Origin of the sequence: Paenibacillus aurantiacus (genome assembly GCF_042431225.1) — a bacterium.
GTDB classification, from domain to species: domain Bacteria; phylum Bacillota; class Bacilli; order Paenibacillales; family Paenibacillaceae; genus Paenibacillus_Z; species Paenibacillus_Z aurantiacus.
This window is the reverse complement of the sequence record NZ_JBHMDO010000034.1, coordinates 111,472-168,294: the sequence shown is the minus strand read 5'-3', so window position 1 is coordinate 168,294 and position 56,823 is coordinate 111,472. Positions and strand designations below refer to the sequence as shown.

At 54.8% G+C, this 56,823-nt stretch carries 61 protein-coding genes and 1 pseudogene (2 of these 62 cut by a window edge); 32 read left to right on the top strand and 30 right to left on the bottom strand.

Annotated elements, in window-relative coordinates; genetic code table 11:
• The 6 genes from ssuD to ACFFSY_RS22240 all read left to right on the top strand — a co-directional run.
• Positions 1-593, top strand: partial view of an FMNH2-dependent alkanesulfonate monooxygenase gene (gene ssuD, locus ACFFSY_RS22265; protein WP_377498194.1) — the 3' portion only. 568 nt of this gene lie to the left of the window's left edge; only the last 593 of its 1,161 coding nucleotides appear in the window; its start codon lies beyond the left edge, outside the window; its stop codon occupies positions 591-593.
• 132 nt (positions 594-725) lie between these two features.
• Positions 726-1,802, top strand: coding sequence for a dimethylsulfone monooxygenase SfnG (gene sfnG, locus ACFFSY_RS22260; protein ID WP_377498192.1), 1,077 nt, complete (start codon positions 726-728; stop codon positions 1,800-1,802).
• 64 nt (positions 1,803-1,866) lie between these two features.
• Positions 1,867-3,072, top strand: coding sequence for an acyl-CoA dehydrogenase family protein (locus ACFFSY_RS22255; RefSeq protein WP_377498190.1), 1,206 nt, complete (start codon positions 1,867-1,869; stop codon positions 3,070-3,072).
• A gap of 286 nt (positions 3,073-3,358) precedes the next feature.
• On the top strand, positions 3,359-4,174 hold the full coding sequence (locus tag ACFFSY_RS22250; protein ID WP_377498188.1) for a sugar phosphate isomerase/epimerase family protein: 816 nt from the start codon (positions 3,359-3,361) through the stop codon (positions 4,172-4,174).
• A gap of 35 nt (positions 4,175-4,209) precedes the next feature.
• Positions 4,210-5,421: a substrate-binding domain-containing protein gene (locus tag ACFFSY_RS22245; RefSeq protein WP_377498186.1), complete on the top strand. Its 1,212-nt coding sequence runs from the start codon at positions 4,210-4,212 to the stop codon at positions 5,419-5,421.
• A 72-nt stretch (positions 5,422-5,493) separates the two neighbouring features.
• Positions 5,494-6,660 (top strand): levoglucosan dehydrogenase, encoded by a 1,167-nt coding sequence (locus tag ACFFSY_RS22240; protein ID WP_377498184.1) that lies wholly within the window; start codon positions 5,494-5,496, stop codon positions 6,658-6,660.
• Positions 6,661-6,755: 95 nt separating this feature from the next.
• Here ACFFSY_RS22240 and ACFFSY_RS22235 read toward each other — a convergent pair whose 3' ends face one another.
• A complete protein-coding gene (locus ACFFSY_RS22235) occupies positions 6,756-8,567 on the bottom strand; it encodes a cache domain-containing sensor histidine kinase (RefSeq protein ID WP_377498182.1) in 1,812 nt (603 codons plus the stop codon).
• Positions 8,568-8,631: 64 nt separating this feature from the next.
• Between ACFFSY_RS22235 and ACFFSY_RS22230 the strand changes: the two genes are divergently transcribed.
• The 18 genes and pseudogenes from ACFFSY_RS22230 to ACFFSY_RS22140 all read left to right on the top strand — a co-directional run bounded on the left by ACFFSY_RS22230 (position 8,632) and on the right by ACFFSY_RS22140 (position 26,340).
• Positions 8,632-10,068: a helix-turn-helix domain-containing protein gene (locus tag ACFFSY_RS22230; RefSeq protein WP_377498180.1), complete on the top strand. Its 1,437-nt coding sequence runs from the start codon at positions 8,632-8,634 to the stop codon at positions 10,066-10,068.
• A gap of 28 nt (positions 10,069-10,096) precedes the next feature.
• Positions 10,097-11,512, top strand: coding sequence for an extracellular solute-binding protein (locus tag ACFFSY_RS22225; RefSeq protein ID WP_377498178.1), 1,416 nt, complete (start codon positions 10,097-10,099; stop codon positions 11,510-11,512).
• 181 nt (positions 11,513-11,693) lie between these two features.
• Complete coding sequence (locus tag ACFFSY_RS22220; RefSeq protein WP_377498176.1) at positions 11,694-12,866, top strand: substrate-binding domain-containing protein; 1,173 nt, start codon at positions 11,694-11,696, stop codon at positions 12,864-12,866.
• Positions 12,867-12,931: 65 nt separating this feature from the next.
• Positions 12,932-14,431, top strand: a complete 1,500-nt coding sequence (locus ACFFSY_RS22215) for a sugar ABC transporter ATP-binding protein (protein ID WP_377498175.1) — start codon at positions 12,932-12,934, stop codon at positions 14,429-14,431.
• A complete protein-coding gene (locus ACFFSY_RS22210) occupies positions 14,412-15,395 on the top strand; it encodes an ABC transporter permease (RefSeq protein ID WP_377498173.1) in 984 nt (327 codons plus the stop codon). Before ACFFSY_RS22215 ends, ACFFSY_RS22210 begins: the two co-directional genes overlap by 20 nt.
• On the top strand, positions 15,392-16,561 hold the full coding sequence (locus tag ACFFSY_RS22205; protein WP_377498171.1) for a Gfo/Idh/MocA family protein: 1,170 nt from the start codon (positions 15,392-15,394) through the stop codon (positions 16,559-16,561). The genes ACFFSY_RS22210 and ACFFSY_RS22205 overlap by 4 nt, the downstream gene beginning before the upstream one ends.
• Positions 16,562-16,581: 20 nt before the next feature.
• Positions 16,582-17,616: a zinc-dependent alcohol dehydrogenase family protein gene (locus tag ACFFSY_RS22200; protein WP_377498169.1), complete on the top strand. Its 1,035-nt coding sequence runs from the start codon at positions 16,582-16,584 to the stop codon at positions 17,614-17,616.
• Between the two features lie 49 nt (positions 17,617-17,665).
• The gene (locus ACFFSY_RS22195; RefSeq protein WP_377498167.1) at positions 17,666-18,517 is read left to right on the top strand and encodes a sugar phosphate isomerase/epimerase family protein; all 852 of its coding nucleotides are present in this window, start codon (positions 17,666-17,668) and stop codon (positions 18,515-18,517) included.
• 256 nt (positions 18,518-18,773) lie between these two features.
• Entirely contained in the window at positions 18,774-19,124 is a 351-nt protein-coding gene (locus tag ACFFSY_RS22190) for a YheC/YheD family protein (protein ID WP_377498165.1), read from the top strand.
• 45 nt (positions 19,125-19,169) lie between these two features.
• Entirely contained in the window at positions 19,170-19,919 is a 750-nt protein-coding gene (locus ACFFSY_RS22185) for a polysaccharide deacetylase family protein (protein ID WP_377498163.1), read from the top strand.
• 276 nt (positions 19,920-20,195) lie between these two features.
• The gene (locus ACFFSY_RS22180; protein ID WP_377498161.1) at positions 20,196-20,639 is read left to right on the top strand and encodes an ASCH domain-containing protein; all 444 of its coding nucleotides are present in this window, start codon (positions 20,196-20,198) and stop codon (positions 20,637-20,639) included.
• Between the two features lie 156 nt (positions 20,640-20,795).
• Entirely contained in the window at positions 20,796-21,248 is a 453-nt protein-coding gene (locus ACFFSY_RS22175; protein ID WP_377498159.1) for a PepSY domain-containing protein, read from the top strand.
• An 81-nt stretch (positions 21,249-21,329) separates the two neighbouring features.
• Positions 21,330-22,028, top strand: coding sequence for a response regulator transcription factor (locus tag ACFFSY_RS22170; protein WP_377498157.1), 699 nt, complete (start codon positions 21,330-21,332; stop codon positions 22,026-22,028).
• Positions 22,025-23,404: a sensor histidine kinase gene (locus ACFFSY_RS22165; protein WP_377498155.1), complete on the top strand. Its 1,380-nt coding sequence runs from the start codon at positions 22,025-22,027 to the stop codon at positions 23,402-23,404. Before ACFFSY_RS22170 ends, ACFFSY_RS22165 begins: the two co-directional genes overlap by 4 nt.
• Positions 23,405-24,701: 1,297 nt before the next feature.
• Positions 24,702-25,154 (top strand): annotated as a pseudogene (locus ACFFSY_RS22155) (ArsB/NhaD family transporter); the annotation flags it as partial.
• A gap of 14 nt (positions 25,155-25,168) precedes the next feature.
• Positions 25,169-25,594, top strand: a complete 426-nt coding sequence (arsC, locus tag ACFFSY_RS22150) for an arsenate reductase (thioredoxin) (protein ID WP_377498151.1) — start codon at positions 25,169-25,171, stop codon at positions 25,592-25,594.
• 63 nt (positions 25,595-25,657) lie between these two features.
• Positions 25,658-26,131: an ArsI/CadI family heavy metal resistance metalloenzyme gene (locus ACFFSY_RS22145; RefSeq protein ID WP_377498149.1), complete on the top strand. Its 474-nt coding sequence runs from the start codon at positions 25,658-25,660 to the stop codon at positions 26,129-26,131.
• 14 nt (positions 26,132-26,145) lie between these two features.
• Positions 26,146-26,340: a hypothetical protein gene (locus tag ACFFSY_RS22140; protein WP_377498147.1), complete on the top strand. Its 195-nt coding sequence runs from the start codon at positions 26,146-26,148 to the stop codon at positions 26,338-26,340.
• Between the two features lie 222 nt (positions 26,341-26,562).
• Here the strand turns inward: ACFFSY_RS22140 and ACFFSY_RS22135 are convergent, their stop codons facing one another.
• From ACFFSY_RS22135 to ACFFSY_RS22125, 3 genes are all read right to left on the bottom strand, one after another.
• Positions 26,563-26,730, bottom strand: coding sequence for a hypothetical protein (locus ACFFSY_RS22135; RefSeq protein WP_377498145.1), 168 nt, complete (start codon positions 26,728-26,730; stop codon positions 26,563-26,565).
• A gap of 24 nt (positions 26,731-26,754) precedes the next feature.
• Complete coding sequence (locus ACFFSY_RS22130; RefSeq protein ID WP_377498143.1) at positions 26,755-28,158, bottom strand: NAD(P)-binding domain-containing protein; 1,404 nt, start codon at positions 28,156-28,158, stop codon at positions 26,755-26,757.
• A gap of 69 nt (positions 28,159-28,227) precedes the next feature.
• Positions 28,228-28,677 (bottom strand): MarR family winged helix-turn-helix transcriptional regulator, encoded by a 450-nt coding sequence (locus ACFFSY_RS22125; RefSeq protein ID WP_377498141.1) that lies wholly within the window; start codon positions 28,675-28,677, stop codon positions 28,228-28,230.
• A 151-nt stretch (positions 28,678-28,828) separates the two neighbouring features.
• Here ACFFSY_RS22125 and ACFFSY_RS22120 point away from each other — a divergent pair, with 151 nt between their 5' ends.
• Entirely contained in the window at positions 28,829-29,353 is a 525-nt protein-coding gene (locus ACFFSY_RS22120; RefSeq protein ID WP_377498139.1) for a SidA/IucD/PvdA family monooxygenase, read from the top strand.
• On the opposite strand, the gene ACFFSY_RS22115 is transcribed toward ACFFSY_RS22120, so the two are convergent.
• Complete coding sequence (locus ACFFSY_RS22115) at positions 29,279-29,851, bottom strand: hypothetical protein (protein ID WP_377498137.1); 573 nt, start codon at positions 29,849-29,851, stop codon at positions 29,279-29,281. The genes ACFFSY_RS22120 and ACFFSY_RS22115 overlap by 75 nt on opposite strands.
• A gap of 244 nt (positions 29,852-30,095) precedes the next feature.
• Between ACFFSY_RS22115 and ACFFSY_RS22110 the strand changes: the two genes are divergently transcribed.
• Positions 30,096-30,716, top strand: coding sequence for a hypothetical protein (locus tag ACFFSY_RS22110; RefSeq protein WP_377498135.1), 621 nt, complete (start codon positions 30,096-30,098; stop codon positions 30,714-30,716).
• 60 nt (positions 30,717-30,776) lie between these two features.
• On the opposite strand, the gene msrA is transcribed toward ACFFSY_RS22110, so the two are convergent.
• Positions 30,777-31,763: a peptide-methionine (S)-S-oxide reductase MsrA gene (gene msrA / locus ACFFSY_RS22105; protein WP_377498133.1), complete on the bottom strand. Its 987-nt coding sequence runs from the start codon at positions 31,761-31,763 to the stop codon at positions 30,777-30,779.
• Positions 31,764-32,053: 290 nt separating this feature from the next.
• Here msrA and ACFFSY_RS22100 point away from each other — a divergent pair, with 290 nt between their 5' ends.
• The gene (locus tag ACFFSY_RS22100; RefSeq protein WP_377498131.1) at positions 32,054-33,040 is read left to right on the top strand and encodes a LacI family DNA-binding transcriptional regulator; all 987 of its coding nucleotides are present in this window, start codon (positions 32,054-32,056) and stop codon (positions 33,038-33,040) included.
• A gap of 55 nt (positions 33,041-33,095) precedes the next feature.
• Positions 33,096-34,358 (top strand): MFS transporter, encoded by a 1,263-nt coding sequence (locus ACFFSY_RS22095; protein ID WP_377498129.1) that lies wholly within the window; start codon positions 33,096-33,098, stop codon positions 34,356-34,358.
• A gap of 24 nt (positions 34,359-34,382) precedes the next feature.
• Here the strand turns inward: ACFFSY_RS22095 and ACFFSY_RS22090 are convergent, their stop codons facing one another.
• Positions 34,383-34,943: a CGNR zinc finger domain-containing protein gene (locus tag ACFFSY_RS22090; protein ID WP_377498127.1), complete on the bottom strand. Its 561-nt coding sequence runs from the start codon at positions 34,941-34,943 to the stop codon at positions 34,383-34,385.
• 136 nt (positions 34,944-35,079) lie between these two features.
• On the opposite strand from ACFFSY_RS22090, the gene ACFFSY_RS22085 reads away from it, so the two are divergent.
• Entirely contained in the window at positions 35,080-35,580 is a 501-nt protein-coding gene (locus tag ACFFSY_RS22085; RefSeq protein ID WP_377498125.1) for a DinB family protein, read from the top strand.
• 239 nt (positions 35,581-35,819) lie between these two features.
• Here ACFFSY_RS22085 and ACFFSY_RS22080 read toward each other — a convergent pair whose 3' ends face one another.
• Positions 35,820-36,623: an AAC(3) family N-acetyltransferase gene (locus ACFFSY_RS22080; protein WP_377498406.1), complete on the bottom strand. Its 804-nt coding sequence runs from the start codon at positions 36,621-36,623 to the stop codon at positions 35,820-35,822.
• A gap of 229 nt (positions 36,624-36,852) precedes the next feature.
• Between ACFFSY_RS22080 and ACFFSY_RS22075 the strand changes: the two genes are divergently transcribed.
• A complete protein-coding gene (locus tag ACFFSY_RS22075) occupies positions 36,853-37,227 on the top strand; it encodes a glyoxalase superfamily protein (protein ID WP_377498404.1) in 375 nt (124 codons plus the stop codon).
• Positions 37,228-37,276: 49 nt separating this feature from the next.
• Here the strand turns inward: ACFFSY_RS22075 and ACFFSY_RS22070 are convergent, their stop codons facing one another.
• On the bottom strand, positions 37,277-38,311 hold the full coding sequence (locus ACFFSY_RS22070; RefSeq protein ID WP_377498123.1) for a serine hydrolase domain-containing protein: 1,035 nt from the start codon (positions 38,309-38,311) through the stop codon (positions 37,277-37,279).
• Positions 38,312-38,403: 92 nt separating this feature from the next.
• Complete coding sequence (gene serC, locus ACFFSY_RS22065) at positions 38,404-39,495, bottom strand: 3-phosphoserine/phosphohydroxythreonine transaminase (protein WP_377498121.1); 1,092 nt, start codon at positions 39,493-39,495, stop codon at positions 38,404-38,406.
• 442 nt (positions 39,496-39,937) lie between these two features.
• On the opposite strand from serC, the gene ACFFSY_RS22060 reads away from it, so the two are divergent.
• Positions 39,938-40,714 carry an alpha/beta hydrolase gene (locus ACFFSY_RS22060; RefSeq protein WP_377498119.1) on the top strand — a complete coding sequence of 259 codons (777 nt, stop codon included), beginning with the start codon at positions 39,938-39,940 and terminating at the stop codon, positions 40,712-40,714.
• Positions 40,715-40,857: 143 nt separating this feature from the next.
• Here ACFFSY_RS22060 and ACFFSY_RS22055 read toward each other — a convergent pair whose 3' ends face one another.
• The 5 genes from ACFFSY_RS22055 to ACFFSY_RS22035 form a co-directional block, all read right to left on the bottom strand.
• Positions 40,858-42,168: a beta-propeller fold lactonase family protein gene (locus ACFFSY_RS22055; RefSeq protein WP_377498117.1), complete on the bottom strand. Its 1,311-nt coding sequence runs from the start codon at positions 42,166-42,168 to the stop codon at positions 40,858-40,860.
• A gap of 320 nt (positions 42,169-42,488) precedes the next feature.
• Positions 42,489-42,854 carry a stage V sporulation protein AE gene (spoVAE, locus tag ACFFSY_RS22050; protein ID WP_377498402.1) on the bottom strand — a complete coding sequence of 122 codons (366 nt, stop codon included), beginning with the start codon at positions 42,852-42,854 and terminating at the stop codon, positions 42,489-42,491.
• Entirely contained in the window at positions 42,854-43,876 is a 1,023-nt protein-coding gene (gene spoVAD / locus ACFFSY_RS22045) for a stage V sporulation protein AD (RefSeq protein WP_377498115.1), read from the bottom strand. The genes spoVAE and spoVAD overlap by 1 nt, the downstream gene beginning before the upstream one ends.
• Before the next feature lie 7 nt (positions 43,877-43,883).
• Positions 43,884-44,342, bottom strand: coding sequence for a stage V sporulation protein AC (gene spoVAC, locus ACFFSY_RS22040; protein WP_377498400.1), 459 nt, complete (start codon positions 44,340-44,342; stop codon positions 43,884-43,886).
• A gap of 39 nt (positions 44,343-44,381) precedes the next feature.
• Positions 44,382-45,242, bottom strand: coding sequence for a DUF421 domain-containing protein (locus tag ACFFSY_RS22035; RefSeq protein ID WP_377498398.1), 861 nt, complete (start codon positions 45,240-45,242; stop codon positions 44,382-44,384).
• A 168-nt stretch (positions 45,243-45,410) separates the two neighbouring features.
• Between ACFFSY_RS22035 and ACFFSY_RS22030 the strand changes: the two genes are divergently transcribed.
• The gene (locus tag ACFFSY_RS22030; protein ID WP_377498113.1) at positions 45,411-45,617 is read left to right on the top strand and encodes a DUF1657 domain-containing protein; all 207 of its coding nucleotides are present in this window, start codon (positions 45,411-45,413) and stop codon (positions 45,615-45,617) included.
• A gap of 104 nt (positions 45,618-45,721) precedes the next feature.
• On the opposite strand, the gene ACFFSY_RS22025 is transcribed toward ACFFSY_RS22030, so the two are convergent.
• The 15 genes from ACFFSY_RS22025 to ACFFSY_RS21955 all read right to left on the bottom strand — a co-directional run.
• On the bottom strand, positions 45,722-46,912 hold the full coding sequence (locus ACFFSY_RS22025; protein ID WP_377498111.1) for an MFS transporter: 1,191 nt from the start codon (positions 46,910-46,912) through the stop codon (positions 45,722-45,724).
• Positions 46,913-47,149: 237 nt separating this feature from the next.
• Positions 47,150-48,088 (bottom strand): glucosaminidase domain-containing protein, encoded by a 939-nt coding sequence (locus ACFFSY_RS22020; protein ID WP_377498109.1) that lies wholly within the window; start codon positions 48,086-48,088, stop codon positions 47,150-47,152.
• 417 nt (positions 48,089-48,505) lie between these two features.
• Entirely contained in the window at positions 48,506-49,435 is a 930-nt protein-coding gene (locus tag ACFFSY_RS22015) for an alpha/beta hydrolase (protein WP_377498106.1), read from the bottom strand.
• Between the two features lie 65 nt (positions 49,436-49,500).
• Entirely contained in the window at positions 49,501-49,905 is a 405-nt protein-coding gene (locus ACFFSY_RS22010) for a MerR family transcriptional regulator (protein ID WP_377498104.1), read from the bottom strand.
• A gap of 185 nt (positions 49,906-50,090) precedes the next feature.
• Entirely contained in the window at positions 50,091-50,288 is a 198-nt protein-coding gene (locus tag ACFFSY_RS22005) for a hypothetical protein (protein WP_377498102.1), read from the bottom strand.
• A 59-nt stretch (positions 50,289-50,347) separates the two neighbouring features.
• Entirely contained in the window at positions 50,348-50,692 is a 345-nt protein-coding gene (locus tag ACFFSY_RS22000) for a hypothetical protein (RefSeq protein ID WP_377498100.1), read from the bottom strand.
• A gap of 138 nt (positions 50,693-50,830) precedes the next feature.
• A complete protein-coding gene (locus ACFFSY_RS21995) occupies positions 50,831-51,715 on the bottom strand; it encodes a C39 family peptidase (protein WP_377498098.1) in 885 nt (294 codons plus the stop codon).
• A complete protein-coding gene (locus ACFFSY_RS21990; RefSeq protein ID WP_377498096.1) occupies positions 51,702-52,196 on the bottom strand; it encodes a hypothetical protein in 495 nt (164 codons plus the stop codon). The genes ACFFSY_RS21995 and ACFFSY_RS21990 overlap by 14 nt, the downstream gene beginning before the upstream one ends.
• Complete coding sequence (locus ACFFSY_RS21985; protein ID WP_377498094.1) at positions 52,186-52,629, bottom strand: Ig-like domain-containing protein; 444 nt, start codon at positions 52,627-52,629, stop codon at positions 52,186-52,188. Before ACFFSY_RS21985 ends, ACFFSY_RS21990 begins: the two co-directional genes overlap by 11 nt.
• The gene (locus ACFFSY_RS21980; RefSeq protein ID WP_377498092.1) at positions 52,622-54,115 is read right to left on the bottom strand and encodes a hypothetical protein; all 1,494 of its coding nucleotides are present in this window, start codon (positions 54,113-54,115) and stop codon (positions 52,622-52,624) included. The genes ACFFSY_RS21985 and ACFFSY_RS21980 overlap by 8 nt, the downstream gene beginning before the upstream one ends.
• 24 nt (positions 54,116-54,139) lie before the next feature.
• Positions 54,140-54,709, bottom strand: coding sequence for a YmfQ family protein (locus ACFFSY_RS21975; protein ID WP_377498090.1), 570 nt, complete (start codon positions 54,707-54,709; stop codon positions 54,140-54,142).
• Positions 54,699-55,760, bottom strand: coding sequence for a baseplate J/gp47 family protein (locus tag ACFFSY_RS21970; protein WP_377498088.1), 1,062 nt, complete (start codon positions 55,758-55,760; stop codon positions 54,699-54,701). Before ACFFSY_RS21970 ends, ACFFSY_RS21975 begins: the two co-directional genes overlap by 11 nt.
• A complete protein-coding gene (locus ACFFSY_RS21965) occupies positions 55,753-56,175 on the bottom strand; it encodes a DUF2634 domain-containing protein (protein ID WP_377498086.1) in 423 nt (140 codons plus the stop codon). Before ACFFSY_RS21965 ends, ACFFSY_RS21970 begins: the two co-directional genes overlap by 8 nt.
• A complete protein-coding gene (locus ACFFSY_RS21960; RefSeq protein ID WP_377498084.1) occupies positions 56,175-56,624 on the bottom strand; it encodes a DUF2577 family protein in 450 nt (149 codons plus the stop codon). The genes ACFFSY_RS21965 and ACFFSY_RS21960 overlap by 1 nt, the downstream gene beginning before the upstream one ends.
• A gap of 40 nt (positions 56,625-56,664) precedes the next feature.
• A protein-coding gene (locus ACFFSY_RS21955) for an XkdQ/YqbQ family protein (protein ID WP_377498082.1) crosses the window boundary here: on the bottom strand, positions 56,665-56,823 show its 3' portion. The gene runs 813 nt beyond the window's last position; the window shows 159 of its 972 coding nt (coding positions 814-972); its start codon lies beyond the right edge, outside the window; it ends in the stop codon at positions 56,665-56,667.

The following is a 56,823-nucleotide window of genomic DNA, read 5'->3' as shown; positions in this document are numbered from 1 at the left end:
ATGTCTACTTAACATGGGGCGAGCCGCCGGATCAGGTCGAGCGGAAAATAACCCGGATGCGTAAGCTCGCGGCAGAGCGGGGACGCAAGTTACGGTTCGGCATACGGATGCATGTTATCGTCCGTCCGACAGAAGCGGAGGCGTGGCAGGCGGCAGATGAGCTGATCGCCCATCTGGATGAAGAGACGATAGCCTCCGCGCAAAAGATTTTCGATCGGATGGACTCGGTCGGACAGAGACGGATGTCCGAGCTGCACAAGGGCGACCGCTCGAAGCTGGTCATCAGTCCGAATTTATGGGCTGGAATCGGTCTTGTACGTGGAGGCGCCGGCACTGCGCTGGTTGGAGATCCCGACCAAGTGGCGGCACGAATCCGCGAATATGAGGCGCTCGGCATCGAGACGTTTATCTTATCGGGCTATCCGCATCTGGAGGAAGCCTACCGGACGGCGGAGCTGCTGTTCCCGAAGCTTGGCTACTCGAGGACGGGAAGCAGCGACGAACGTTCATTTCTTAGCCCGTTCGGCGAAATGATCGCCAATAACAAAATTCCAGAGCATCGCGTGAACAGCGCATCATCCGCAACTTCATAACGAGCTTCCAGCCGATTAGACCACTAAAGGCGCCTGAACGAATGCTTCAGGTGCCTTTTCTAGTCCTTTCGTTCATTAGAAAAGGGTTTGCCCTTGTCTATAGATCAACATTTTACGAAGAGGTGAGCAATCGTGTCATTAAAGTTTGCTTATTGGGTTCCGAACGTCAGCGGGGGCTTGGTCATTTCCAAAATTCCGCAAAAAACCGGTTGGTCCTACGAGGATAATGCGCGCTATGCCCAGCAAGCGGAGGAGGCAGGCTTTGATTTCGCGCTGCTTCAGACGAGGTTCATTGCCAGTTACGGCGCCGACAATCAGCTGGAGGCGGTCGCGCTTGCGTCGGCCCTTGCCACGGTGACGTCGAAGCTGAAGCTGATTGCGGCCGTACTGCCTGGGCTTTGGCATCCGGGAACGATCGCGAAGGCGATCTCGACGATCGACCAGATCAGCCGGGGGCGGGCTGCCGTCAATATCGTGAGCGGCTGGTTCAAAGGCGAGTTTCACGGGTTCGGCGAACCATGGCTCGACCATAACGAGCGTTACCGCCGCTCGGAGGAGTTCATTCGCGTGCTGAGGCAGCTTTGGACGGAGGAGGAGACGAATTTTCGGGGCGATTTCTACCGGATTAACGGAGCCCCGCACAAGCCGAAGCCGAGCGTTCTCCCTCCTGTCTTCCAAGGCGGAAATTCGGCTGCAGCCCGCGAAATGGCGGCGCGGGTGTCCGACTGGTACTTTATGAACGGCAATACGATAGACGGGTTCAGCGCCCAGATCGAGGAGGTATCCCGACTCGCCGCCGCCGAGAATCGCAAGCTGAACTTTGGGGTCAATGCGTTCGTAATCGTTCGCGACACGGAAGAAGAAGCGCGCCAGGTACTGCGGGACATTATCGATTATGCCGACCCTGAAGCGGTTGAAGGCTTCCGAAGCCAAGTTCAGTTCGCGGGTAAAGCATCGCCGGAGCGCGAGGGCATGTGGGCGAATTCCAATTTCGACGATCTCGTGCAGTACAATGACGGCTTCAAGACCGGCCTCATCGGAACGGCGGAGCAGGTTGCGGACCGGATCATCGAGCTGAAGAAAATCGGCGTCGATCTTATCCTGACGGGATTCCTTCATTATGACGAGGACATTAAAGCGTTCGGCGAGAAGGTCATTCCGCTCGTGCGGGAGAAGGAAGCGGCGCTGCTCAGCACGTCGGCCACGTGAAGCTCATTCATGAAAAAGGCGACGGAGTGACAAATCAACTCATATACAAAGGAGCGATTGTTCGATGAGTACACAAGTGAATCAGGTTAACGCTGGGCCGGACTACGAAAGCCTGCGGGCCGAAATCCGCCAAATCGTAGAAGCTGTGATCAAGCCTCGCGCTGAAATTACAGACCGAGAAGGGCTCTTCCCGAGAGAAAACCTGGAGGCCTTGGCGGAAGCTGGCTGGAACGGGGTCCTCATTCCGGAGCGTTATGGCGGCCGGGGACTCGACCATGTCGCGTTCGCGATTGCTGCCGAGGAGGTTGCGAAAGGCTGCCCGTCTACGTCGCTAGTCTATGTCATGCACGTTGGAGCCGTTCAAACCATCGCCTTGTACGGCAACGAGGATCAGAAGGAACGTTGGCTGAAGCCGGTACGCGGCGGCTCCATCGGCACGTATTCCACAAGCGAGAAGGCATCCGGCGGACACTGGTGGTTTAACTTCAGCGAGGCTTCGCGGGACGGCGAGGACTACATCCTAAACGCGGAAAAATCGTTCACGACAAGCTCCGGGCAAGCGGATTTCTATGTGTTCCAGACACGCACGCCGGGGGCGCAGACGCCGACAGACGTCAGCTTCTTCATCGTCGACGGCACGCTGCCGGGGATTAAGCCAGGCGTGTGGGAGGCGCTTGGCGTTCGCGGCAATCATAGCGGACCGATTACCTACGAGGACGTGCGGGTCGCGCCGCAGGATAAGCTTGGCACGGAAGGACAAGGCCGCGAAATACTCGAAAGCGGCGTGTCGCCGGTCTATTTGATCGGACTCGGCTCGACTTGGCTCGGCGTTGCGGAAGCGGCGCTTGAAGCATCGGTCGCGTACGTCAAAAATATGGTTCATCGAGATTTCAATAAACGTCTGGCGGATTACCAAATCATCCGTCAGCAGCTGGCCGAGGTGCAGGTGCTCATCTCAAGCTTGAAGCCGTGGCAAATTTCGCTGGCGAAGCAGCTGGACGAACTGCAGGCGCAGGGCCGTCCGCAGGTGGAGCTGCTGCTGCCGCTCGTCGAATTCAAAGTTCACGCGGCCGAGGTAGCCAATAAAGCAACGAAGGCGGCGCTGGATGTAACAGGCGGCTATGGGTACAAGAAAGGGATTTTCGAACGGCTGTTCCGCGACGCGCGCGCCGGAATCGCGATGGGACCATCGAACAATATTGCGCGGGAATGGATCGGCAAAGGGCTTGTCGGGCTGCCGCTGGAGCTGTGGTACGAGGGAGGAGAATAAGCACGAATCGGCATCGGCATGAAGTCGTGCGGCAACCCGCATGCCTTTAATGAATATACGAACGAAAACAGCCTCCGGGAGCACCATGACCGCGAGGCTGTTTTCGTTGCTTTCGGGATCCTTGATGGCGCGAAACAACCGACGCTAAAAATACCCGCGCTTCCGGCTAATTTATTCCGCTTATTCTGGCTCGCAATGCGTTTTATACTTAGCTTAGCAGCCAACCGTGCCTGTCGCGTTGCAGGAATATGAAGACGCTGTCATCGAAAGGGAAGGAGAATGAAACATGAAAATCGGCTATCAGACCAATACATGGGGCGGCGTTGTCGGCCATCCTGCCGGGGTGACGTCGGTCAAAGATTCGTACTATCTGGCCAACGGCTCCACGGAGCAGGCGATCCGCGACATTGCGGCCGCCGGCTATCAGGGAATCGAGCTGTTCGACGGCAACCTGGTCCAGTACGAGAACCGGATCGACGAATTCCGCCGGTTGCTAAGCGACAGCGGTTTGGCCCTGATCGGCGTTTATACCGGTGCCAACTTCATCTATGAGGACATCCTCCCGGACGAAATGGCCAAGATCGAGAAGACGGCCAAGCTTGCCGCCGCAGCCGGCGCGGAGCATTTGGTGCTCGGCGGAGGAGCCGTCCGCGCTGCCGGTATCCGGGACGAGGACTTTGCCGCGCTTGCCAAAGGGCTTGACAGCGCTGCCGGAATTGCAAAGAAATACGGCCTGCGCGCTAGCTATCACCCGCACCTGGGCACCATGGTGGAGCGCCCCGACCAGCTGCATCGGCTCATGCTGCTTACGGACATTACGCTTTGTCCCGATACGGCGCATATCGAAGCGGGAGGCGGCGATCCGCTGGAGGTCATTCGGAAGTACGGCAGCCGGATCACAACCATTCACTTCAAGGATTACCGCTCGGGCGCATTCGTTCCGCTCGGCGAAGGCGGACAGCCCTTCGCCGACATGCTAAGCCTTCTGCGGGAGCAGGGCTATGACGGGTGGGTTACGATCGAACTGGATAGCCACGATGATCCGGCGAAGGCGGCAAGTATAAGCAGGGCCTATTTGAGAGATACGCTGCATTTGCGATAGAAGGTTCATACAAACCAAATGGGGGGACCTAATCCATGAAAAGATCGACCCTGCTTTCTATTACGCTCGTCTGCCTGTTACTTCTCGCTGCCTGTGGCAACGGAGGCTCGAATGCGAATACGGCCGGCGAGGCGTCAGACAACGCAGTATCCGGTACCGCAGCCAACACGACATCAAATGCCGGGACAACGGATGCGGCCGGCTCTGCCGACGGCCCGATTACCATTAACCAGGCTCTGCCGGACAAGGACATCCTGAGCAAGGGTCCCGACGGCGAAAGCGCCGTCTCCGCCAAAACGCTGTCGCTCTCGCCGGAGGAACTGGCCAAGGTCCAGGAAGGCAACTACACGGCGGCGATCTCCATGCACTATGCCGGCAACGACTGGTCTGCCGCTCAGCTTAAGGGGCTCAAGGATACGTTCGCCAAGATGAACATCGAGATCGTCGCCACGACCGACGCGAACTTCAAGGTGGAGACGCAGGTGGCCAATATCGAGACGATTCTGGCCAAGAAGCCGAATATTCTCGTCAGCATTCCGGTCGACGCAGTATCCACGGCCACTGCGTACAAGAAGGCGGCCGCCCAGGGCGTCAAGCTCGTCTTCATGGACAATAAAGCCGCAGGTCTTACAGCCGGCAAGGATTATGTGAGCGTCGTATCCGCCGACAACTACGGCAACGGCGTGGAAGCCGCGCACATTCTCGCCAAAGCGATCGGCGAAGAAGGCGACATCGGCGTGATCTACCATGATGCGGACTTCTTCGTGACGAAGCAGCGCACCGAAGCGTTCGAGCAAACGATCAAGGAATCGTATCCGAATATTCACATCGTCGAGCGCGGCGGCATCGCAGGCCCGAACGACGGAGAGAAAGTAGCCGCGGCGATGCTGACCAAGCATTCCATGCTGAAGGGCATGTTCGTCGTATGGGATGTGCCGGCTGAAGGCGCCATGGCCGCCGCCCGTTCGGCAGGCCGCAGCGATCTCGCCATCTCCACGATCGATCTTGGCACGAACGTTGCCCTGGAAATCGCCAAGGGCGGCATGATCAAGGGTCTCGGCGCCCAGCTGCCGTACGACCAGGGCGTAGCGGAGGCTATCTTGGCCGCATATGCGCTGCTCGGCAAGGAGGCACCTCCTTATGTTGCAGTCCCGTCGCTGCCGGTCAATCAGGAGAACATCCTGGATTCGTGGAAGACCGTATACCATGCGGAAGCGCCGAAAACGATTCAGGATGCGGCCAAGTAATAAGGCGTACAGCAAATGCGGAAGTTCCGCTTCCGAACGATAAGGTACAAACAGAGAAGGAGAGAATAACATATGCGTACGTTAAATGTTGGAATGATCGGCGGCGGATTTATGGGCAAGGCCCACTCGCTGGCCTATGCGGGGATGCCGATGTTCTTCTGGCCGGCGCCGGCCATTCCGTTCCGTAAGACGGTCGTGGATATCCGCGACGACCTGGCGCAGGAAGCTGCAGCCCGCTACGGCTTTGAATCTTACGCCTCCGACTGGAGAAAGGTTGTCGAGGATCCTTCTATAGACATTATCGACATCGTGACACCGAACAATACGCACGCCGAAATCGCGATCGCGGCAGCCAAGGCGGGCAAGCACATTATTTCCGAGAAGCCGCTTGCCCGGACGACCGAGGAAGCCAAGCAAATGCTGGATGCCGTTACCGCAGCCGGCGTGAAGCATATGGTTGCTTTCAACTACCGCCGGACGCCGGCTGTCGCCCTGGCGAAGAAATACATCGAGGAAGGCGCGATCGGTCGCGTGCTGAACTTCCGCGGGACCTATCTGCAAGACTGGTCTGCCGACCCCAATTCGCCGCTGTCCTGGCGGTTCCGGAAGGATATCGCAGGATCGGGTACACTTGGCGACATCGGCACCCACGTCATCGATTTTGCCCGCTATCTGGTTGGCGAAATTACGGAGGTCATGGGTACGGCGCAGACTTGGATCAAGGAGCGTCCGGTATCGTCCGGGCCGGTCGACAAGCTGGGAACCGTGAAGGCTTCCGGCGACGTCAAGAAGGGAGCCGTCGACGTCGACGACGAGATCAGCACGCTGCTCCGGTTCGAGAACGGCGCGGTCGGCAGCATTGAAGCGACGCGTAACGCGTGGGGACGCAACAACTTCCTGACGTTCGAAATCCATGGCGAAAAAGGCTCCATCGCGTTCAACTATGAACGCCGCGACGAACTGCAGGTCTGCTTCGCCGACGATCCGGACGACCGCCGCGGATTCCGGACGATCTATACCGGTCCCGCCCATCCGAACGGCTCGGCGCTATGGCCGATTCCGGCGCTCGGCATCGGCTATGGCGAGACGAAGATCATTGAAGCGCATGACTTCATCTCCGCCATTGTGAACGATACCGACGTATCGCCGAACTTCCACGACGGCTACCGCATTCATGTGATATCCGATGCTATCATGGCTTCTGCGAAGAGCGGCACTTGGGTCAAAACTGTCGAGTAACCCTTTACGGAAAACCCGAGAACATCAAAAAGAGACAGTCCCTAACGGATCGCCGTTCGGGACTGCCTTTTTTTCGTTTCATCGCGCAGAGGGACTTACCGGTTCGATGATCGTCCGGCTGGAATCCGGAAGCGGAACCGCGTTCCTGCGCCCGGCTCGCTCTCGACGACGACCTCCGTTTCGCTGCCGTAGACGAGGAACAGCCGACGGAAGGTGTTGCGTACCCCGGTATGCGACCCGAAATAGGGATCCTTCGACTCGCCTTGTTCCGCGATCAACTGCCGGATGCGGCGGAGCACGTCCGGTTGCATGCCGGTGCCCGTATCCTCGATGTCGACCTCCAAGCGATTCTCCTGAAGGGACACCTTCACGACGAGCTTGAATTCGTCTGCCGTCATGTTGGGGCTCCAGCCGTATTTGATCGCGTTCTCGATAAATGGTTGAATGCTGAGCTTCATGACGGGCACGTCCATGGCCGCCGGATCAATGTCGAACCGTGCGCTCACCTCTTGGCCGTTCCGATAGTAATGGATGGTCAGGAAATTTCGGATGTAATCCAGTTCCTCGCGGAGCGGCGCCCAGCCGTTATCGTTCCGGACCGTGAAGCGCATCATGCGCGAGACCGACTGCACCATGTCGCCGACGGCGTCGCCGTTGTTCCGGGAAGCGTAGGAATCGATCGTTTCGAGCGTATTGAACAGGAAATGCGGATTGATCTGGGCCTGCAGCTGCAGCAGCTCCCGCTCCTTTTCCCGCAGGTTGGCCTGATACACCTCGCGCTCCATCCGCTGCAGCTTCTCCAGCATCTGGTTGAAGCTGCGGACCAGGTAGCCGATCTCGTCGTACCGTCCGCCCTGCGGAATCGGCACGTACTTGCCATGTCCCAGATTCAGCATGCCGGCCTTAAGCTTGTACAGGGGACGCAGAATGACGCTCATAACCGGAAACGCCACGATCAGCGCGGTAAGCAGACTGAGGACCGCGATCAGCAGCGACAGTTGAACCGTCTGCCGCACCGCCTTATTGATCGTATTCAGGGGCGCGGTCCAGACGACCAGCCATTCGCTGTCGGGAAGCGCGGCATAGCTGGCTTGGTATTCGGTATGGCCCGAGCTGAAAAGGAACGTTTGATTCGACCCACCGTGATCGACCAGCGCGTTATTGAAATCGCGCATAACGCGGGAATCGACCGGCGTCTCCGACACGGTGGCACCGGTTCGGGTGTGCATCAGGATCACCTGACCAGGGCGTCCGGTCTGCTCGCCCCGCAGCATGCTCTTGACCCGGTTCTCCTGGATTTCTAAGACGAATACGGCCCGCGTTACGCCGGTATCCGTGTCCAGGATGGGCCGGATATAGGAGAACGTCGTATCTTTGCTGTAGAGCACGTATTGCATCGCGTGCGGCTCGCTCAACGCATTCCGGTTGATCCGGAACGCCTTCTGGTACCAAGGGTCTTCGCCAAAAGCATAGGCCGGATCGAGCTGCCGTTGATAGGAGTCGAAGTACACCTTCCCCAAGCGGTCTATGTAGAGCACGCCGATCACCTCGGGGTGGAATTGCAGCGAGCTCCGGACGAGCGGCCGGAACCGCATGAGATCCTCAGCCTGATCCTTCAACCAGCTGTCCGGCGTACCCATGTAATGAACGAAGGCCGGCGAGCTGAAGAGAGGGTCGAAGGATTGATTCAGGCTCTGGAGGTAGGCGTTCAACTCCGTCGATACGAAATCCACGTATTGCGAGGAGATGGAGCCGGAATATCCCGTTCCGGAGCGGAACATGAACGTATTGGAGTTATAAGCGACCAAGGTTATTGGGATGATGGATATCAGGATCAGCAAGACGAATAGCTTGAATTTCAAGCTAAGCCGGTTTACGATACGCATGACGAATGCGGGCAGGACCACGATAGGCTACCTCCTGGCGTGTGACGTACTCCATCCAGGTTGGCCGAAAGGAGTAAGTTCGATTATGAAAATTTGCGTGGTCGATGACGAACGCGAGGTTCGGATGAGCATTCTCCAGAAGCTGAATGCGCTGTTTCCGGACGACGAAATATTTGACGCCGAATTCGGCCATCAGGCGCTGGAACGGATTGAGGTGGTACGCCCGGATCTGGCCTTTCTGGATATCCGCATGCCGGAGATTGGGGGACTTGACATCCTCAAGCGGCTGAAAGCCAGTTACCCGGCCATGCATGTGGTCATTATATCAGGGTATGATGATTTTGAATACGCGAGGCAGGCGCTGCAATACGGGGCATCGGATTATTTGCTGAAGCCCGCGGACCGCATACAGCTCAGGGAAATCGTAAACAAGGTCCGGAGCTCCCTGCAGATGTCGCTGCTCCAAGAGGTGAGGCAGTGGATCGACGCCGTGAGCATTCCCTTGCTCGCCGGTCTCCGGATCGTGCCACGGGAAGCGGGAATCTGGTTCGACGAACGGCTGTGGAAGGCGATCTCCTTCGATCACGGGGACACAGGTTCGGCGAGCCCTCGTAACGGCGAAACCGGCCTGGTATTTACCTTCGCCTTGGAGGACGGAACGGAAGGGTCCGTCGTCGGCATGACGATCGAGCCGGCGTCCGGCGGCTTTCGGGAAAAGACGGATTTCCTCCCATCCTTTCTGGCGGAATACCGGAAGCTCCGGGCGCGCATGTTTTTTCAGTCGCGCCAGGCGACAGCGGACAGCGGCGGCCGCTCAAGCAAGGAATGGACGCGCCGGGCAGACGCTTGCCGCGAGCGGATCGTCTTGCATGCGCGCGGCGGCGATTACGTAGAATTGGAGTCCGCCTTCGACGAATGGCTGGAAAGCCTCGGCCATCTGGATTATGCCGCGCTGGAGCGCCAGTGTGCCTATCTGATGGCGCTTCTGGACGAAGGGCTGTCGAAGAAGGACATGCTTATCGTCGACGAGGATATCCTGCGTTACTGGCAGCAATGGGTGTCGAACCACACCTCTTGGGATACGCTTCAGCAGCGTTTGCGGCGGATTGTTCTTGGCGGCATAAAAGCGATCCAGGACGTGGAGCGCAAGGAGCGCAAGGAGAGGGATCAGCCCCCAGGCAGCTGGTTTCAGCAGGCCTTGTCGCTCATCGAGAGTTCCGCCGACATGAACGTCAGTCTGGAGGCGGTCGCGGAGGCGGTGAATGTGCATCCCGTCACGCTGAGCCGGATGTTCAAGCAGCAGATGGGCGAAAATTTCGTCCGGTACCTGACGCGCAAACGTCTGACGCATGCGAAGGACCGCCTGCTGCACACCCATAAAAAAATTAATGAAATCGCCGAGGAGACCGGTTACGCGGATCATGCCTATTTCAGAAGTCTGTTCAAGCGGGAATTCGGCTACTCGCCCTCCGAATTCCGCAAGCAGCACGGGATTAATGGGGGGCTGGAGGATCATGAGTAAGATACCGTGCGGAAGATGGACAGCCGGAATGAAACGATTGCGAGTCGGATGGATAACGCTGTTGGTTGCCGCATTGCTTCTTGCCGGGTGCAGCCAGGCTGGCGACGGCGAGCCCCAGGAGCTGCCTGTGACGGCGCCTCCGCTGCGGGTGCTGTATGCGACCGTTGAAGCCGGTTCGGAGGCCGTGCTAGCGGCGACCGAGCGTTATCGGGACATGACCGGCCAACCCGTCGAAGTCGATACGTTTCCGTACAACAGTCTGCAGGAAAAGGTATTTTCGGAGCTCGCGCGGAAGAGCGACCATTATGACCTGTTGGCCGTCGATACGCCCTGGATGCCGAGGATTCTTCCGCATCTGGAGCCGCTGTCCGCTTACATCCAGAGCGCGGATTCGCCGATGCGCATGGACGATTTTATCGCCAAGGTGTTTCTGGATACGTCCGTCTTCGATTCGATTCAGTCGCGCCAGCAGCCGCCTGCCATGGATGTCATTGATGTGGACCGCATCCAGAATGCCGGCTTCGATATTTGGAGCCTGCCCATCCAATCCAATGTGCTGACCGTCAGCTACCGGAAGGATCTGTTCCTCGCCCCGGCCAGCCGGACCGCGTTCCGACAGCGGTACGGCCGTGAACTCGAGGTTCCTCGGACGCTGGACGAGTACCTCGACATCGCCCGTTTTTTTACGCGGGACACAGACGGAGACGGATTAGTCGACCTGTACGGCACCACGCTGATGGCGGGCATGAGCGAAGCCAATTTCGTCGATTTCAAATCGTTCCTGAACGTGTATGGCGGGGAGCTGTTCGACCGGAATCTTCGACCGGTCTTCAATTCGCCGGCTGGGGTTCGGGCGCTGGAGACGTACGGCGATTGGATCCTCAAGGACAAGGTGACGCCTCCGGGCGTAACGGGATACACCTGGGATGAGGTCGAGATCGCCTTCGGCTACGGGCAGACGGCGATGGGAATGAATTATCACGACATGTTGCTGAACCCTAAGGTGAAAGGTCAGGTGGGCTCGTTCATGTTTCCCGGCGTGGAACAGAAGGGTACGATCGTCCGGGGACCCCATTTCGGCTCGTGGGGGCTGGCCGTCAACAAGTACTCCCGGCAGCGGCAAGCAGCCTTCAACCTGGCCGCTTTCCTGACGGGTGCCGAAGCCCAACAGGGCTATCTGAAATACCGCCACCATGTGACGCGCATATCGGCCTACGAGGCGGCACGGCATCTTCCGGACGCTGCGCAGCGGGAATATTACGACGTCCTGGGGGCGTCGCTAAAGGTTGGCGTGGGCCGTCCGCGCATCAAGAACTACAATCAGCTATCCGAAGCCGTGCAGACGGCGGTGCAGAGCTATCTGTCCGGGAGACAGACGGCTAAGGCTGCGCTGGACCAGGCAGTGGATACCGTCTCGCAATTCATGATCATGGAAGGCTACTGAAGGCCGGGTTCGCGAAAGTTCGCGGACCCGGTTTTTTTGTCAGGATTCTCCGGCTAAAAAATTCCCCCCGCGCGGTTAAATTCGTCGGCTACAGCCGTTCCCGCCATCCCGGTATACTCAAGATACGAATCGATCGCAAGCGTCCGGTTCGATAAAATGGCGAAAGAGCGGGGGAATCAGAATGAAGAGAAAGTCATGGACAACCGCTGTCGCGGTACTGCTCGTTAGCGGGCTGACACTAGCCGGCTGCGGCTCGGCAAATACAAATACGGCGGCTACGGAGGTCAGCTCGAAAAACTACAGCGCTGCAGCATCCGGACCGCTTACCATTAATCCGAATATCCCGGATCTGCCGGTGCAGGACATCGGACCGAACGGCGAGAAGGCGGTGTCCGCCAAAGAGCTGAAGCTCGCCGAGGACGAGCTCAAGAAGATCAAGGACGGCCATTATACAGCCGCCATCGTCATGCATTACTCCGGCACCGATTATATGAGTGCGGCTGTCGGCGCCATGAAGAACACCTTTGAACGGATGGGTATCAAGGTGGTTGCGGTAACGGACGCCCAGTTCAAAGCGGAAAAACAAGTGAACGACATCGAGACGGTGCTGGCGAAGAAACCGGATGTCATGATTTCGGTTCCGGTCGATGCGGTGTCGACGGCAAGCGCCTACAAGAAAGCCGTTCAGCAGGGCGTCAAACTGGTGTTCATGGACGGCGCGGCGCAAGGTATGAAGCCCGGTAAGGATTACATCAGCATCGTATCAGGAGACAACTACGGCAACGGCGCGCTCGCGGCGGACATTATGGCCGAGAAGCTCGGCGGCAAGGGCAAGGTCGGCGTGGTGTTCCACGATGTCAACTTCTTCGTCACGAAGAACCGCTCGGACGCCTTCGAGAAACGAATGAAGGAGAAATACCCGGACATCGAAATCGTGGCCCGCGGCGGCATCACGGATCCGAACAAGGGTGAAGAGGTCGCTTCGGCGATGCTGACGCGCCACCCCGACATCCAGGGCATCTTTGCCCCATGGGACGTGCCGGCCGAAGGCGTTATGGCGGCCGCTCGTACGGCGGGCCGGGACGATCTGGTCGTGACGACGGTCGACCTCGGTACGAACGTGGCGATCTCGATTGCATCCGATGGCATCGTCCGCGGTCTTGGCGCCCAGCTGCCTTACGATCAGGGCGTGGCGCAGGCCATTCTGGCAGGCTACGCGCTGCTCGGCAAACAAGCGCCTGCATATATCGCGTCCCCGGCGATCAAGGTGACGAAAGAGAACGTGCTTGACAATTGGAAGCTGATCTACGGCCAAGAGGCACCGGACAGCGTGAAGAACGCGCTGAAGCCATAATGATCAGAATTAGGCGGGACGTCCCCAGGGGCCTTCCCGCCATCCCATAAAGAAGGTGAGTGCGAATGAATCAACCCGTGCTGGAGATGATGAACATCTCCAAGGCGTTTAACGGCATTACGGTTCTCGACGATGTTAGCTTCTCGGTGAACAAAGGTGAAGTACATGCGCTGATGGGCGGCAACGGGGCGGGCAAATCCACGCTCATGAAAATTCTCACCGGCGTGTATTCAGCCGACAAAGGCGAAATCCGAATCGAGGGAAAGCCCGTTACGATTCACAGTTATGAGGACGCGAGGGCGAACAACATCTCGATGATCTTCCAAGAATTCAGTCTGATTCCGACGCTCACGGTTGCGCAGAACATCTTTCTGACCCGCGAGGCGAAGACAGCGATGGGGCTGCTGAACGACAAGGACAACAAAATCCGCGCCGCCAAGCTCTTAAGCGATCTGGGCGTGGACATCAAGCCGGACGATGTCGTGCAGAACCTCGGCGTCGGCTACTGGCAGATGACCGAAATTGCGAAAGCGCTGTCACAGGAAGCGAAAGTGCTGATCATGGACGAGCCGACCTCGTCACTGACGAAGACGGAGACGGAAGTGCTGTTCTCGTTCATCGAGAAGCTGAAGGCCAAAGGCTATGCCATCATCTATATTTCGCATCGGATGGACGAAATATTTAAAATTTGCGACCGGATCACCATCCTCCGGGACGGACGTAAAGTCACGACGGAAGTGATCAAAGAGACGAACCTCGAGACCGTGATCCAGCAAATCGTCGGCCAATCCTTCAACAAAGCGTTCGAATGGGTGGAGCGCGATTACGCGAAGGAAGCGGCGCCGGTGCTCGAGATGCTCGGCGTCTCCTCGGGCGAGCGCGTCCGGGACGTAAGCCTGAGCATTCGTCCCGGCGAAATCGTCGGTATTGCCGGCCTGATGGGAAGCGGGCGGACGGAGCTGCTTCGCACGATTTTCGGCATCGATCCGATGGACAGCGGCGAAATCCGCATCAACGGCAAGCGGCGCTCGATTCGCAGCGCAACCGACGCGATTGATGCAGGTATCGCGCTCATCCCGGAGGATCGGCGCGTGCAAGGTCTGGTGCTGCAGCACAGCGTGCGGGACAACATGATCCTGCCGATCATCCGGAAGCTGAAGAGAGGCCCTTGGCTCGACGACCGAAAGGCGAACGACGTCAGCAAACGGATGGTCGAACGGCTGAATATCAAAACGGACAACATTTTCAAAACGAGCAACCTGCTGTCGGGCGGCAACCAGCAAAAGATCGTACTGGCCAAATGGCTGGCGAACGATCCGGATGTTCTTCTGCTCGACGAACCGACCATCGGCGTCGACATCGGCGCTAAAACCGAAATCATCGACATTGTCCGCGAAATGGCGGAGAACGGCAAAGCGGTGCTGGTCGTTTCCTCCGAATTGCCTGAGCTTCTCGCGCTCAGCGACCGGGTGCTGATCATGCACGAAGGCCGGCTCATCAAGGAATTGCGGCGGCAGGACATCCACACAGAGGAGGAGCTTCAATATGCAATCCAAGGGTATTAATCCGGCGAAGCCGGCCGCGTTCGCGGGACTCAAGAGCTTCGACTGGCGCAATTATATCGTCTATATCGCATTCATCGGCGTGCTCATATACTTCTCCGTCACGTTATATTCGGACGGGTTTCTGACGACGGGCAACCTGCTCAACATCTTGCGGCAAACGGCGACCATCTCGCTGATGGGTCTGGCGATGACATTCGTGATCAGTACGGGAGAGATCGACCTCTCCGTCGGTTCCATCGCCGCCTTGTCTTCGCTCACGGGCGCCTTGGCGGTATCGCACGGCTTCGGCGTTATCGGCGGTCTCATCGCCGGACTCGCAACCGGCGTTCTTGTCGGGCTGGTCAACGGCATGCTGGTGACGAAAGCGGCTATCCCGTCGTTCCTCGTGACACTGGGTACGATGGGCGCGGTCAAGGGCCTTGCCATGTGGGTCACGGACACCGCGCCGGTGCCGATCGTGAGCGACACGTTCAACTTCATCTTCGGCGCGGGCGATATCGGTCCGATTCCGGTTCTGCTGATCTGGACGCTGGTGTTCACGATCGTCGCTCACGTATTGCTGCGCAAAACGTCGTTCGGCCGGCAGACGCTGGCGACGGGCGGCAATGAGACCGCAGCCCGCTTCTCCGGCGTCAAGACGATGCGGATCAAGCTGCTGGTCTTCCTCGGCACCGGCCTGATGGCTGGACTTGCCGGACTGCTGTATGCGGGCCGGATGAACGCCGGCCGGTTCTCCTTCGGCGAAGGCGACGAGCTCTCGGTTATCGCTGCGGTCATTCTCGGCGGCACCAGCCTGTTCGGCGGCGTCGGCACGATTATCGGCACCGTCGTCGGCGCAATCATGATTGGCACCATCAACAACGGCTTGATCATCATGGGCCTCGACGTTTCCCAGCAGATGATGATCAAGGGTCTTATCATTATCCTGGCCGTGATGTTCGGCAAAAAGGCGATGAAGAAATGACGGCCGCTAAAATTAGGGCGGGCGTCATCGGCACCGGTTTTATCGGACCGGCGCATATCGAGGCCATGCGCCGGCTCGAATTTGTGGAGGTCGTGGCGCTGGCCCAAGACGGCGAAGAGAAGGCGCGCGAGAAAGCGGCGCAGCTCGGCGTGCCGCTGGCCTACGGCGATTACCGGGAGCTGCTGGCCAATCCGGACATCGACGTGGTGCATAATTGTACGCCGAACCACCTTCATTTCGAGATCAACAAGGCTATTATTGCCGCGGGCAAACATGTGCTGTCCGAGAAGCCGCTGGCGATGACGAGCCGCGAGTCGGCGGAGCTGCTCCGTCTGGCGCGCGAACGCGGCGTCGTGCACGGCGTCAATTTTAACTACCGGCAATATCCGATAATGAAGCAGCTGTCCGAAATGGTCAAGCACGGCGAGCTAGGCCCGATCCATCTCGTGCACGGCAGTTACCTGCAGGACTGGCTGCTGTTCGATACCGACTATAACTGGCGGCTGGACCAGGGGGCAGGGGGACGGTCGCGGGCGGTCGCGGACATCGGCTCGCACTGGTGCGATACGGTACAGTATGTAACGGGCAAGCGGATTGCGGCCGTTTTCGCGGATTTGTTGACGGTTCACCCGGTCCGGAAAAAGCCGATCGCAAGAGGCGTGACGTTCGGCCTGCAAGCGGACGGCGGCGAGTCCGCCTACGAAGAGATGCCCGTCAGCACCGAGGATTGCGCGTCGGTGCTCGTCCGGTTCGAGGATGGGAGCAAGGGCTCCTTTACCGTTTCCCAGGCGAGCGCAGGCCGCAAGAATGCGCTGAGCTTCGAGCTGAACGGCAGCCGAAAGTCCGCGTATTGGAAGCAGGAAGAGCCCGCCAGCCTGTGGATCGGGCACCGGGACAAATCGAACGAGGTGTTGATGGCGGATCCTTCGCTGTTCCTGGAGGAAGCCCGCATGTCCATCCACCACCCCGGCGGGCATACGGAAGGCTGGCCGGATTCGCTCAAGAACATGATGCTTCAATATTATTCGTTCATCCGTGACGGCAAGGATCCGCACAAGGATCGGCCGAGCTTCGCTACCTTCGAGGACGGGCACCTGTCCATGTGCATTACCGAAGCTATTCTTCGAAGCCACGAAGAGGAACGATGGATTCGCGTAACAACCTAACACCCAAGGAGGGTCTTAACATGATGAAGGCGGTTGTTTTTCCGGGAGACAAGAAGGTCGAAATTAGGGAAGTGCCGATTCCGTCGCCGGGCGGCGGCGAAGTGCTGCTCAAGATGAAGGCGTCCGCGATCTGCCGCAGCGACATGAGTCTATACTACGGCAGCGATGCGGTGGTTGGGGGCGAAGCGACCAAATCCGGCTGCATTCATCCCGGCCATGAACCGGCCGGTGAAATCGTGCAGGTGGGCGAAGGCGTAACCCGCTTCAAGGAAGGAGACCGCGTGGCGGTGTACCTGGCTGTCGGCTGCGGCGAATGCGCGCATTGCAAGAGCGGCTACAAGATGTTCTGCCCGGAATGGAAATGCATCGGCTTCGACCAGCACGGCGGCGACGCGGACTACATGGTCGTGCCGGCCGAGAACTGCATGCGCATCCCCGATGGCATGAGCTACCTGGTGGCAGCGGTATCTACCGATGCGGTCGGCACGCTGTACCACGCGCAGAAACGGCTGGCCATCAACGGCCGCGACACGCTGGTCATCTTCGGCATGGGTCCGATGGGCGGCGCCGGCGTCATGGTCGCCAAGGGGCTCGGCGCGACCGTCATCGCCGTCGACATGCTGGACGAACGGCTGGAGGTCGCCAAGGAACTCGGCGCCGATTATGTAATTAACGGCAAGGAAGACGTGCTGGCCCGAGTGATGGAGATCACGGGCGGACGCGGCGCCGACGCCGCGATCGACTGCTCCGGCAGTCCGCATGCGGAAAATACGGCGCTGAACGTCCTGAGGCCGCACGGCCGCGCCGCGTTCATCGGCGAATGCCGAGAACTTACCATCCATCCTAGCAATCAGTTGATTCGCAAGCAGGTCACCGTCATGGGCTCATGGTATTTCCCCATCTTCGAATATGACGAAATCACGCGGTTCATCCTGGAGAAAGGACTTCCGGTGGAGAAACTCGTCTCCCACACGTTCCCGATCGGGGAAGCGGAGACGGCGTTCCGGATGTTCGATGAGCGCAAGACGGAGAAAGCGGTCTTTATCTGGGACTAATGCGGGCGATACAAGAAACAAGACTTTTCTTCCGAGAGGACGTGTACCGATGAAAGGACTTTCGTTCAATACTTGGGTGTACAGCAGTTTCCCCGTGTGGGTTCCGTCGTATCCGCTCGAGGAGACAATCCGGCGCATTGCGGGCTTCGGCTACGATGCAATCGAGATCGGCTGCGCCAGCCCTCATGCCTGGCCCCCGCATCTTACCGCCGAGCGCCGCCGAGACATCCTCGCCCTGTTGCGAAGAGAGAAGCTTGCCGTCTCGTCGATGCTTCCGGCACCGGGCGGCGGACCGGGCAACAACCCGAGCTCGCCGGTAGCGGAGGAGCGCGCCTGGGTCGTGGAGCATTACAAGGATATTCTGCGGCTGGCCCACGATTGGGAATGTCCGACCGTCATCTATCTGGCCGGCTGGGCCGTATTCGGCACGTCGCAGAAGGACGCCTGGAATTACAGTCTCGAGGCGCTTGACAAGATTGCGCCGTATGCGAAGGAGCTGGGCATCACGCTCGTGATCGAGCCGACGCCGACGGACAGCAACCTGATCGAATCGGCCGACGACGCGATCCTGCTCGCCGAGCAATCAGGCCACGACAACGTGAAGTTGATGTTCGATACGATTCACGCGCTGTACCGCAACGAGGTGCCGAGCGATTATGTGTACCGGATGGGCGACAAGCTGCACCATGTCCACATCTCGGATAGCGACCGTCTGCCGCCTGGACACGGCCGCGGCGATTTTGAAGCGGTGCTTCAAGCGCTGAAGGACATCAATTACGGCGGTTACCTGGCCGCCGAGATCGGCTTCCACAGCCGCCAGTCCGAGCCGGATTGGTATGCCAAGGAGAATATCCGGTCGCTGAAAGCCATCATGGAGAAAATCGACTGGAGAATCGGATAGCTGGAAAACTGCCCCGTGACAAGCTGCTTAACGGCCATTGGGCCGCCGTTACGAACGACCAAGCCCGACCAAGGGCTTGGTTTTTTTGTTTTTTCTCCATTCTGAAGTTGTTATGCCCTCTTAATACATTAATCTAGCAAATTTTAACTTGTCATTGAATTACATACTTAGCTAGTTTATAAGAAATCAGCAGGATGGAGAATGTGAGATAGTTTGTCCTTGCACGAATACCGGTTGTATGTAGGGGGAAAAACTAATGTCAAAGTTTATCGGAAGCAAATGGAAGAAAACCGTTGCGATTCAAAAGGATGAACGTGTAGCTCGCTGCATCCCAGAGACGGTTCTTATGATTCTTATGACCAAGGAGAATTTGAGCAGACTGTTGAAGCGTTATGGAATGGTCTATATTAAACCAGAGCATGGTACTTGTGGCAATGGCGTAAAACGGTATTTGGTTCAGCGCGGAATCAATCTTCTACCCTATGACGGGAAGCGGATGAAGCAAAATTCGTTCTTGAGTGAGGGGGAAAATGAGATCACTATTAACTCTCGAGGTTTCACCTATTGTGGGATCACATATTTCGAAGGCAAGGCTAGTAAAATTTGAACACCTAGGGAGGGGGAGTCAATTATTAGGTTAGGATTCGCTGTTGTGCTCGGAATTAGCTGCTTCTGGCTGGTCGCAGGTCATGGATTCGCAGCACCTGACAGGAGTAAGAGCGACTATGAACAGAGCGGAGATGTGGTCTGGCAGGTACCAACGAAAGATAAGGTAATTGCCTTAACCTTCGACGATGGACCCGATCCAACTAATACGCCGGCTATACTTGATCTTCTTGAGAAGTATAATGCCAAATCGACGTTCTTCCTGGTGGGGGACAAAGTAGAGCGCAGTCCGCAGCTTGTTCAGCGTGAGATGGCCTTCGGCCATGAATTGGCTAACCACACATACAGCCACAGTTATTTGAGCAGACGAATGACGCCGGATCAGATGAGACGGGATATCCTTCATGCGGAGAGCGTTATTATGGCCATAACCGGCAAGAAGTGTGAACTGTTCCGGCCACCGGGCGGTGTATTCAATGCGGGCTTAGTTAGCCAGCTTAAGCAAGAAGGCTATACAATCGTCATGTGGACTTGGCATCAGGACACCAGGGATTGGAGCAGGCCTGGTGTCAAAAAAATTACGGACACGGTCCTGAACCATGCCCGAAACGGCGACATTGTTTTGTTCCATGAATACATTAATGGGAAGTCGCAGACAATCGCGGCATTAGAGATTATTTTGCCGGAATTAATACAGCGAGGTTACCGGTTCGTGACGATTTCCGAATTGTTAACCTATCGGGTCAAAAACACCGATCCCCCGCAAAGCCCGTCTCTTATCGTAGCTGATAATTAGTTGACATCTTCATCAGTTCTATGAGGATACCGCTGCTCTGGAGCGGGTGCGTTTGGTGCTCTTCACGTGTAAAAATTTAAACACCGTTATTTCCGTTGTGAAGAACGATAGAGAATAACGGTGTTTTGCGATTAATTGTAGGTTTGGACGGCCGACAGGTGCCGGAAGTCAAAACATTGTCCCATGGTTATTGCGTCTCTTTTATGCGGATATGGAAAGTCTCGAGAATGTTTGGGGAATAGTAATTCATTATGAACAATATTGGAGCGTAGAGGAATGAAAGTATTATCCATGATTCAACCATGGGCGACTCTGCTTGTCCAAGGCGAGACTCTCTATGAAACAAGATCCTGGAAGACCCGGTATCGCGGACCGTTGGCCATTCATGCAAGCAAGAAAGTCGATAAGCAGGCCTGCAAAAATGAACCCATACGTTCTTTACTCGCCAAGAATGGCTATACGGAACAAAACCTCCCTACGGGGGTTATCCTTGCAACTTGCGAACTTACAAATTGTTATCAAGTCATCGACGCTAATCATACGTCAGCCATTCTGGATTGCGGGAAGGTTGTGACAGATGAGGATTTCCTGTTAGGCGATTACAGTCCAGGTTATTTTGCGTGGGAAATAGCGGGTTTCCGTCTGCTGAAGCCCTCTATTCCAGTGAAGGGAAAACTGGGACTTTGGGAATATCCGATAGACGAAGAGTTGATGATATGACCTTTATAAACAAGTAATTAGATGGGGGTTCTGACTCGTGGTTCAAAAACGAATGAAGATTCCTCACCGTTTTTTAATCAAACTCTCCCCTTGTTCTCATAACGACCGGTTAGAATGGAGTTTGTTCGGAACGCAATTAAAAGGAGGAAATATAAAATGAACAAACAAAAGATCATGATAGCCGCGCTGCTCGTCACACTGGTGGGCGGTGGAATTGCTGGCGCAGCTTTGCTCCCACAAGCTAACGCGGATACGCAGACATCGGCCGTGACTAACAATGAAGCCGGCAAGACGGGAGCCGGAAATGTAGAAAAATCCGACGGCGACGGCGAAGTGGCCGACGACCAAGAAGCATCCGATGGCGACGGCGAAGTGGCCGACGATCAAGAAGTTGCGAATGTCCAGCAAGTATTGAAGGATGCTGCCGTAACGAAAGAACAAGCAATCGCGATTGCCCAGAAGGAATTTGCGGGTACTGCCAAAGAAGTGAAGATCGAAGACGAAGATGGCAAGACGGTTTATAATGTAATCATTACGGATGCTTCTGGCAAGGAGCATGAAGTTAACGTTGATTTGTTAACCGGCAAAATTGCAGCAGAGAACGACTAATTTTAGTTTGAGGGACGAACCTAAGCAGGACAAACCTGCTTAGGTCTTTTACATTTGGGGAGGAAGTGAAGATGATAATCCATGAGGAAGCGCGTATTAATTGTAGAAGATGAAATGAAAGTATCCCGCTTGCTGCAATTGGAACTCACACATGAAGGGTACGAGGTGGAAATAGCGGATAACGGGAAGGAGGCGCTGTCAAAGGCCTCGACAGGTCATTGGGACATCATTCTACTCGACATTATGCTCCCTGAAATGACAGGAAGTGAGGTGCTGAGGCGAATCCGCAAGAGCGATCTTCTTACACCGATTATCGTGCTCACCGCACGCAACACGACATCTGAGAAAGTTAGTGGACTTGACTTGGGGGCCAATGACTATATGACCAAGCCTTTTGAGATCGAAGAACTACTCGCTCGTATGCGTGCGTGCATCCGAAATCGGACAGAGGACGTGGAATCGTCCCTGAATCATGCCACACTAAACGTAAGTGGACTTAGTCTAAACAAGAATACTCGAGACGTTATCCGGGAAGGACAAGTCATCGATTTAACACCCAAGGAATACGATCTTCTTCTCTATTTGATGGAAAATAAAAATCATGTCCTGGAACGTGAACAGATTATCACGCATGTCTGGGGCTATGACTTTCAAGGTGAAACGAATATCGTTGATGTCTATGTTCGTTATTTGCGGAAAAAAGTAGATTTGGATTTCCGGGTGAAATTGATCCAAACAATACGAGGCGTTGGGTATTGCATGAGAGATGAGCGGTCATGAAGCTGAAAAACAAAATCATGATATTAACCGCTTCGTTAGTGATCGGGATTCTGATTTGCATCGACATTTCCGTATATGGATTGTTTATTCGCAGCGCGACTCAGAGCGAAACGGAGTCCTTGCAAACGAAAGCAGAACAAATCATTGAAAAGGTCGGTGCGGATAGACTTATTCAAGGTGGACAACATCAGCTTCTGCGTCTGCTTCTCCCAGAAGACACAATGATACGCGTGGTAAATTCGGACAAGCAGGTGATCGAGAGCGTGGTAAGCGAAGAGGCTTTCGATCTTCCGACAATTAAGCTAAGCACTCAAATCGAATCGCAACTAATGGAGGACAATGAAACAAGTTTGCTTGTGGTCAGAATGCCTATCCGATCGGGATCGCAGCAAGTAGGCATGTTTGAAATCGCCGAAAAACTGGAGTCCCTGGACACGAACCTAAACCTTCTTATCACATTACTGACCGTCACGACGATCGGCGGGATCATTCTTAGTTTCATCGGGGGATCCTTGTTGTCTCGAGCCATCATTAAGCCAATCAGCAAAAGCATTCAAACGATGAAGGAGATCGAGGAAAGCCTGGTTTTCAAAAGAATACCGCTGCAAGGCTCCGTTCACAACGAGATGGCTCAAATGACAATTACCTTTAATCGCTTGATGGACCGTTTAGAAGAAAGCTTCGCTTCTCAGCAGCGGTTTATCTCAGATGCATCGCATGAATTAAACACGACCCTTACGATTGTCGAGGGATACGCTAATATGCTCCGCAGATGGGGCGGGAAAGATGAGACCGTGCAGAGAGAGTCGATCGAAACCATCTATGAAGAAACAAGACGTATGCGGTTCATGACGCAGCAACTGCTGGATTTAGCTGCATCTCAGAATTCGCACGTACGGGAAGCTGAAGCCTTCGATATGGTGAACATCTGCAAGCAATCTATTGCGTTAGAAAAGGACGTTCACAAAAGAGAGATTAAATTAGAGTTAGAAGGGTCGAGTTCGTCGATGATTGGCGACCCTTATAAAATAAAACAGCTACTGATTATTTTGATCGATAATGCACTGAAATACAGTAATGACGAGGTTCGCGTAAAAGCTAAATTCGAACCAAAACAAATTCGTATCCATGTCATCGATAAGGGCATTGGCATTCCGCGCAAGGAGATTAATCTTGTGTTCGAACGTTTTTACCGCGTTGATCTAGCTCGCCAGCGGAAGACAGGCGGTACCGGACTGGGTTTGGCCATCGCAAAAGAGATCGTGATCGAACATGGGGGGACCATACAGATTGACAGCGATGAGGGGGTAGGAACCGAAGTCATCATTACGATGCCTCGCAACTTTATGGAAAAGATTCCAAATGTTTCGCGATAGTCATACAGCGCAAAAGCTCATTGCAACCTGAGCTTTTGCGCTTTTTTGTTCATTGACTTTCATTTTTCGAGGTTATAGATAATAACGAAAGATCGTCCAAAGGTGGATATGCTGAGAAATTAAAAAAAGGGAGGTTTATCAGACCGCCTCCTTCACTCTTGCCCGCTCCATTAAAATTCACAAAATTCTACGTGCCCGCAAGTAAACGGCTGCTGTGATACCAGGTCAGCTTGGTGTGCAAGTAGGCAAGACTGCGACGTGTTCTTGCCTAGAGAAACTCCAACAGAAAGGTAGAATTGGTGTCGGGTAATTGCCCAGCGGAGGAACTATACGATACCTCGTCCGATCCTTTCGAAATGAAAAATCTGGCTGAAGATCCGGCTTGCCGGGATATACTGATTCGGATGAGGCTGGCGCTTGACGATTGGCAACAGACTTACGATGATCAGGGGGAAATGTCGGAGGAGGAGATGGTGCGCAGAATACGGCAGGAAGGAAGCCAGCCGCGGACGGCCGCTCCGCTTTTCAACCCGAGATGCCCGTATAGTCCCGGGATTGAAGCTGCACCTCAAGGCGGCTCGCCCCAGGGGCCTTTGCTTCTGCAACTGTTTTGTGCCGCTCAGGGGGCATCCATCGTTTATACGACTGATGCGGGTAGCAACAACATTCGATGGCGTCTTTATACCGGGCCATTGCGCCTGTCGGCAGGGATGACGACCGTGAGAACTCCATAATCTTGTTCAGAAACAAGAAGCTGAAGCGATACGAAAAGGACATTATTATATAAAATCTTCGAGAAATAGCAAAAGCCTGCCTGACCGCTATATTGTTGCTGCTAAATTGGCCTCTGATGCTATATTATGCTATCACAGTGCTTTTGAACTACATGGTATTGCAAACCAGGTGTATTATACTCTATATGTCCATAGTGACAAGCGGTTTACAACTTTCAAACACAAGAATATGACTTATCGTCACGTAAAGTTGAAAGAACCAGAAAAAGATGTATCAGTGTTCAATATAAATGGTCATCTCGTGAAGAGCACAAACTTAGAAAGAACCTTATTGGACTGTGTTCATAATTTACATTTTTGTGGGGGAGGGGACGAGTTTTATAATTCGATTAATACTGTCTTGGATCTGGATATAAAGAAGGTGATGACGAACATTGAGAGTTCTTATAAGGAAAAAGATACACATAGGAAAATGTGGTTCTTATTCGATCTCCTAAAAGACAAGTGGATTTACAATCATGATTTATTCGAACAAATTAAATCCACTCTTATGACACAGCTACTTCGTATCTACTGTAGGTGCCGGCTTCATAGCTGCTATCTTGTCATCTATCATGAACAACATGCCTACAGTTATGATCGATGCGTTAGCGATCAAGGGGACGTCGACGGAAGGAATCATTCGAGAATCCTTAATTTATGCCAATGTAATCGGGTCAGATTTAGGACCGAAGATTACGCCGATTGGTTCCCTTGCCACATTACTCTGGCTTCATGTTTTGTCCCAAAAAGGAGTCAAAATTGGATGGGGCTACTACTTTAAGGTTGGTATCATGTTGACCGTACCTACACTGTTCATCACAGTTATCGGCATGTATCTATGGTTGCTGGTGATTGACACTGTTTCGATAAACATCTGGGTCATTATTGCAGCAGTAGCAGTCATAGCTGGTGTTGCTTTGATTGTCGTGAATAAGCTCCAGTCTAAAAGTCAGACCAAACAAAACCTTAATTAGAGGGGATATCACTCATGGATAAAAAACCAATCGTTTATTTCTTGTGTACAGGTAATTCATGCCGCAGCCAAATTGCAGACGGCTTCTTAAAAGCATTAGGCGGGGACAAGTATGAAGTGAAAAGCGCAGGGCTTGAAGCACATGGATTAAACCCAAGAGCTGTAGCAACGATGCAAGAAGCTGGTATCGACATTACAAACCATTCTTCCGATGTAATTGATCCTGAAATCTTGAATCGTGCAGACTATGTCATTACACTTTGTGGTCATGCAGATGAGCATTGCCCAGTAATCTCTAACACAAATGTGGTGAAATGGCACTGGGGATTTGAAGATCCAGCAAAGGCAACAGGAACTGAGGAAGAAATAACGGCTAAATTCCGTGAAGTGCGCGATTCTATTAAGAGCCGTATCGGTGAGTTTGTTGAAACAGGTAAATAGAAAAGCGCAGAAGCGCACATTCGTATAACAGAATGCGCGCTTCTCCAAAATAGGAGGGATAAGATGGCCATTAAACGAATGCACGTAGCTCTAAACTGCTCCGTTTTGGAGACTTCCCTTGCTTTTTATCGCAGTTTCTTCGGAACAGAACCGAGCAAGGTGAACGAGAATTATGCAAAGTTTGAATTAGATGAACCATCGCTGCATTTCTCATTAAATGTACGGCCGTTTGAGAAAGTTGGAGCACTAAACCACCTAGGGTTTCAAGTTGATAATACGGAAGATGTTCTGGGGATGGGAGAACGCCTCCGTCAAGCCAACTTGTTAACGATCGATGAGATGAACACGACTTGCTGTTACGCCGTGCAAGATAAGGTATGGGAATATGATCCTGACGGTAACGCATGGGAAATTTTCTATACAAAAGAATATTCAGAATTTGAGTCTGCAGGAGAAGCCAGGGACTTGTCACTTTGCTGTGCACCGCCTACATCCGGACCGATAGCAGTAGAATTTACATCCTTCCAACGAAAATAAGAGGAATGATAACAATGCAAAAGAATTACCAGAGCCTTGTGGAAGATAAGATCTTTTTTGGAGGTGCAGCAGATGTTAAAGATATGTTTAAGAATGAAGGCATTAGTGTTGTAGTAGATCTACGTGGCGAAGCAACAGAATGTGCATATGCTAACGACAAATTGAAATGGATCCAGGTTTCGCTAGGAACCACAGGACGAACTGTTTAAGCAGGCCGTAAGACACATTGTAGAGGCCTACAAGGGCGGCCAGAAGGTTGGTTTCCAGTGTGGCGGTGGAAGTGGTAGAACAGGCGCTGTGGCGGTTGGAACACTTATTGAACTCGGCATAAGCCAGACCATTGAAGAGGCAGAGGATCTTGCAAAGTCGATCCGGCCTAAGGTAAACATCAAGCCTCCACAGCGTGAAGCATTGGAGCAGCTTTATAAGGCTTAATAATGAGCTAGAGGCAGACGGTCTACTGATCGTCTGCCTTCGCTATTAACAGCAAGGAGTAGGTTTTCCTTTTTCAGTGTGCTCCACTGCCAATAATTCCGAGCGTTTGCTTCGATCTCAACATTACGCTGCTGCATTAAGTTCTCCACTAAATAATCATTCATTGCAAACAACCCCTTTTGTCATTCTTATTTAGCATTAGATGATCTGCAAGACTCGGATTCAATCTCTTTCTTTGGCCCGCAGCAGTTGCTTGATGAGGAAATAGCTATTGGTTTAACCATAAGCCTCTTAGGTGCTGAGCCGCCGCAACAACTTTCGTTCTGTGTAACGGTTAAAGCAGACTTCGGTACCGAGCATACACCGGTTTCGGGAAGGTGAAGCTTCACTTCACGAGCAGCTATAAAATCCCCAGCTAATGCGGCAACAACGCTACGAGCCTGTTCATATCCAGTTGCAAGCAAAAAAGTTGGTGCGCGGCCGTAGCTTTTGGAACCGAGAATATAGAAGTTCTTTTCTGGTTGGCGCAGCTCAGCCTCGCCATGAGGACGAACAGTGCCACAGCTATGAATATTAGGATCAATGAGCTCTGCCAATTGAGATACAGATTCAATTGCTGAATCAGCTGCATATCGTAGTTCACGGAGGAACGAGAAGTCTGGTCTAGATCCTGTTGCAACGATGATTTCATCGATTTGATTAATGTCGTAATCTTGCCCAGTCTTTGTGCCATGAAGTGAAACCTTACCGGCAGTCTCCTTAACCTGGTGAATACGGAAAGGGGTATGGACCAAAACATTTCCGTTTTGAACATACCGGTTCGCGCGAATCCCCAGTTCTCCACGTGCAGGTAGACCGTCGTTTTCGCCACCCCCAAGAGCCTCAGTAACAGACTGTTTCCTCAACACCCAATGGATCGTTGTTTCGGGAACTTGCAGTTTCAGTTCGTGTAGTAATGAGAGTGACTGGATAGCCGAGTGCCCGCCGCCCACGACAACGATGTTTTTACCTGCATACCGCTCACGGTTAGCTCCTAGAATGTCTGGAATTCCATATGATATGTGATGTGCATGCTCTTGTTCACCTGCAGCTGCATTCCCACTTGCTCCGATTGGATTAGGGCTAAGCCACGTTCCGGTTGCATCGATGACTGCAGAAGCTTCTACATGAAGAGTTTGGCCTTGCTTTTCGTACTCAACAATGAAAGGTACCTGATCACGGCCAGCCGTCTTCATTTTATCGAAGCCTTTGCGATATACAGCTTTTACTGTCGATTCCAGATGGATATGTGGTTGTATTGAACTAAGCTCAGATAATGGATATAAATAGAGATGGATTAACTCCTCGCCTGTAGGCAAATGATCTTGTTGCGGTAAGCTCCAACCTGATTCGACCAGGAGTTCTTTTGCGGCAGAATCGATATTATACTCCCACGGAGAAAACATTCTCACATGCTGCCAACTGTGAATGGCTGCTCCAATATGAGCTCCTCTTTCAAAGAGCATAAAAGGCATCTTTCTTTTAACAAGTTGTGCTGCTGCAGCCATGGCAACCGGACCACCGCCGATAATTGCAGTTGGCAAAGTGTTCATTATTTATCATCCTCCTTGAAGTCATTAATTATTTGCAATTTGCAATTATAACTTTGAAAAAGACCTCCGTTATTTAGGAGGCGGACAACAAGAAGTGGAGGTTTGCATCGCATCGTTGAATAGTTTAATGGAACGAATAACTGTTTCTCTTTCGAATTCGGACATCGTGGAGAGAACACGCTGAAGTTGAGTGTTAACAGTAAGATTAATGTCATTCTCAATCCCAAGTCCTACTGGTGTTAAAGACAAAATGTTGATGCGGTTATCGGCAGGATGAGGCGTTTTCTTTACCAACCCCTTATCTACCAGAGTCTTCACTTGTCTGCTAAAGGTTGTGATATCCATCCCTAAAGCTCCCGCAATCTCCTGCATGGAGGGTTGATGCTGCCGATTGATCTCATACAAGATGTGACTCTGAACAAGAGAAATCTCTTGACCACAACAGTTATCACAGCATTGCTCATTTAATAAGCCGAAGTTTCTTGAAAGAAGTTGAAACAAATTACGTACATTTTCCATCGTAACGACCTCCTGAATCAGTTATAACACTTATATTTGCAATTTGCAAATGATATTGTATAATCGATCCAACAAACCGGTTGAGGAGGTCGTATGATGTTAGATCTGATTATTATTGGGTCAGGACCGTATGGTATTTCAGTAGCCGCACATGCTGTCTCGAGTAACTTGTCTTATATGTTGCTCGGTTATCCGATGGATTTCTGGAAAAATCAGATGCCTCAGAATATGTTTATTCGGACACCACATGACTTGGCAAGCTTCTCTGACTCGCGAGGTATGTTTACGCATAGCTGGCTTCAAACACGTTCCTGAAGTATTTAAGACCTTAGGGCGAGAGTGGCACACACACACGTTAGGCTATACGGATTTTAATGCGTTTAAGGGGAAGGACGTTACGGTTGTTGGCAGCGGACAAAGTGCAGTGCCTGGGAAGCCGCAGCGCTCCTGCATGAATCGGGATAGAAGATGGTTTAACTTCACGAACCGATTTAGTGACATATGTACAAAATACGGGTTTTGTGTAAAAGTAATACCGCCACAAAACGAGAAATCCAGCCATTCTCGCGGATTTCTCGTTTTTCCCGATCTTTTAATTTTATTATGGCACATATTGCTGCACAATCTTCGTTACTACGCCATTCTCGATCGTCAAATGATACGGATAATTTTTTAAATCAATGACATCCGTTTTGTTCAGCGCGTCGGCGAACTCTTTGAACGTAATGGGTTCGTTCCAAACGATATCGAGATCATCGGGATTGCCGGTTTTGTCGTAGATTTGCATGAGAACTTGCGCGTTCGGATCCACGTTAATCGTTTGGACCGATTCGTCGTCGTTAACTATATAATAACCATCAGGCGCTGCATCCAGACCCGAATCCGGTTCGCGTTCCAAAAAAATCCGGTTGGCATCTTGGCCTTCGTACCATTGAATGGCGTCGGTAGTTAATTGATTGCCCTTTAAACTAGTGACATAAGCGGTTTCCGTGTCAGGTGTTTGTTTCACAGGCTGGTAATTATCGCCAACTGCGTAGGCAGCGGAAATATAAACGACCAAACCCGTTAGCAATACTGCTGCGCCGATTGCCGATTTTTTCATAAAAACACCCATCTCCTTCATGTGTACAGCATTAAGTCTCATTACCGCTTGTTCGAGCGCTTGAATCATCATTCGCTCGCTCGATCGCTTAAGTGCGCTCTTGAATGGCGGTCATCATAATTTTGCCGTTGTTACCACTATAAACGATGCGACCTGCCGATTTGTTTCAAAAAGGTTACAGCCGACTCAAGAAATTGTTAAAGCTGCACTCGAGCGTTTACTGCGCTACTAGTTACATACGAACTTCTAGACTCCTGACCGCATAAGCTATGCTGACTAATGCACGCCCAATCGGAAAGGAGCTAATCGAACCGATATGTATGATGCCACTGCCTATCCGCCGCGCGGCTTCCAGCAGCCGCCTGCGGGCACGCCGTTCACGCCACCGGGAAATCCTTTATCCACGCCCCTCTCTCCTATCCCATCTCAGCCTTTCATCCCGGGCACATTGACGCCGCAGCAGCCAGGCCAACTGCCCTTTGTTCCCGGAACACTAACACCGCCATTCCCGACGCAGCAGCAGCCTGGCGGGCTTGTCCCGCCTACGCAACCCGGCACATTGACGCAAGCTAATATCGCTGGGCTTCTCGCCTCTCAGCCCAGACCGCAAGGCGCGCCGCCGGCGGCGATGTTAGGCGTCTATCAGCTGCTGAAATCGAATCCCGGGTTGCTGCGCCTCTTTATTCAGCAGCGCCCCCAAACCCTACAGAACGCCCTTCAACTCGCACAAACCGGCAGTTTCACGCCTCGAGCAGACGACGATGATCGCGTCATCACGGGATCCTGCTACTTCCGCTGGACGCTGGCCTTCACCTTCACCGACGTTTTTCTCATCTGGCCAGTCACGAATTTCTTCGGCTTCGTCGTCGGCTATTGTGCGCCGTTCTCGACGCCTTGTGCTGTGCCCGACTTTCAAGTTTTATTCTCGGTATGCTAGATTTATCCCTTTATCAACACAAAAACACGCCAGCATTGGCGTGTTTTTTGGGCATGTAATCTATTCTTCCTCATCAAACAACTTACGGTAAGCGCCGTAACCTTCCTTCTCCAGATCCGCCTTCGGAATAAACCGAAGCGCAGCCGAATTGATGCAATAACGTAAGCCCCCGGCCTCGATCGGTCCATCCTCGAAGACGTGTCCCAGGTGGGAATCCGCCTGGCTGCTGCGTACCTCGATCCGTACCATGCCATGGGTCAAATCTTCATGCTCGGTTACGGTGCCGCCCGAGATTGGCTTGGTGAAGCTTGGCCAGCCGCAGCCGGAGTCGTATTTGTCCATTGAGGTGAAAAGTGGATCGCCGGAGACGATGTCCACGTACAAACCATCTTCGTGATTATTCCAGAACTCGTTGCGGAATGGCGGTTCCGTCGCGCTGTTCTGCGTGACCTCGTACTGCATTTTGGTCAAACGCTGCTTCAGCTCAGCTTTGTCCAGATCGTTGTTCCAATGCGACTTAAGGAAAGCGTCGCGGCCGGAGCCCTTCCGATACATTTTATAACGGAACGGATTCTTCTTATGGTAGTCCTGGTGATATTCTTCCGCTGGATAAAAGGTCGTCGCCGGGACGATCTCGGTCACGATCGGCTTCGAAAACCGGCCGCTGGCGGCAAGTTCAACCTTGGAGGCTTCAGCCTGATTCCGCTGCTCCTCCGTGTAATAGAATATGCCCGTCCGATAGGACGAACCGCGGTCATAGAATTGTCCGCCTTCGTCGGTCGGATCGACGCTGCGCCAGAAAATATCAAGCAGCTTCTCATACGGCATTAGCTCAGGATCATATGCGATCTGTACGGCTTCCGCATGACCGGTCGTCTCGCTGCACACCTGTTCATAGGTTGGATGTTCGATATGCCCGCCGATGTAACCGGACGTAACGCGGATGACGCCGGGCATCTCCTCGAACGGCGTTACCATGCACCAGAAGCATCCTCCGGCGAAGACCGCCAGCTCTTCGCGCGGCGATGGTGATTGTTGTTCTTGCATAGCCAAGGATCCTCCTTCTCATTTCGTATTCTCTTATGATACACCAGAATGGGATCGAGTTAAAACTCGACCGGACTCTCTGCGCAACTTAGATTCCATAATAATAGTTATGTAAACTAAAATACAATACAATCTTCATTGCTGATTCGAGAATTTTTTTGAAATCCCGCACTTACGATCTGCTGTCAACCCTCAGTCCCTTAATCGTGCCCCAACAGCCACTAGACATCGCCCTCCTTCCGTGCTATCGTTAACTTAAACGATTAAGTGAAGCGATTGGAGGTGTTCCCATGAAAAAAACGACGATGAAAGACATTGCCCGCGAAGCCGGCGTCTCCGTCGCAACCGTCAGCTATATTCTAAATGACGTGCAGAATCAGAAAATCCCCGATGAAACCAAATGCCTCGTGCGCGAGACGGCCAAGCGGTTGAATTACGTGCCGAACCTGATGGCCAAGTCGCTCGTGAAAGGTCAGACGAAAATGATCGGCATTTTGGTCAACCGGCTGCCGGACGAAGCTTATTGGCGCAACGTGCCGCGTCAACAGTTCATCGCGGAGCTCGAGAACCTGCTCACTGCGCAAGGCTATCATGTCATCGTGGCGTCGCTCGACGCGAATGATCCGCTGCTGGACATCGTGCTCGAACGCAAATTGGATGGCGTCTTCCTACTGGACGTGAAGGAGACGGCATTCTACGCGATCTCCGAACGATTCCCGATGGGCGTTCCGCTTGTCGTGATCGACAGTATTATCGATGATAATCTGTTTCATAAAATCGTTCCGGACTATGGCGAGCTCGTTCGACGGGTACTAGCCAGGCTTCAAGACCGCAACCGCATAACCAACAATACAAGTGAGTTGTCTGTCGCGATTCTAGCCGAACGGTTCCATAACGACGGCGTAAATAAACTCATTCAAGACAGTCTCCTCCGTCTGGCGGGAAGTGATCCCGTCCATTCGCTCCTGGTTATGGACACGGACATAGCAGCAGTCGAAGTTTTCCTGATGCAGCAAGCTAAGGAACGTCGCGTCGTTGTCGTGATTGGTGAATTGCTCGGCGTCATCGCCGCGCGGTACATCGCACACGAGCAGCTAGCCGTGGTTTGCTTGAACGGGATGGAAAGTCTCCTGCCTCCTGCTGTTGCAACGGTTGCTGTTCAGCCGATAAAAGCGCAAACCGCATGCACGCTTATGATGCAGCATCTGAAGCTCCAAATTCCAAACGACTCACCAAAAATGATCTGGATCTCGGCAAACGAATCGGCTACAGTATAGCGCGTTTGCCTTTTCTTCACATAACTTAAACGATTAAGTAAGGAGTTGTCCTCCCATGTTCGTCCCTACTTCGCCAGAGGCGGAAGACGCGGCGGGCTCGCTAGTCCGATCCGTGCCTTTGCACCGTAATCGCAAGTTCATGCTGCTATTCACCGGATCTACGTTGTCGGTGTTCGGCAATTGCTTTCACAGCATCGCCCTCAATCTATGGGTGCTCCAAACTACGGGCAGCGCGGCTAAGATGTCGCTTATTACCGTTACTCATATGATAGCTAGTCTGCTGCTCGGTTCCTTCGCCGGCACGATCGCCGATCGGTTGAACCGCAGACTCTTAATGATGATCTGCGATTCCTCCCGGTTCTTGATCGTGAGCGGAATCGCGCTGGTTATGGCTCACTTGGATCAGCCGTTCATGTGGATCGTGGCGCTATCCGCATTATCCGCCGTCGCAGGTTTATTGCAATCGCCTTCTTCGCAAGCGAGCATCACGGATTTGGTCGGCCGGGATCGCGTACAGCAGGCAGCCGGCTTGATGAACATCGCCGATAACGCAGCCCGGATATCGGGACTTGCGATCGGCGGCTACATCGTCGCCCAGTTCGGCGGCGTTATTGCCATCGTGACGGACGCCATTCTGTTCGGCTTATCCGCTCTGCTCGTATTCGCAGCGGGCACATTCCCGCAAGCGGAACGCGCGCAGACCGAGCAGAACAGTTTTCGCCAAGATTGGCTGGAAGGGATTAAGCGAGTATGGGCCGATCCATTCGCCAGAGGCGTCACGTTCCTGACGACGTTCGTCATCTTGTTCTTTGTCGCGAATCTGATGCTCATTCAGGTAATGGCGGTTAAAGTCTGGCAGGCCAGCCCCATTCATTTTGGTCTGATCGAAGCGGCTATCCCGCTCGGCTATGCAATCGGGGCGGTTACGATAATGGGGTTGTCCAAAAGTCCTCGACGTCGCGGCCATCTCATACTCGGAAGCATGCTGGCGATGGGACCGCTCTATATCGCGATCGCGATGATGCCGCAGGCTGCCGCCGCGATTCCGCTCATTCTCGTCGTCGGGACGTTCTTCTCGTTCTGCACGCTTCTCGTGAATGTGATCATGCGCGTCGAGGTGCCATCCGAGCTGCAAGGACGCATGTTCGGTATATTAGGCTCGCTTACGAGCGTCGCGCCCCCGCTGGGCCTTACGATTATGGCGGCCATGGCGGACGGCTTCGGAGCGTCGAACGTGCTGCTGTTTAGCGGCGTGGGATTAATCGCGGTTGCCAGCGCTGCATGGCTCTGGCTGAAGCCGATACGACGGTACCAATAACGTAAATTCGAGGCAAGGCGAACCTCACTGTTCGTCTGGCTTTGCACCCGTCTTGATTTTGGCCCGGAAACGCCGGACCTTCATCAGGTTCCCGCACAGTTTGTCGTCGCAGTATCGTTTCGTCCGATTGCGTGTTTCATCCAAGAACACCCATAAGCAGTTCGGATTATCGCAAAATTTGATCCGGGACGGTTCCCCTTCAGCAGTGAATTGGGCGAAACTATCTGCGAACGCCGCCGTTAGCGTATCCCAATTCTTCAAGAGCGTCTCTTCGGTAAGCACGAGGCGCTCTTCCCGCTTCATCAGGCGCTTGCGGTAACCCCCTGCTGCCATCCACCCATTCAACCGCTCAATCGCATCAAGCGTCAACCCGCTATTCTGCTGCAGGTGGCGCGCCCAATTATGAAGCTCCGATCTTAAGTGCACCAGCTTCTCCACCTGATCTTCGGACGGATAAGGAAGCTCCCCCCACCCTAGTTGAGCCGCGAACTTCTGCCGCCACTCCAAGTCCATTAATTTATCGGTAAGATGGCCGTCACCTTTCCAATCCCGCCACTCGCTGTTCAATAGTTCGATCCATAACATCGGGATATTCTCCTTAAGTAACGATTAAATTTCGGATTAGGTAGTTACATTTCATCCTTCTTTCGGTTATAATCCCATTGTAACGCTTTAAAGTTCAGAACACTAGTTACACATTTTGAGTAATTGGAGGGTTCTCGTGAGCGCGATACATGCGAATCAACTGATAGTCCAATTCGAACACGCATGGGAGAAACTAGCTTGGAACGTTCCGTTCAAGACCGCGATCGAGGGGTTGAACGAACAAGAAGCCGAATGGAAGCCGGTCGAGTCCGTCAATTCGATTCGTCAAATCGTGAAGCATTGCCTGTTCTATAATGAGCGGATGCTATACCGTCTTCGCGGATTGCCGATCCCGGAACGTCTTAAGAGAGAAACGAATACCGCGACTTTCCATGCCGACACGGATGAGTCCGGTCAGGCCGGCTGGGAGGCGGAATGTGCGAGAGCGATCGGAATATTCGAGCAGATTCGCGCAGCGCTCGCGGAAGCGACGGCCGAGAAGCTCGACGAATCATTAGGAGAAACGACTTTGGGCAACGAATTGAGCCTTTGGGTGATGCACGACGCCTTTCATTCCGGCCAAATCGTACTGCTGCGCAAACAAATGGGCAAATGGAAATCGCCATACGAAGCATGACTCACGGACACTTCGTCACCTAGATTCCATAAACATAATTATGTAAACTAAAATATCAGTCCCCGATTCATCAATCGAACCTTCCCCCATCCACTACTGCGCACCGATGACCGGTCGCTCCCCGTATTCGTCCTACGAACTCGCCTGCTCTGGCGCGGCTGACTTCCCCTCCCATGCCGCTATCTCTTCGCACAAAAGCCTCCTGATCCAACGATATGGACAGGAGGCTTCTTCCCTATCTAGCGGTATTTCTCCATCCATTCCACCGCGAAATCCACGAGCGCGCGGACTGGCATTAGCTTGACTTCGGCATCTCCGATGTTACGACATGACGTAAGCCCGCTCTCCTTCTCGAAAGCATCTCCAATCACCTCGAAATCTTCGGTGGTCAGCGCGATATCGTGGAACGTCCGCCACTGCCGGTTGCCGTCCACGAAGACGGGGGCGCTGCTTGAGACGAACGCCTTGCTGCCATAACGGGCGCGATATTCCGCCAGATGCAGCGACGTATTGCTCGAGTGGCCGGCTCCGAGCAGCAGAACGCGCGCGTCGTCCTCATACAGCTTCGCTAGCGGAGATTGTTCTCCAAGTCCATCATCGTATGCATGCCCGGATGTCAACCATTCGGCTTTGGGACCGCGCGCGCAGAACGATACTTGCGGATGTCCGCTTCGAAGTGTACCTGTCTGCTTGCGGAACGTCTCGGCAACCGTGCCAATTCCGTATGTAGGCGTCAGACATCGATCGAAGGCAGGCATATTCTCGCGGATGTCTGACCACCACGCCTGCGGAACAGGCGGATTCTCCCACTTAGCCGGGTCGGAGAGATCGCCGCTGTGAGCGGGCATGACGATCGTCCCTTCTTCTCCCACCGCCGCTTCAATGCCGAGAATGAGGGCAGGCGCCCCGCCGATCAGGAACCGATTGAACGCTTTGATCGACGAGTGCACGATTAACGTATCGCCTTCGCATACGCCAAGCTCCAATAGTTCATCCATGATCGCAACCGCGCTAAGCGGGTCATGTTGTTCGCTGAATGTCATCAACTGAATCTTTCTCCCTTATGTCCATGGTAGCTTATTTCCTACCACCATATAACAGGGAAAAGGCAGGCGTCAACTTGAACAATCCACTATTTTGGCGTACCACAGCTGCAGGGATGCGCCTTCCGCAACTTGACAGTCCAGGACCGGAATGACACGATAATCTTGCATAGATTACCAATAGATATGGAGGCTGGTTCACGTGTCAGAAGCAATCGCCGCAACCAAATTGAACGCAATCGTGCCCATCTTTCGCATCTTCGATATTCCGAAGGCGATTGAATTTTACTGCGAATATTTGGGCTTTCAGAAGGATTGGGAGCATCGCTTCGGCGAGAACTTCCCGCTGTATATGCAGGTATCGCGGGACGGACTGGCCCTGCACCTGTCCGAGCATCACGGCGACGCCACGCCAGGGTCGGCGATCATCTTGCAGATGAGCGGCATTCGCGCATTTCACCAACAACTGCACGCGTCCGATTACCGCTATGCCAAGCCGGGGTTGGAGACGACGCCATGGGGAAGCTTGGACGTCTCTGTCACCGACCCGTTCGGCAACCGGATTGTGTTCAGCGAGACTGATCCGTCGCCAGATTCCCAATGAGTTGCCGACGGGCAAGCATGCATCCAGCGTCTGCTCCCTCATTGGTTAACTACTCCATCACGGGCAGCAAATGCTCGAACAGCACTTTTTTCGCATAGATCGCCTCGCTCTTGTCCGTCGGTTCCTTGCGCATCGCCGCAACCAGCTTCATCTCTGGAACGAGGAAGATGTACTGTCCGCCATACCCTTTGGCAAAATAACAGTCGATATGGCCATTATGCGACTGTGGAGAAACCCACCAGTGATAGCCGTAGGCCCCGAAGATCGGCGGTTCGTAGTGGCTGAAGCCTTTATGGTGCTGTCTCAACGATTCGCTCACCCAAGTCTCGGTTACGATCTGCTCGCCCATCCAGCGGCCTCCGTTCAAGTAGAGCAGCCCGAATCTTGCCATATCCCGGCTCGTCAGATGCAGTCCGGCGCCGCCTTCATGCACGCCTGCCGATTCGTTCCATCTCGGCTTGCGGAAGCCGAGTCTGCGGAACAAATGCTCATCCGCATAATCGTAGACGCTTTGCCTCGCTGCTCTTCGCAAAATCGCCGATAACAGGTGCGACCCGCCGGAATTGTACGTGAACACCTCGCCGGGCACATGGCCGATTGGACGCTCCCAGACATATTGCACCCAGTCGCCCGTTCGTTTCATCGCCCAGTATGGCTTATCGAATTCCGGCCAATCGAACCCGGGCGTCATCGTCAGCAGATGCCGGATGCGGATGTCGCGTTTACGCGGGTCGTCATCCGCAAGCCGAATATCGTCGAAATAATCAATCGCCGCGTCGTCCAGACTGCCGATCTCTCCGCGCGCGAGCGCGATGCCGATGAGCGCCGAGAGCACGCTTTTCGTGCAGGAATAGATTGCGCCGAGCTTGTCTTGACCGCTCTCGTGATAATCGAGCGCGAGCTGGCCGTCTTTGACGACGACGACGTCTTTGATTTTCCAAGTCTTGCACGCCTTCAGCAGTTCGTCCAGCGCCTCGCCGGCAAGGCCGAAGCGCTCTGGACGCGCTTCGGATTGGAGCGGATCGGTCAGCGTCGCATGCATCGTTGTCAGCTCCTTCATCCGGTTTTGTTTATCTTTTACCACCGCTGCCTCATTCATGAAAAGCGCCTTGATAGGCTCGGCCGCTAGCAGCCCACAGACCGTACGGCAGACCGTGCCTATCAAGGCCGTACCGATTAGCCGTGCGTTCGCACAAACTCGCGCATGAACGCCGCCAAATCGATGCACGATTGCTCCGGCACCGCATTGTAAGCCGATGCCCGCAAGCCGCCGACGCTCCGGTGTCCGGCCAATCCTTCGAAGCCGTTCCGTTCCGCCTGTTCAAGGAACAACCGCTCCAGCTCCTCGTTCGGCAGCTTCCACGTGATGTTCATATCCGAACGGACCTCGGCGGCGGCAATCCCTTCATAGAACCCGCCGCTTGCGTCGATCGCGTCATAGAGCCGTTTCGCTTTCTGCGCGTTCCGTTCGCCCAGCTTCGCAGCTCCGCCCTGCTTCCGCGTCCATTCCAGCACGAGCATCATCATCCAGATGGCGTGAACGGGCGGCGTGTTATACAGCGATTCGTTCTTCGCGAACGTATCGTAGCGGAATATGAGCGGCAGATCTGCTTTCGCGCTGCGTTCAAGCAGATCTCGCCGAAGGATGACGGCCGTTACGCCAGCGGGACCTAGATTCTTCTGAGCCGAAGCATACAGGAGCCCGAAGCGCGCATAATCAAGCGGACGGCTCAAGATGTCGCTCGTCATGTCGCCGATCAGCGGCACGTTCTCAGGTACGTCCGGCAGCTCGCGCAGCTGCGTGCCTTCGATCGTGTTGTTGGTCGTGATATGCAAATATGCCGCATTCTCCGCAAGACGGATCTCCTCCCGCTTCGGAATATCGCGCCAGCCCGTCTGCTTAGACGTGGCCGCGGCATGAGCGCTCCCGGCGCGTATCGCCTCCTGATACGCCTTCTCGGCGAAGCTGCCGCTTAGCACGTAGCTGCCCGGCGCATCAGCGGTGGCGAGATTCATCGGAATCAGCCCGAATTGCGCGCTGGCGCCTCCGGCCATGAATAGCGTCTCGTACCGATCGTCCAGCCCGAGCAGCTCTAGGAGAAGCTCGCGCGTATGGGAGACGATGCGTTCCACCTCGGGCGAACGGTGGGACATCTCCATGAGGGACATCCCCCGATTACCGTACTCAACCGCCTCTTCATGCGCTTGCCTGAGTACCTCCAGGGGCAGCGCCGCCGGTCCTGGGTTGAAATTATGCCGTCTGTTCATCGTTCTTCTCCGCCTTTCGCAAGAAAAATAAAGACGCTCCTTCATCCCTGAATTGGGACGAGGAGCGTCTGCTCGCGGTGCCACCCAACTTGACCGGCTGCCGATATCTCGGTTGGCCGATCCGCTTTGGTCCGCTATAACGGGCGAAACCCGGTTCACTTAGGCTAACGGATGCGTCATGCATCGCGCGCTTGACGAGAACGCCTCCGAGTTGGATGCTCTTCAACGGCGTAATGACGGTGTAAAGTTAAATTTGATTATACTCGGACCTTCGGCGATGTCAATGCGGACGCGGGAATTATTTGCATGCCAATCGACGACGACTTTAACTTGCCAAGCTGCTTCGCTTGCCCGCTGGTGGTACAATGGATGAGGATGTCTAACTAGGGACGTCCATCTACCCCTACAATCCAGCAATCATTCGAAGGAGGCTTATCGTTACATGGCACTCATGCAATGCGATTTCTATTCCGAAACGCTAGGTGTATCCGCCTCAATGAACGTGATCCTGCCGCAGCGCACGACGACGCAAATCGGGATGTCGTCCGCCAGCTCCGGCGAAACGCGCCATCCCGTGCTCTATCTGCTCCACGGCTTGTCCGACGATCATACGATATGGCTGCGCCGCACCTCCATCGAACGTTACGTCGCTCCGCTTGGCATCGCGGTCGTCATGCCGGCTGTCGGCCGCTCCTTCTACGCCAACATGAAGCAAGGATACGACTACTGGGATTTCATCAGCGAAGAGCTGCCAGCCTTAGCCCGCTCCTTCTTCCCGATCTCGGAGAAGCGGGAGGACAACTTCGTGGCCGGCTTATCGATGGGCGGCTATGGCGCCTTCAAGCTGGCCTTGTCGCATCCGGACCGATTCGCGGCAGCCGCCAGCTTGTCGGGCGCGCTGGATGCCCGCTTCTTCATCCAGGAGCACGAAGAAGAAGCCGCTCGCATCTTCGGCAGCATGAGCGAATTTAACGGCAGCGGCAACGACCTCTTCCATCTGGCCAAACTGCGCGCCGCAGAAGGATCCGCCAAGCTGCCGCAATTATACCAGTGCTGCGGAACGGAGGATTTCCTGTACGAGGACAACGTGAAGTTCCGAGATGAAGCGCTTCGGCTCGGTCTGCCGCTTACCTACGATGAAGGACCCGGCGAGCACGAGTGGGGCTACTGGGATCATCACATTCAACGCGTGCTAGAATGGCTGCCTTTGGCCAAGTAAGGGACATAGTCATCCTCCGAACGTAATGGCAGACCGGCAAAATAACAAGAAGGCCGCCAAGCGACTAAGCTTGCGCGGCTTTTGTTCGTCTTGGACATTCTTAAATCTCTCTACTGTTACTGAAGTACGTATACCGCAGCCCTCTACACTGGCGGCGAGCTCGTAATGACGACTGAAGAAGGAAAGCTGCCCGAAGGCACGATCGCAACCGGATGCTGACTCTGAACGTCGATGACCGCCACATAACCGAACGAGAGCAGCGGGACGTATACTTTCGATCCGTCGCTGGACACGGCCATGCCGTTGGCGCTGCTGCCGCTGGGTAGCTCTACGCTTGTGAGGACCTCTTGGCGGGCCGTGTTGATTACCGTGATCTCATCCCCTTCGCGGTTCGCGACATAAGCAAGCGAGCCGTCCGGCGTCAACACGATGGCGTGGGGCTTGCTGCCGGCTCCCGTATCAAGACGCGCCGCCACGCCATGTCCATCCGTATGGAGTGCAAGCACGCCGTTATGGTGCACGTCCGTAATATAGACGAGTTCGCCGCTAGGTGTGAACGCCACGGAGGACGGCTGGCTTCCTTCGGATAACCGGATAATCGTCCGCATTTCGCCGGATTCCGCATCCAGAATGACGATTTTGGATGCGGCGGTTAAGCATACGTACACCTTGGCGCCGTCAGGCGAGATGGCGATCGCCGATGCGTCGCACGACTCGGGCAGCGGCACCGAATGAAGAATCGCGCCGCTCTCGGCATCGATGATATGAATCGCGTCCTCGAGCAGCGTAGAGACGAACAGCCGTTCTCCGCTTGGCGTGAGCGCGATCGCATAAGGCACCGCTTGATGCGGGAAGCGAATGTCGGCGGAGGCGTCGTAGGTGAGCGAGCGAAGCCGCTTGACCGTTCGGTCCCCTTGGCAGGTCACGAAGACGGATCCGCCATCCGGCGCTGCAGCCATGAAGCGTGGACGGCACCCTTTCGGCAGGGTGATCGTCGCCAGGCGCGTATGAGTCGCCGTCTGGAGCACGGTGACCGTATGCTCGGCATGATTGGCCACATAGGCAAGCTGGTAGTCGTCCATGCGGACAAGCCCCGTCTGGAGCAAATGACGCTGCGAGTAATCGCCGCCGACCGACAATTCCGCCGCCGTGGCGGTCAGCTCGCCCGCGCCTGGACCGTCGGCCGTTAACCGCACGCCGAAATTCGGCAGCTCGGCCGTGTCGAAGCTGCCGGCGAACACCGATCCATCGCGTCCGCACGAGGCAAGCCGAACGTTCTTGCGGCTGGCGAACCGAAGTGCGCCATAGCCGTCCCCGCCGGCGGACAGGTCGGCCGTATATAGTTCGATACGGACCGCAGCGGACTGCAATCCCATATTGGCGACCGAGACGACCAGCTTCACCGTACGCTGCTCGGTCCGATTGAACAACAGACCCGTATCCAATACCGGCATGGACTGCCCTCACTCCCTTCATGCTCCATCGTATGAGCGAAAGGAAAGCGCGAACCCGGCCTTTGGCCTTCCGGATCTCCCGAATTCCTTCCGTGCAGCAATCGCTTGAACTCTATAGGTATGCGCCAACCTGTCCGAACATGTTAGACAAGCATAGATTTAGACGGAACGGACACTCGCGGACGTTAGCGTGCAAGCAGCCCAAGCAGCGACAGACGCGGCAGCGAACGAAAACCGGCTGACGCGTGAAGCGACAGCCGGTTCGATATTGGATAGCGTATGGACGTGATCCCGAATATGCTATTGTTGCGATCCGCTTGTCAACCACGCGGTCTGGCGACCACCGCGGCCAAGAACGAGAAGACGATGCCCGCCGTAATGCCCGCGCTCGTCAGTTCGAATATACCGGTCAGAATGCCGATCCATCCGTTATCTTGGAGCTCCTTCGTCGCGCCATGGACGAGGGCGTTGCCGAAGCTTGTAATCGGCACGGTCGCCCCCGCGCCCGCGAAGTCGATGAACCGGTCATAGAGGCTGACCCCGCCGAACGAAATCCCATCGAGTACCGCGCCGGCTATCACGAGAATCGTCATCGTATGTGCAGGCGTCAGCTTGCCGACGTCCATCATGAGCTGGCCAATGACGCAGATCGCGCCTCCGACCAGGACCGCCCAGACGAAATCCATCATGTCCGGACGCCCCCGTTCTCGATCGCAACCGCATGGGCGATGCATGGAATGCTCTCGCCTTGCTGGAAGGACAAGGGGGAGAACAAGGCGCCTGTCGCCACGACAAGGATCCGGTTCAGCACGCCGCGCTGCAGCTGCTTCAGCAGATGACCGTAGGTCACCGTAGCCGAGCAGGCGCAGCCGCTGCCCCCCGAATTGACGAAGGTCTGCTTCTGCAGATCGTAGATCATCATTCCGCAATCTTTGTACGTCGTCTCCCCGATCGGGAAACGATGCTTCTCGAACAAGGCATTCGCGATATCGTAGCCGACTTGACCGAGATCGCCCGTGACGATCAAATCGTAATAATCCGGCGAGAGTCCGAACTCCCGAAAATGGGTGCTGATCGTCTCGACGGCTGCTGGAGCCATGGCTGCCCCCATATTAAACGGATCCGTAATCCCCATGTCGACGACCCGCCCGATCGTGGCGCGGGTCACGACGGGGCCTTCGCCTTGCGGCGCGAGAATCGCGACGCCGGCACCCGTTACCGTATACTGTGCGGTTGGCGGCTTCTGCGATCCGTATTCGGTCGGATAGCGAAATTGCTTCTCGCTGGTGCAATTATGGCTGCAGGTTCCGGCCATTACATATTTGGCCGATCCCGCGTTCACGATATGCGCGGCCATCGCCAACCCTTCCATCGACGTCGAACAGGCGCCGAATATGCCCAAGTACGGAATGCCGAGCGTCCGTGCGGCGAATCCGTTGCTGATCGTCTGATTCATCAGATCGCCGCCGATGTAGAACGAGATCTGCTCCTTCGTTAGATTCACGCGTTCGATCGCATGCGTCGCCGCATCCTCCAGCAGCTTCTTCTCGGCCTGCTCCCAGCTTTTCTGCCCGATCATAAGATCCCCGTGGCCGATGTCGAATTCCTCCGCGAGCGGTCCTTCGCATTCGTCGGGTCCGACGACCGAAGAGGCCGAGATTATGACGGGCTTGTTCTCGAAATACCAGCTCGAATGTCCATGCAGCATGTGCCGTTCACCCCTTTAATCCGATTATCCAATGGATGATGCCGACAACGAACGCCGCGACCGTGCCGAATACGATGACCGAACCGGCCAGCTTGAACATGTTGCCGCCCGTGCCAAGCACGAGTCCTTCCCGCTTGTGCTCAATGGCCGCGGAGCAAAGCGAATTGGCGAATCCCGTTACCGGTACGGCGCTGCCCGCTCCCGCCCACTGGGCGATTTTGTCGTAGACGCCAAGACTGGTCAATATCGCGGAGAGCAGAATCAGCACGGCGACGGTCGGATTGCCCGCCGTCTGCTCGGTGAAGCCGAAGTAGCGCTGGAACAGCTTCATCAGCGCCTCGCCAAGGAAGCAGATCGCGCCGCCCGCGATGAAAGCACGCATGCAGTTGCGCGCTACCGGCCGCGAAGGCTCGAGCGAAGTCGCCAGCAGCTGGTAGTCGCGCTGGACCGGTGTCACCTTTTTCATTTTGCTTCTGGACGCAAAGCTCATCTTCGCCTCTCCTTTCTATCTCTCGAGCAGCGGCGTCATGTCTTGAATAATCGCGTTCATGGTGCTGGCACATCCGCCATACATCTGCTTAGCTCCGCTGTCGTCCACGCTGAGCGCGAACAGCTCCAGATCCGCGCCGCACTTCTTGAGCGTCGCCATCAGCACGGCCTTGGTCTGCGGCTCCGGCACTTGAACCTGGTCGTCATATAAGTCCAGATACAGCTGATGCGCGGCGTCGACCTGTCCCAGGAATACATTCTCCAGCAGGTAACCCTGCTTCTCCAGCTCCGTATGCAGCCAGCCTCGATTCAATCCCATGACAGCCAATGGTTCGTCCATGATATTGCCATCCATAATAACCGTCTGCGGTTCTTCCTCCGGCGCGACCTTAATACCCAGCATCGCGGGCGTTAGCGGCTGGTTCTCTTTCTTCAGCATAACGGACAGTTCGCCGCTCGCCTCGAGCGTCGCGAATTCAACATCTGCCACGCGGAATACGCTCTTCGCCCGAAGCTGCTCGAGCAGCTCGTCCGCCGTATACCGTTCCTTCTTCAAATTGTCCTCGAGCACTTTGCCTTCCTTGATCAGCACTGTGCCTTTGCCTTCGAGCCATTCCCGGAGCGTCTTGCTTCGCAGCGTAACCAGCTCGACCAGGAGCGGAAGCGCGAACCAGACGGCTAACGCGATAACCCCGTGCAAATACGACCTCTCTACATCGGTGGACAGAAAACCGGCGATTTCCCCAAGCGTGATGCCCGTCACGTATTCGAAGAACGTCAACTGTGAAATTTGCTTCTTGCCAAGGATGCGGGTAAGCACGAATAACATGACGATCGTGCCGAGCGATCGGAATAAGATATGAACCCAATCCTGAATGGTTGTCCCCTCCTTCCAATGCCAAATTACGATACGTCCCTGACAGGGCGTTCGAGCTACGCCTATATTCTGCGCCCGTTGTCCAGGAATATGAGAAAGTGGGATGAATTTTTTCGTGAAGATCGGGGATGTTAGTCGAGGGATTAGTTCAGAAAGGAGGAGGACGTCATGACCGTAGCTAACCAAGTGAAGACGACGCTCGCGTCGCTGAAAAGCGCGCAAGCAAGCCTGGAATCGTTCGCTCTCGCAACGCAAAACCAGGAGGCGAAGGATTTGTTCACGCAAGCCGCCCAGCAGACGCAATCCATTGTCGATCAAGTTTCCGGCCGCGTACAGCAGCTGGAGAACGAAGAGCCGCAATACAAAGGCTTCTAAGACGAATCCAAAAGCAAACAGCAAGAACCCGGATCACCGCGAGGTGTTCCGGGTTCTTTGGCATGTATGGCGCCTTGCAGGTATGGATCCTGTAGCTTGCCGGATTATGCCGCCGAATGCGAGGCTTCGTTCTTAGGACGGAACAGGAAGCCGAGCAGACCGAACAGCAGGAATGCGCTGCCCAGCAGAATGAACATGCTGTGGTCGGACACATAGCGGATGCCGAATCCTCCGACAGACGGCCCGAGAATGCTGCCGATGCTGAAGTGAATCGAGGCGATGACATTCGCCGTCGGCAGAATCGGCTTGGGCAAAATATCAGCCGCATATGCAAGACCGAGCGAGTAGAACGACCCGACCAGTCCGCCGCCGAGGACGAATAGCGCGAACAGCGCATATTCGCTGCCCCCCGCGAGCGGGACTAGGAGAAACGCCAGCGAGCCTGCCAGCGCGCAGCCCATTAGCACCGGTTTGCGTCCGATCCGGTCGCTCAGCATGCCAAGCGGCAGCTGAAGAATCAAGCTGCCGATACCAAACGACATCAAGAGCAGCGAGATCCAACTCTTGGTAAGGTCGACGCGCAAGCCGTAAAGCGGGAAGCTGCTGTTCATCGAAGCTTCCATCAGGCCATACAGCAAGCTCGGGATGAGCACGAACCAAGCGATCCGGTAGGTGCGCGAGAATCGGTTCTGCGTGGCCTCGGCGCCTGTCGCGCGTTCCGGCCATTCATTCGGAATGCGCAGCAGCATGAAGGCGACGATCAGGAAGAATAAGCCAACGATCAGGAACGGCGCCGCCTCGCCGAGCGGCAGCAGGTTAATGCCGAGCGGCCCGATGCTGAAACCGACGCCATACGCCATGCCGTACAGCGAAATATAGCGGCCTCTACGGTCGGGCGGCGCGGAGCTGACGATCCACAGTTGACTCGCGTAATGGAGCGAGCTGTCGCCGATGCCGATGAGCAGCCGCAGAATGAACCACACGCCTAGCGCTCCGCTGAGGGGGAACAGCAGCATGGCGGCAGTCACGAGCAAGACGCCAACCAAAATGACCGGCTTGAAACCGAACTTGCCCACCGGCTTCTCGATGAAGAACATCGTGGCGAAGACGCCGATATACAGCGCAGTCGAATTCATGCCGTTCATGTCCGGCGAGATGCCTTGGCGCTCCAGCAGAATCGATAAGAGCGGGAGCAGCAGTCCTTGACTCGATCCCGCCACGACGACGACGAGCAGCAGACAGACGAAACGGTAGCGGGCGGACACTTGCGTTAATGAGGCTCTAAGAAGCGACAAACCGGATAACACTCCTTGCAACAAATAGAATAAAGGTGGAGACAGACATCCCTTCATTGTAACGGACTCGAAGCCGCCCGTACAAGGAAAAGATTGGCTGCAACAAACGGCAAAGCCGGAATCGGATCGTCGATCATCCAATTCCGGCTTTGCCGTGTGCGCATGATGAACAGCTGCGCTTGCTGCCGTGCTCTATGTATGAATGGAACTACCCCGGCGAGGCATAGACCGGGCGTTCTATAATTTTCGATAGTCAGCTTTCATGATTTTGGTCACCAGACTCGGCCACTTCGGGTTGGCGGGGCAATATTTGCGCGCGATCTTCTCAATCGTCGTATAACCCTTGCCGATATAGCTCTTGGAGATGAGCTGGCCGAATTTGCGGACGCTGGCGCGTTTCGTTTCGAATTTCAGCGCTTTATTGTATCGATCGCCGTCAATGGCGTTCAATCCGAATAGATTGTTTTTACTTTTCGCGATTTTACTTTTTCCGTTGCCGCTCTCCAGCTTCATCACCGCGATGGTGAAATATGCGTTAATACCGTATTCCGCCTCGATGGCCAGGATTTCCTCTTCCAAGCCATGCCCTTCCAGCGCGGTATCTTCGAATATCTCGGCGATATGCGCTTCCGTTAGTCCGGAGACCGACTTTACCAGCGACTTCGGTTGATTCGGTTCGGCCTGCTTGGCAGGCGCCAGTCGAAGTACCGCATTCTGGGCGGTTGCAGGCTTAACGACCATCGCGTCCGTCTTGGCGACTTTGGCCGGGTGCTTCAACACATCCGCCGACGCAGGCGCAGCCGGTCCGACGGGCTCGGCGTATCCGCCATGGACATAACCGCCGCCTTCGAGCCGCAGCCACCCTTTGTCCGTTACTTTCTCGATGCGAAGCTCGGTGCCCTGCTTCACGGTGCCGATAATCTTCGAGGTGCTGTAACCGTTCGCCCGCACGTTGAGATAATAGGCGGTCACGCGGTACGTAACAGGCCCGGCGGCAGGCTTCTTGGACAGAAGCGCCGTCTTCGGCATACCGACAGCCGCAATCCCCGGGGTATTGGACGAATCTGCGGCACGTCCCGCTTCCGCACGGAGCTGCGCAGAAGGTTGCGCGTTCGAAACGGGCTTGACGCTGAGTGTAGCCGGCACCGCGTTGACATAGGATGCTGGTCCTGCCATGGCGACGGGCCGGACCGGTTCGGAAGCAACCACGGCTTCTTTCGAATTAACCCGACTATGTGAGATTACGAAGGTCATACCCATAGATAACAGAAGAACAATGCTGATCGCGCTCATTAATGAGAAATGTAAACGCTTTTTACGCAAGACTTTCACCTCTTCCATTAAGATTAGGTTACAGCTTACGATTACATTGACTCACTATACGCTCTTGTCCGTGGATATATGTTCACCTTCGATGCGACTTTTGGTAGCGCGTGACAGATTTAGGGGGCGAAAAGTCAGTGCTGGCGCGTATTTGGGCGAACATTGGCCGACCCAAAAAAAAGGCATTCGCTATTAGCTGGACAGGTTGGATTAACGAGTCGCAGCCGCTGCAAATGCCAGTAAAACTAATAGAATATGAGAGAATAACTCCTATGCAGGATGACCACCCAACACGCGGCGAACAAAACCGCCGATGCGGTCATACGCTTCGCTCGCCTCCGGAAGTACGCCGGCAAGCATATTGAAGGCCGTCCACATCTCCGGAATAATATCGAGCTCCGCGCGCGTCCCCGACTCCCGCAATCGACCGGCCAGTCTGACTGCATCGCTGAGCAGCAGCTCGCAGCTGCCTGCTTGGATGAACATGGGCGGCATCCCGCCCCAATTCGCCTGAAGCAAGTCGAAGATAACTGCCGGCGGTTCGTCCTCTCGCCCCCAATAGGCAGCAAGCATAGCTTGATTCGCCGCTTTGCTGCCAGCCGGATCCAACTCCGCGTTCGTCCTATACGATTCGCCAGCCAGATGAATAAGATCCGTATGCGGAGATATCAAGACCGCTCCTGCAGGCATGGGCCGCCCCTCGTCTCTTAACCGAAGAAGCGTCATGAGCGCAAGCGTCGCCCCGGCTGAATCGCCGCCCAGTACGATTTGGGAAGGCATATAACCTTGTTCGAGCAAATCCGAATAGGCAAAATATGCATCCTCATTCGCCGCCGGATAACGATGCTCGGGCGCGAGCCGGTATTCGAACGTCACGACCGCAGCGCCAATCGTCTTCGCCAATCGTCCAGCTACATCCCGGTATGTCGCGCAGTCCCCCGCGATGAACCCTCCGCCATGAACATACAGCAGGATATTCGGCGGGCCCTCCGCCTCTTTCATCGTCACATGACGAACGCGTTCCCCGTACATCTTGCCAATGGTGATCGGCTCCACGACCACTTGCTCCAGACGCGGAAGCGTCTCGACCGCTGCGCGCAGCCGAGCTCTGACTTGCTGCGGCGTCTTGCTGCCTGACGGTTGATTGCGCGCAATGGCATGTTTGACGGCTTGCAGACGTTCCGAACGATTATCGTCCATATTCCCATTCCTCCCTGCGTGTTCTCCCGCCCAGTATAAAGCCTGTAGGCAGGTACAGGGTCAAGTTAAACCTTCACCTGAAGCATGTCGATCGTCCCCTGCATGCCCGAGGACTTCTCGGCGGCCAGCAATCCTTCTCGCAATTCATTCAACTTGGCGCGCGTTCGGGCGATTGCCTCGATTTCCTTCTCGAGGGCTAACGCCTTCCGGTCGATAAGGGCGATAAAGTCTTGCATGCCGATCCCGCCGGAAGCTGCCTTTAGCCTCGCCTTCCGAATTTCGTTCAACGTGAATCCGCATTCCTTGGCGTGGCGAATAAGCGCCAGCTGCTCGAACACCTCGTCCGAATATAATCGATAGCCAGCCTCCGACCGCGCCGGAGCTTGAATCAATCCGATCTGCTCGTAATACCGAATGGTCTCCAGATTCATATTCGCCAGCTTAGCGACTTCATTGCGCAAGTAAGGCATTTCGTCCCTCCGTCATCTCGATTCGTTTCCTGACTGAGTCCTATGCTGCTTCCATCACTATCCATGTTTTTTCGCCCGATCGCAACAGTTACATCACGCTTGCATCCAGGATATAGGCTTGAAAAAAAGACAAAAAACCCGCCGTTTGGCGAGTTCTCTGGGGGACTGTTCCCTATACGCTATTCTTAGCTCTTCTTGAATCGATTCTCCGGCAGCTCGGGCAGTTCCGGCAGCTCCGTCTCGGGGATCTCTTTGATTTCGCGCTGCTCGATCTCGCGGTGCTCCTCTTGGATAATCTCCGGCTGCTTGTTGTCCGGCATTTCCGGAATCGACTTCGGGTCAATCTCAGGCACGATATTCGGTTCGTTCTTCTGCTGTGTCATGGACAACACCTCCTGTTTGATACGTATTACACGTATCGAAGGCATTCGAATCGTCTCTGCTAGCCAAGATGCGCTTCAATGCGCGCCTTAACATCCTCGGGATTGTCGATCTGAAAGACGACTTTAGCGAAATCGTGGCCTTCCAGCTCGATGACGACAACGTCCTTGTGATTCTCGTAGGAGACAAAGCACCAGCGGTCTTCGATCAGAAAACGCCCTTGGCGAATATCCGCGATGGACGTGCCGACGCGGAATTTCATCAAGGATACTTTGAAATCCTCCACCGCGATCCGTTTAATCTGGTGATAAGGAATGCTGACCTCGCGCTTCAGCGCGCCGATGCTCAGCAGACCCGACAAATGCAGGACAACCTGCTCCGTTCCGTATTCAATCGTTCTTGCCATATCGAATCCCTCCGCTTCCCGTTATGCCGATAAGACGCGCGAGAGAGTCGAAATGTTCACCGCGTGCGCAAAAAAATCCTTTGCCAATAACGGGAAAGGATTTTATGCGCGTTCAGAGTTGCCGACGCAGATTTTCGTTTACGATTTCGGCCGTAAAATCCAATATTGTCCGGCTTCCTTCCGGAACAATTGTTCCTTCGCCTCCACGCGTCCATCGTCCGGCACGCCTTCCTCTACCCAATCATCGGTTCCGTAGCGCTTGTTGTCCTGATTCGGATCGAATATGCGGAAACGAACGCCCGAGGCTTCTCCGACCATCCCGTGGAGCACGATATAATGGCCGCTTTGCGTAAAATGCCCCGGCCTCATCGAGGCGATGACCATCGTAGGCGTATTAACGGCGCTGATTGCCTGCTTCACCTCGTCCAGAGAAGCCGTCTGCCGACAGCTTAATCCGAACGCAGAAGCGGCATGACCGAAGTAGTCCCAAGACGTGCCGTTCTCCCGCGTTCGGAAACCGTGCTCCATCGCATACCGAGCCGCATCCGGCGGCAGTAGCGGCTTGCCAACGAGCGTGCTGACAGCCATTGCGAAGCAGGTCGGACCGCAGCCGGACGTGCCGATCGTCTGCTTGGCATTCCCGTAGTTCGAATAAAGCATATGCCGCCATCTGGCATCCTCTTGGCTATAGTAGATTAGTTTGAGGGAAGCGGGCTTCGCGGGCGGCGAAGGCGTATAACCCTCTTCCGGTATCGCGCCGTCCGAGAATAAAGCCGCCCACGATTGCGGACCGATTTTGCCCGCGGCCGAGCCCTCGTTGCCAAGCTTATTGCGCAACTTGAACCGATTCACGGCCAGCAGCGTGTTCGGGCCGAACTTGCCGTCTGCCGCCAGCGGCTTGCCGCTTTCACCGTGATAGCCGAGCTCAATCAGCCGCTGCTGAAGCAGCTTGACGCTGGGATTCGATACTGTGGGCATCAAGGATAACACGCCATCCAGCGGCGGGATTTTAGCGATCGACACGCTGCAAGCCTCCCGAGAGCGATTGGAAGGTGACGGTTTGCTTCTCCTGGAGTTTGCCGGCGAGGAGCTCTTGATTTGCCAGTATATCCATCAGCAAGTCATAAATGATTTCATTCGTAATGACGGTTGGGCGCGCTTTCTCTTGGCGAACGAGCAGACGATCCTTCATTTCTTTCAGCTTCAGGCGCTCCGGATTAGCCGGGATGTGGAAGTGGTTCATCGATGCTTGAGCCGGAGCGGGTTTGCCGGGGAGCGGTGCGGCCGGACCCGGATTATCTTTGCCGATGCTGTCGGGAGGGATTGGCTGAATCTCGTCGGTCGAGGTCGGCTGAGGTCTTTCATCTTCGGGGAGCTCGGGCAGATTTACTTTGATCGGAGGCGTTATGCCGCCCTCTTCGCTAGCGGCGCGCAGCGTGGACGGCTCGATGGATTCTTCTCCGCTGATCGAGGCTTTTAACGATTTGCTTTTTTTAGCGGGCATCCGTTGCCACCACCTTTAATTCGGCATTGCGATCGAAATTGATCGTACGTACGAGAAATTCGCCGGGCTCGTCACTGCTGATCGTAATGACGGCCTCGCCTTTAGACGCTTTGAACGTTTGCCGCGCGCCATTGATATCGAGCACGATTTCTTGTCTGGCGGGATCTGTAATCGGATTGTTCTGCCAATCGGTAAGCTTGGCTTGAATCGTAACCAGATCCTGACCGTTCGGCGCGAAGACGTCTTTGTCCGCGCTTAACAGTACCGCGGATCCCGTGAATTCACCCTTGACATAACGCGTATAGAGAATCGCCGGATTGCCGTACTGCTCTTCCGTAATCGGAATCAAGTGTTCGTGCTTCACCTCGCCGGATAAGGCGCTCACGCCAACAAGCTCCCCGTTCTCGTCGATTTGCGCATAGTAATTAGGCATATTCGATAACCTCCCAGGTCACATTCGCTTCATGATAGAACAAGTTAGGCTTGGTCCATAGCTTGATTTGATAGTTGTTGATCAATTGGGCCTGCACCGTCACGTCCGAATTCAGGATCACGCCGCCGCTCATATTTGCCCAGCCATAACCGGTGCAAGATACGTTCACGAAGGTCTTCGACATATCGACGACATTGATATATAGAACGCGTTCCTGGTTAAACCGGTTCGTATTGACATCGTATATAAGCTGCGCCGTGCCGCGCTGTATGCTTTTGATCCCCACGCCTTTCCATCCCCCTCCGCTGTTGTTGTACTCCAGTCTGCCTTCGTTCACCCGAAAATCGATGCCGTCGACCGAGTCCGCATCGGTATGCGTGCTGAACAGCCTCGCCTGCAAAGCGCCGTTGAAGAAAATATTGCCGGTTCCGGACCGCTGCGCGATAATAAGCCGGTTTCGGTGTCCATAGTTGGCTTTCCCGTCCACCCATGCTCCGATTTGGGGAGTAACCAGCCCGCCGTGTCCCGTAACCGGAATATCAGCGTACAAATAACCCCAAGTCGGCAGCGAATAGGAGCCGCCGGCAATGCGGAAATAGGTACCGGAAGCGGGATTCATGACGATAATGGAATTGCCGATCGTAACCGTGCCGGTTCCGCTGTCGGAGATATTGCCCTCCGGCATCATAATAAGCCCGTGTAGTCGCGCATTTAATCCCCATGGACGAATGTCGTCCAGCACGTTCACGTTCACATCGCCGTAGTTGCGCGTATAAACCGAGATGCAGGACAATTCGGTTGGATTCGTTCCTTCGCGATGCTCCGTCACGACGACTTTGATGAATTGCCAGTCGCCTGGAGCCGCGAAAGCGAAGTACTGAAACGGCTCATACTCCGACCCGTTGTGGGTGTACAGTCTAACCCATGCCGAATCGGTGCTTCCATCAATATAGAAGTTTTTCGGCATGCGGCTGCGGTCCGATCCTCTGGAGGAGCCGAGCGAGATCCCTTCAATGCCGCCATACCGCGTCTCGAACTTCATCGTGAGCTCTGCCGGAAGCGCGGCATCTCTTGGGATTTGCCACACGTTCGGATCGCTCGGCAGCGTATAAGGCGCGGTCGGATTGCCGGTAAGCGTTCCAGCGCTCGCGGTGACGACCGCGTATTTGGCGATGTTGCCGCTCAGTCCGCCCGAGCGCAGCTGCTGCCGGCCGAGCTGATTGGGCGAAATCTTCTCCGCGGTTACGGCACCATTGCCGATGGCCGCCGTATTAACGGCGCCGAGCCCCAGCTTCGCGGAAGTCACCGCATTATTGGCGATGCCCGTCGTTCCGATCTGCGGGCCGTCACCAGGCGCCCCTGAATGCTTGTGACCGTTGGTTTCATGGAACAGCTTATCGGTTGCTTCAATATTCTCGTTCTGCGCGATCCGTCGGACGGTCTCCGCCGCATCAAAGGTGCGCAGGCCGCTTGGCAGTTTTGCCATGTATTAATCCCCTTCTTTCTATGGCTAAGGCTGAGGTTTCCATACTTCGAATTCATCCCATGACATCGCCAGCGCATCGAGTTCATCCCAAGTCAAATCCGCGGCATCGAGCTCCTCCCAGCGCAAATACGTGAATTGGAACTTCAAATGCAAGTGGGCCGGCACGATCTCGCGGAGCGTTGCCTTGACGTCTTCAAGATTGGGCGGCACGCCGCGTTTGCCGATGAAGGTGATGACCACCTCGTACCCGCCGAAATTTTCCTGGATGTCGACCTCGCCATTCTGGAAGGAATCGACGACGTTCTTGATTACGGCAAGCGTGACGGTGCCTGCGCCGCGCATTTTCGATTTGATGACGGATCGGCGATGATCGATCGGCTTGCCCTCGTTGACGGGAATCCCGCATATGCGTTCCCACTGCGCCAAACCCCAGGTTGCCGTCTCGACGAAAAACTGGTTCAGCACGTCCTTGACCGCTTCATGATAGCGATCGAGCTCCTCCGCTTCCCGTGCGGTTAAATTGCGTACGATGCTCGAATCGGCATAGTAGGACGGCAGATCATACAGCATGACGTGTCCGCGGTTATGTGACAACGAAGCTCACCTTCCCGCATACCGCGACATGGTCGTCGGGAATTTGGATATTGTCGGCTACGTTGTTGATGGTCAGATCGTCGAAATCGATAACGGCTTCGATCCCGAGCAGCAGCCCCAAGATCCGGTTATAGCGGACGACGGATTCCGTAAACGCGAGATTCTCCAGATAGTCCGTCAACTTCTGCGTGAAGTCGGCAGTGACAGTATCAATGCTCGTTCCCTTCGCGAGCGTAAGCTTAGCGGTCACGTTAAGCGGTGTTTCCACGGCTTTATCCACCGTCACCTGCGCGCCGACCGGGCGCTTCTCTTCGACGGCTTCTCTTACCTGCAGCACGATCGTATCCGACGGGGCGCGTTTGTCGTCGGAGAGCAGCACTAACCGGACGGTGCCGTTACCATTCCAGGTGGGAAAGACGCGCACATCGCCGACGCCTGGCACCTCCAGCGCCCATTGCCGGTAATGCCAGATGTTGCCGCTGGTGGCGGGTCTGCGCACCCGGTCGAAGTACCGCTGCAGCAGCGATTCATCGGACTCGATGTCGGCGCCGTTCAAGAACGCCTTCTCGTTACTTACGGTGACAACGCCGGTCAGATCGCCGGTCACGAGCTTGATCCGGCTCTGGGCCACATTGCCTCGTCTGCCGCCGGCTTGCGCGGCCGCGCGGATGGTCGCCGATCCGCCCTTAATCGTCCCATCCTGCGTAGTGGCGAATAGAATCGGGCTCTCTTCGTCCGTCGCCACGATCGTGCCGGTCGGAATGACCGTCCCATCCGCGCCTTTGAACGTGACTTCGCCTTCCGCCTTCACGCTCGGTCTGCGCGTCAAGCCGAACTCTCCGGCGCGCAGGTCCAAATACCGCGACGGCTGATCGGGACTTGCGAACCCGAACTTCAGCACGTTATCCAGCTCGATATAGGCTTGCGCCAGCTCGATCGCGGCGGGCGAGAGAAGATCGAACGTCACGGAGCCTTGCCTTTTGTCCAGATCGGCGGGCGAGGCATCCAGCATGCGCTGGAGTATGGCTTGCTTGGTCGCTTGCTCAAACATTGCGGATCGTCACCTCCTGTCTGGTCGTTTGGTCGCCAATCACCGTGTGGAAGGCGATATACAGCTTGTCGTTCTCGCGTTCAATCACGAAATCCGTTACGTCTGTGATGCGTTCATCATAAATGAGCGCTTCGCGCACGACGCGCTTGATTTCGCTTCGCGCAAGCTCGGGCGGAATGTCTTGGCCGAGCAGGTCTTCCAATTCGCAGCCGTAGGCGCCGTTATATATGACATAGCGGTAGCGCGCGGTCACGATCGCTTTATGCACGAATTGACGTATCGCTTCGTCGCCGTCGATCATGCGGGGGCTGAACTCCCCGGCCGTGAAGTCGAAGCCGTACGTACGGTACGGACCGATCGCGCGCTGCTGCGCCAACGCCCGCTCCGCGCGGTTATTCAGCGGAGATAACGCCATTAGTACGTCACCGCCCGGTCAAGCACGATATACGTTTGGCCCTCGTGGATGCCGGCTACGATCACGCGGTCGCCTTCCTTCAGTTCGTCGGTGAATTCCAGCTCGGTATTCTCCGCGATCAAGTCCGAATCCGCGATTTTAGCTCCTTTGAAGGTCAACGACCCTTGCCCGGCATAGAGGAAATCGGGCAAGAATTTGGTTACCGACGAAGCATCGATGCTCGTTTTGCCGGTATTTTTCAGGTTGACGGTGCGCGTGTGCTTCGTCAGCGATTGCGCCACGATGAGATCGTCCTTCTCCAGCTCGATGTTCATGTTGTCGATTTTGATTTTCAGCTCGGGCGGCTTGGCGGTCACCGTTCCCAGCTCGATGGTGACGTCTATGTTATGGCCCAGTTCCTTGATCAGCTGCACGAGCTGACTCGCGCCCGATCCTTCGATTCGTATCATGGCTATGAAATCCCCTTTCTCCTATATAGGATGACGGCCGTTAGTCGTCCGACGCGGACAACGTGAGCGACATCTTATGAACGCCGCCCTCGAAGGTATGCTCGTCGGTTGCGACGTAATAGGCGCCTTCAATGCCGGTCATCCCTTCTTGCACGGCGACGACGACGCCGGCGGTCACTTCGGCGATGCCGATGCAGTC

Coding starts and splice junctions, on each gene's coding strand:
- ACFFSY_RS22055 (WP_377498117.1), bottom strand. CDS start 42,168: ATGCCGGTATTGGATACGGGTCTGTTGTTCAATCGGACCGAGCAGCGT.
- msrA (WP_377498133.1), bottom strand. CDS start 31,763: ATGCAAGAACAACAATCACCATCGCCGCGCGAAGAGCTGGCGGTCTTC.
- ACFFSY_RS22145 (WP_377498149.1), top strand. CDS start 25,658: ATGGCCATTAAACGAATGCACGTAGCTCTAAACTGCTCCGTTTTGGAG.
- ACFFSY_RS22180 (WP_377498161.1), top strand. CDS start 20,196: ATGAAAGTATTATCCATGATTCAACCATGGGCGACTCTGCTTGTCCAA.
- ACFFSY_RS22120 (WP_377498139.1), top strand. CDS start 28,829: ATGCTGTCTCGAGTAACTTGTCTTATATGTTGCTCGGTTATCCGATGG.
- ACFFSY_RS22140 (WP_377498147.1), top strand. CDS start 26,146: ATGCAAAAGAATTACCAGAGCCTTGTGGAAGATAAGATCTTTTTTGGA.
- ACFFSY_RS22090 (WP_377498127.1), bottom strand. CDS start 34,943: ATGTTATGGATCGAACTATTGAACAGCGAGTGGCGGGATTGGAAAGGT.
- ACFFSY_RS22170 (WP_377498157.1), top strand. CDS start 21,330: ATGAGGAAGCGCGTATTAATTGTAGAAGATGAAATGAAAGTATCCCGC.
- ACFFSY_RS22100 (WP_377498131.1), top strand. CDS start 32,054: ATGAAAAAAACGACGATGAAAGACATTGCCCGCGAAGCCGGCGTCTCC.
- ACFFSY_RS22220 (WP_377498176.1), top strand. CDS start 11,694: ATGAAGAGAAAGTCATGGACAACCGCTGTCGCGGTACTGCTCGTTAGC.
- ACFFSY_RS22130 (WP_377498143.1), bottom strand. CDS start 28,158: ATGAACACTTTGCCAACTGCAATTATCGGCGGTGGTCCGGTTGCCATG.
- ACFFSY_RS22210 (WP_377498173.1), top strand. CDS start 14,412: ATGCAATCCAAGGGTATTAATCCGGCGAAGCCGGCCGCGTTCGCGGGA.
- ACFFSY_RS22110 (WP_377498135.1), top strand. CDS start 30,096: ATGTATGATGCCACTGCCTATCCGCCGCGCGGCTTCCAGCAGCCGCCT.
- ACFFSY_RS22195 (WP_377498167.1), top strand. CDS start 17,666: ATGAAAGGACTTTCGTTCAATACTTGGGTGTACAGCAGTTTCCCCGTG.
- spoVAD (WP_377498115.1), bottom strand. CDS start 43,876: ATGCTGCATGGACATTCGAGCTGGTATTTCGAGAACAAGCCCGTCATA.
- spoVAC (WP_377498400.1), bottom strand. CDS start 44,342: ATGAAAAAGGTGACACCGGTCCAGCGCGACTACCAGCTGCTGGCGACT.
- ACFFSY_RS22095 (WP_377498129.1), top strand. CDS start 33,096: ATGTTCGTCCCTACTTCGCCAGAGGCGGAAGACGCGGCGGGCTCGCTA.
- ACFFSY_RS22165 (WP_377498155.1), top strand. CDS start 22,025: ATGAAGCTGAAAAACAAAATCATGATATTAACCGCTTCGTTAGTGATC.
- ACFFSY_RS22200 (WP_377498169.1), top strand. CDS start 16,582: ATGATGAAGGCGGTTGTTTTTCCGGGAGACAAGAAGGTCGAAATTAGG.
- ACFFSY_RS22000 (WP_377498100.1), bottom strand. CDS start 50,692: ATGGCAAGAACGATTGAATACGGAACGGAGCAGGTTGTCCTGCATTTG.
- ACFFSY_RS22205 (WP_377498171.1), top strand. CDS start 15,392: ATGACGGCCGCTAAAATTAGGGCGGGCGTCATCGGCACCGGTTTTATC.
- ACFFSY_RS21980 (WP_377498092.1), bottom strand. CDS start 54,115: ATGGCAAAACTGCCAAGCGGCCTGCGCACCTTTGATGCGGCGGAGACC.
- ACFFSY_RS22125 (WP_377498141.1), bottom strand. CDS start 28,677: ATGGAAAATGTACGTAATTTGTTTCAACTTCTTTCAAGAAACTTCGGC.
- arsC (WP_377498151.1), top strand. CDS start 25,169: ATGGATAAAAAACCAATCGTTTATTTCTTGTGTACAGGTAATTCATGC.
- ACFFSY_RS22005 (WP_377498102.1), bottom strand. CDS start 50,288: ATGACACAGCAGAAGAACGAACCGAATATCGTGCCTGAGATTGACCCG.
- ACFFSY_RS22245 (WP_377498186.1), top strand. CDS start 4,210: ATGAAAAGATCGACCCTGCTTTCTATTACGCTCGTCTGCCTGTTACTT.
- ACFFSY_RS22250 (WP_377498188.1), top strand. CDS start 3,359: ATGAAAATCGGCTATCAGACCAATACATGGGGCGGCGTTGTCGGCCAT.
- ACFFSY_RS22175 (WP_377498159.1), top strand. CDS start 20,796: ATGAACAAACAAAAGATCATGATAGCCGCGCTGCTCGTCACACTGGTG.
- spoVAE (WP_377498402.1), bottom strand. CDS start 42,854: ATGGATTTCGTCTGGGCGGTCCTGGTCGGAGGCGCGATCTGCGTCATT.
- ACFFSY_RS21965 (WP_377498086.1), bottom strand. CDS start 56,175: ATGGCGTTATCTCCGCTGAATAACCGCGCGGAGCGGGCGTTGGCGCAG.
- ACFFSY_RS22030 (WP_377498113.1), top strand. CDS start 45,411: ATGACCGTAGCTAACCAAGTGAAGACGACGCTCGCGTCGCTGAAAAGC.
- ACFFSY_RS22255 (WP_377498190.1), top strand. CDS start 1,867: ATGAGTACACAAGTGAATCAGGTTAACGCTGGGCCGGACTACGAAAGC.
- ACFFSY_RS22135 (WP_377498145.1), bottom strand. CDS start 26,730: ATGAATGATTATTTAGTGGAGAACTTAATGCAGCAGCGTAATGTTGAG.
- ACFFSY_RS22190 (WP_377498165.1), top strand. CDS start 18,774: ATGTCAAAGTTTATCGGAAGCAAATGGAAGAAAACCGTTGCGATTCAA.
- ACFFSY_RS21985 (WP_377498094.1), bottom strand. CDS start 52,629: ATGCCTAATTACTATGCGCAAATCGACGAGAACGGGGAGCTTGTTGGC.
- ACFFSY_RS22010 (WP_377498104.1), bottom strand. CDS start 49,905: ATGCCTTACTTGCGCAATGAAGTCGCTAAGCTGGCGAATATGAATCTG.
- ACFFSY_RS21990 (WP_377498096.1), bottom strand. CDS start 52,196: ATGCCCGCTAAAAAAAGCAAATCGTTAAAAGCCTCGATCAGCGGAGAA.
- ACFFSY_RS22230 (WP_377498180.1), top strand. CDS start 8,632: ATGAAAATTTGCGTGGTCGATGACGAACGCGAGGTTCGGATGAGCATT.
- ACFFSY_RS22020 (WP_377498109.1), bottom strand. CDS start 48,088: ATGGCAGGACCAGCATCCTATGTCAACGCGGTGCCGGCTACACTCAGC.
- serC (WP_377498121.1), bottom strand. CDS start 39,495: ATGAACAGACGGCATAATTTCAACCCAGGACCGGCGGCGCTGCCCCTG.
- ACFFSY_RS22215 (WP_377498175.1), top strand. CDS start 12,932: ATGAATCAACCCGTGCTGGAGATGATGAACATCTCCAAGGCGTTTAAC.
- ACFFSY_RS22060 (WP_377498119.1), top strand. CDS start 39,938: ATGGCACTCATGCAATGCGATTTCTATTCCGAAACGCTAGGTGTATCC.
- ACFFSY_RS22080 (WP_377498406.1), bottom strand. CDS start 36,623: ATGACATTCAGCGAACAACATGACCCGCTTAGCGCGGTTGCGATCATG.
- ACFFSY_RS21970 (WP_377498088.1), bottom strand. CDS start 55,760: ATGTTTGAGCAAGCGACCAAGCAAGCCATACTCCAGCGCATGCTGGAT.
- ACFFSY_RS22115 (WP_377498137.1), bottom strand. CDS start 29,851: ATGATGATTCAAGCGCTCGAACAAGCGGTAATGAGACTTAATGCTGTA.
- ACFFSY_RS22240 (WP_377498184.1), top strand. CDS start 5,494: ATGCGTACGTTAAATGTTGGAATGATCGGCGGCGGATTTATGGGCAAG.
- ACFFSY_RS22015 (WP_377498106.1), bottom strand. CDS start 49,435: ATGGACGATAATCGTTCGGAACGTCTGCAAGCCGTCAAACATGCCATT.
- ACFFSY_RS22225 (WP_377498178.1), top strand. CDS start 10,097: ATGAAACGATTGCGAGTCGGATGGATAACGCTGTTGGTTGCCGCATTG.
- ACFFSY_RS21960 (WP_377498084.1), bottom strand. CDS start 56,624: ATGATACGAATCGAAGGATCGGGCGCGAGTCAGCTCGTGCAGCTGATC.